Source organism: Dactylosporangium salmoneum (genome assembly GCF_039532525.1).
Taxonomy (GTDB): Bacteria; Actinomycetota; Actinomycetes; order Mycobacteriales; family Micromonosporaceae; genus Dactylosporangium; species Dactylosporangium salmoneum.
Genome location: NZ_BAAARV010000033.1, coordinates 287,386 through 342,191, shown reverse-complemented (window position 1 = coordinate 342,191; position 54,806 = coordinate 287,386). Strand labels below are relative to the sequence as shown.

Annotated in this window: 50 protein-coding genes and 1 pseudogene; 24 read left to right on the top strand and 27 right to left on the bottom strand. The window is 73.2% G+C overall.

The genetic code is table 11. The features are described 5' to 3' along the window. Positions 1 to 52: 52 nt before the first annotated feature. Positions 53 to 709, bottom strand: a complete 657-nt coding sequence (locus ABD352_RS23495; RefSeq protein WP_344614600.1) for a GntR family transcriptional regulator — start codon at positions 707 to 709, stop codon at positions 53 to 55. Positions 710 to 792: 83 nt separating this feature from the next. Here ABD352_RS23495 and ABD352_RS23490 point away from each other — a divergent pair, with 83 nt between their 5' ends. Continuing rightward, positions 793 to 2,082: a methyl-accepting chemotaxis protein gene (locus ABD352_RS23490; RefSeq protein WP_344614599.1), complete on the top strand. Its 1,290-nt coding sequence runs from the start codon at positions 793 to 795 to the stop codon at positions 2,080 to 2,082. Between the two features lie 173 nt (positions 2,083 to 2,255). Here ABD352_RS23490 and ABD352_RS23485 read toward each other — a convergent pair whose 3' ends face one another. Then, positions 2,256 to 2,810, bottom strand: coding sequence for a TetR/AcrR family transcriptional regulator (locus ABD352_RS23485; RefSeq protein WP_344614598.1), 555 nt, complete (start codon positions 2,808 to 2,810; stop codon positions 2,256 to 2,258). Between the two features lie 82 nt (positions 2,811 to 2,892). Between ABD352_RS23485 and ABD352_RS23480 the strand changes: the two genes are divergently transcribed. Next, on the top strand, positions 2,893 to 3,297 hold the full coding sequence (locus ABD352_RS23480; RefSeq protein ID WP_344614597.1) for a nuclear transport factor 2 family protein: 405 nt from the start codon (positions 2,893 to 2,895) through the stop codon (positions 3,295 to 3,297). On the opposite strand, the gene ABD352_RS23475 is transcribed toward ABD352_RS23480, so the two are convergent. Together ABD352_RS23475 and ABD352_RS23470 are read right to left on the bottom strand one after the other, a co-directional pair. Next, positions 3,294 to 4,274 carry a YihY/virulence factor BrkB family protein gene (locus ABD352_RS23475; RefSeq protein WP_344614596.1) on the bottom strand — a complete coding sequence of 327 codons (981 nt, stop codon included), beginning with the start codon at positions 4,272 to 4,274 and terminating at the stop codon, positions 3,294 to 3,296. The genes ABD352_RS23480 and ABD352_RS23475 overlap by 4 nt on opposite strands. A 59-nt stretch (positions 4,275 to 4,333) precedes the next feature. Next, positions 4,334 to 4,729, bottom strand: coding sequence for a response regulator (locus tag ABD352_RS23470; RefSeq protein ID WP_344614595.1), 396 nt, complete (start codon positions 4,727 to 4,729; stop codon positions 4,334 to 4,336). Positions 4,730 to 4,772: 43 nt separating this feature from the next. Here ABD352_RS23470 and ABD352_RS23465 point away from each other — a divergent pair, with 43 nt between their 5' ends. Beyond that, complete coding sequence (locus ABD352_RS23465; protein ID WP_344614594.1) at positions 4,773 to 5,594, top strand: hypothetical protein; 822 nt, start codon at positions 4,773 to 4,775, stop codon at positions 5,592 to 5,594. A gap of 62 nt (positions 5,595 to 5,656) precedes the next feature. On the opposite strand, the gene ABD352_RS23460 is transcribed toward ABD352_RS23465, so the two are convergent. Then, on the bottom strand, positions 5,657 to 5,938 hold the full coding sequence (locus tag ABD352_RS23460; protein ID WP_344614593.1) for a MerR family transcriptional regulator: 282 nt from the start codon (positions 5,936 to 5,938) through the stop codon (positions 5,657 to 5,659). Between the two features lie 51 nt (positions 5,939 to 5,989). Between ABD352_RS23460 and ABD352_RS23455 the strand changes: the two genes are divergently transcribed. The 4 genes from ABD352_RS23455 (at position 5,990) to ABD352_RS23440 (ending at position 10,694) form a co-directional block, all read left to right on the top strand. Further along, complete coding sequence (locus ABD352_RS23455; RefSeq protein ID WP_344614592.1) at positions 5,990 to 6,958, top strand: aldo/keto reductase; 969 nt, start codon at positions 5,990 to 5,992, stop codon at positions 6,956 to 6,958. Between the two features lie 198 nt (positions 6,959 to 7,156). Beyond that, positions 7,157 to 8,992 (top strand): anthranilate synthase family protein, encoded by a 1,836-nt coding sequence (locus ABD352_RS23450; protein ID WP_344614591.1) that lies wholly within the window; start codon positions 7,157 to 7,159, stop codon positions 8,990 to 8,992. Further along, entirely contained in the window at positions 8,989 to 9,483 is a 495-nt protein-coding gene (locus tag ABD352_RS23445; protein ID WP_344614590.1) for a YhjD/YihY/BrkB family envelope integrity protein, read from the top strand. Before ABD352_RS23450 ends, ABD352_RS23445 begins: the two co-directional genes overlap by 4 nt. 11 nt (positions 9,484 to 9,494) lie before the next feature. After that, on the top strand, positions 9,495 to 10,694 hold the full coding sequence (locus tag ABD352_RS23440; RefSeq protein ID WP_344614589.1) for an MFS transporter: 1,200 nt from the start codon (positions 9,495 to 9,497) through the stop codon (positions 10,692 to 10,694). A gap of 10 nt (positions 10,695 to 10,704) precedes the next feature. Here the strand turns inward: ABD352_RS23440 and ABD352_RS23435 are convergent, their stop codons facing one another. The 5 genes from ABD352_RS23435 to ABD352_RS23415 all read right to left on the bottom strand — a co-directional run bounded on the left by ABD352_RS23435 (position 10,705) and on the right by ABD352_RS23415 (position 15,721). Further along, positions 10,705 to 11,187 carry a hypothetical protein gene (locus tag ABD352_RS23435; RefSeq protein WP_344614588.1) on the bottom strand — a complete coding sequence of 161 codons (483 nt, stop codon included), beginning with the start codon at positions 11,185 to 11,187 and terminating at the stop codon, positions 10,705 to 10,707. 59 nt (positions 11,188 to 11,246) lie between these two features. Continuing rightward, positions 11,247 to 12,569 (bottom strand): trypsin-like peptidase domain-containing protein, encoded by a 1,323-nt coding sequence (locus ABD352_RS23430; protein WP_344614587.1) that lies wholly within the window; start codon positions 12,567 to 12,569, stop codon positions 11,247 to 11,249. A gap of 298 nt (positions 12,570 to 12,867) precedes the next feature. Further along, complete coding sequence (locus ABD352_RS23425) at positions 12,868 to 13,338, bottom strand: hypothetical protein (RefSeq protein WP_344614586.1); 471 nt, start codon at positions 13,336 to 13,338, stop codon at positions 12,868 to 12,870. A gap of 101 nt (positions 13,339 to 13,439) precedes the next feature. Next, positions 13,440 to 13,832 (bottom strand): roadblock/LC7 domain-containing protein, encoded by a 393-nt coding sequence (locus ABD352_RS23420; RefSeq protein WP_344614585.1) that lies wholly within the window; start codon positions 13,830 to 13,832, stop codon positions 13,440 to 13,442. Beyond that, positions 13,829 to 15,721 carry a sensor histidine kinase gene (locus ABD352_RS23415; RefSeq protein WP_344614584.1) on the bottom strand — a complete coding sequence of 631 codons (1,893 nt, stop codon included), beginning with the start codon at positions 15,719 to 15,721 and terminating at the stop codon, positions 13,829 to 13,831. Before ABD352_RS23415 ends, ABD352_RS23420 begins: the two co-directional genes overlap by 4 nt. Before the next feature lie 199 nt (positions 15,722 to 15,920). Between ABD352_RS23415 and ABD352_RS23410 the strand changes: the two genes are divergently transcribed. Both ABD352_RS23410 and ABD352_RS23405 read left to right on the top strand, forming a co-directional pair. After that, entirely contained in the window at positions 15,921 to 17,834 is a 1,914-nt protein-coding gene (locus ABD352_RS23410; RefSeq protein WP_344614583.1) for a DUF1800 domain-containing protein, read from the top strand. Positions 17,835 to 18,043: 209 nt separating this feature from the next. Next, positions 18,044 to 19,312: a DUF1501 domain-containing protein gene (locus ABD352_RS23405; protein WP_344614582.1), complete on the top strand. Its 1,269-nt coding sequence runs from the start codon at positions 18,044 to 18,046 to the stop codon at positions 19,310 to 19,312. Between the two features lie 8 nt (positions 19,313 to 19,320). Here the strand turns inward: ABD352_RS23405 and ABD352_RS23400 are convergent, their stop codons facing one another. Next, on the bottom strand, positions 19,321 to 19,791 hold the full coding sequence (locus ABD352_RS23400; RefSeq protein WP_344614581.1) for an SSI family serine proteinase inhibitor: 471 nt from the start codon (positions 19,789 to 19,791) through the stop codon (positions 19,321 to 19,323). Positions 19,792 to 20,014: 223 nt separating this feature from the next. Here ABD352_RS23400 and ABD352_RS23395 point away from each other — a divergent pair, with 223 nt between their 5' ends. Further along, positions 20,015 to 20,620, top strand: a complete 606-nt coding sequence (locus tag ABD352_RS23395) for a hypothetical protein (RefSeq protein ID WP_344614580.1) — start codon at positions 20,015 to 20,017, stop codon at positions 20,618 to 20,620. A 521-nt stretch (positions 20,621 to 21,141) separates the two neighbouring features. Continuing rightward, complete coding sequence (locus ABD352_RS23390) at positions 21,142 to 21,486, top strand: STAS domain-containing protein (RefSeq protein ID WP_344614579.1); 345 nt, start codon at positions 21,142 to 21,144, stop codon at positions 21,484 to 21,486. A gap of 524 nt (positions 21,487 to 22,010) precedes the next feature. Here the strand turns inward: ABD352_RS23390 and ABD352_RS23385 are convergent. The 3 genes from ABD352_RS23385 to ABD352_RS23375 all read right to left on the bottom strand — a co-directional run bounded on the left by ABD352_RS23385 (position 22,011) and on the right by ABD352_RS23375 (position 25,041). Then, on the bottom strand, positions 22,011 to 22,493 hold the full coding sequence (locus tag ABD352_RS23385) for a GtrA family protein (protein ID WP_344614578.1): 483 nt from the start codon (positions 22,491 to 22,493) through the stop codon (positions 22,011 to 22,013). A 145-nt stretch (positions 22,494 to 22,638) separates the two neighbouring features. Next, positions 22,639 to 23,853 (bottom strand): tetratricopeptide repeat protein, encoded by a 1,215-nt coding sequence (locus tag ABD352_RS23380; RefSeq protein WP_344614577.1) that lies wholly within the window; start codon positions 23,851 to 23,853, stop codon positions 22,639 to 22,641. Between the two features lie 186 nt (positions 23,854 to 24,039). Then, positions 24,040 to 25,041, bottom strand: a complete 1,002-nt coding sequence (locus ABD352_RS23375; protein WP_344614576.1) for a glycosyltransferase family 4 protein — start codon at positions 25,039 to 25,041, stop codon at positions 24,040 to 24,042. Between the two features lie 125 nt (positions 25,042 to 25,166). Between ABD352_RS23375 and ABD352_RS23370 the strand changes: the two genes are divergently transcribed. Then, positions 25,167 to 27,503, top strand: a complete 2,337-nt coding sequence (locus ABD352_RS23370; RefSeq protein WP_344614575.1) for a putative bifunctional diguanylate cyclase/phosphodiesterase — start codon at positions 25,167 to 25,169, stop codon at positions 27,501 to 27,503. Here ABD352_RS23370 and ABD352_RS23365 read toward each other — a convergent pair. Continuing rightward, positions 27,472 to 29,103 (bottom strand): RecQ family ATP-dependent DNA helicase, encoded by a 1,632-nt coding sequence (locus tag ABD352_RS23365; protein WP_344614574.1) that lies wholly within the window; start codon positions 29,101 to 29,103, stop codon positions 27,472 to 27,474. The genes ABD352_RS23370 and ABD352_RS23365 overlap by 32 nt on opposite strands. A 29-nt stretch (positions 29,104 to 29,132) precedes the next feature. Between ABD352_RS23365 and ABD352_RS23360 the strand changes: the two genes are divergently transcribed. Further along, entirely contained in the window at positions 29,133 to 30,218 is a 1,086-nt protein-coding gene (locus ABD352_RS23360; RefSeq protein WP_344614573.1) for an S-(hydroxymethyl)mycothiol dehydrogenase, read from the top strand. Between the two features lie 185 nt (positions 30,219 to 30,403). After that, on the top strand, positions 30,404 to 30,979 hold the full coding sequence (locus ABD352_RS23355) for a PadR family transcriptional regulator (protein ID WP_344614572.1): 576 nt from the start codon (positions 30,404 to 30,406) through the stop codon (positions 30,977 to 30,979). 173 nt (positions 30,980 to 31,152) lie between these two features. On the opposite strand, the gene ABD352_RS23350 is transcribed toward ABD352_RS23355, so the two are convergent. Beyond that, positions 31,153 to 31,506 carry a DUF2795 domain-containing protein gene (locus tag ABD352_RS23350; protein ID WP_344614571.1) on the bottom strand — a complete coding sequence of 118 codons (354 nt, stop codon included), beginning with the start codon at positions 31,504 to 31,506 and terminating at the stop codon, positions 31,153 to 31,155. Positions 31,507 to 31,639: 133 nt separating this feature from the next. Here ABD352_RS23350 and ABD352_RS23345 point away from each other — a divergent pair, with 133 nt between their 5' ends. Both ABD352_RS23345 and ABD352_RS23340 read left to right on the top strand, forming a co-directional pair. After that, positions 31,640 to 32,386, top strand: coding sequence for a hypothetical protein (locus tag ABD352_RS23345; protein WP_344614570.1), 747 nt, complete (start codon positions 31,640 to 31,642; stop codon positions 32,384 to 32,386). A gap of 4 nt (positions 32,387 to 32,390) precedes the next feature. Next, positions 32,391 to 32,817 (top strand): annotated as a pseudogene (locus tag ABD352_RS23340) (ChaB family protein). A gap of 144 nt (positions 32,818 to 32,961) precedes the next feature. Here ABD352_RS23340 and ABD352_RS23335 read toward each other — a convergent pair. The 10 genes from ABD352_RS23335 to ABD352_RS23290 all read right to left on the bottom strand — a co-directional run bounded on the left by ABD352_RS23335 (position 32,962) and on the right by ABD352_RS23290 (position 43,091). Beyond that, entirely contained in the window at positions 32,962 to 33,849 is an 888-nt protein-coding gene (locus ABD352_RS23335; RefSeq protein ID WP_344614569.1) for a DMT family transporter, read from the bottom strand. Continuing rightward, complete coding sequence (locus ABD352_RS23330; RefSeq protein ID WP_344614568.1) at positions 33,846 to 34,706, bottom strand: AraC family transcriptional regulator; 861 nt, start codon at positions 34,704 to 34,706, stop codon at positions 33,846 to 33,848. Before ABD352_RS23330 ends, ABD352_RS23335 begins: the two co-directional genes overlap by 4 nt. A gap of 34 nt (positions 34,707 to 34,740) precedes the next feature. After that, complete coding sequence (locus ABD352_RS23325; RefSeq protein WP_344614567.1) at positions 34,741 to 35,442, bottom strand: ABC transporter ATP-binding protein; 702 nt, start codon at positions 35,440 to 35,442, stop codon at positions 34,741 to 34,743. After that, the gene (locus ABD352_RS23320) at positions 35,439 to 36,140 is read right to left on the bottom strand and encodes an ABC transporter ATP-binding protein (protein WP_344614566.1); all 702 of its coding nucleotides are present in this window, start codon (positions 36,138 to 36,140) and stop codon (positions 35,439 to 35,441) included. Before ABD352_RS23320 ends, ABD352_RS23325 begins: the two co-directional genes overlap by 4 nt. Continuing rightward, positions 36,137 to 37,081, bottom strand: a complete 945-nt coding sequence (locus tag ABD352_RS23315; protein WP_344614565.1) for a branched-chain amino acid ABC transporter permease — start codon at positions 37,079 to 37,081, stop codon at positions 36,137 to 36,139. The genes ABD352_RS23320 and ABD352_RS23315 overlap by 4 nt, the downstream gene beginning before the upstream one ends. Then, on the bottom strand, positions 37,078 to 37,944 hold the full coding sequence (locus ABD352_RS23310) for an ABC transporter permease subunit (protein WP_344614564.1): 867 nt from the start codon (positions 37,942 to 37,944) through the stop codon (positions 37,078 to 37,080). Before ABD352_RS23310 ends, ABD352_RS23315 begins: the two co-directional genes overlap by 4 nt. 4 nt (positions 37,945 to 37,948) lie before the next feature. Further along, the gene (locus ABD352_RS23305; protein ID WP_344614563.1) at positions 37,949 to 39,139 is read right to left on the bottom strand and encodes an ABC transporter substrate-binding protein; all 1,191 of its coding nucleotides are present in this window, start codon (positions 39,137 to 39,139) and stop codon (positions 37,949 to 37,951) included. A gap of 23 nt (positions 39,140 to 39,162) precedes the next feature. Beyond that, positions 39,163 to 39,741 (bottom strand): GTP-binding protein, encoded by a 579-nt coding sequence (locus tag ABD352_RS23300; protein ID WP_344614562.1) that lies wholly within the window; start codon positions 39,739 to 39,741, stop codon positions 39,163 to 39,165. Positions 39,742 to 39,916: 175 nt separating this feature from the next. Continuing rightward, positions 39,917 to 40,309, bottom strand: a complete 393-nt coding sequence (locus tag ABD352_RS23295) for a roadblock/LC7 domain-containing protein (protein WP_344614561.1) — start codon at positions 40,307 to 40,309, stop codon at positions 39,917 to 39,919. Positions 40,310 to 40,364: 55 nt separating this feature from the next. Beyond that, positions 40,365 to 43,091 (bottom strand): sensor histidine kinase, encoded by a 2,727-nt coding sequence (locus tag ABD352_RS23290; RefSeq protein ID WP_344614560.1) that lies wholly within the window; start codon positions 43,089 to 43,091, stop codon positions 40,365 to 40,367. A 523-nt stretch (positions 43,092 to 43,614) separates the two neighbouring features. Here ABD352_RS23290 and ABD352_RS23285 point away from each other — a divergent pair. The 3 genes from ABD352_RS23285 (at position 43,615) to ABD352_RS23275 (ending at position 45,589) form a co-directional block, all read left to right on the top strand. Then, on the top strand, positions 43,615 to 44,070 hold the full coding sequence (locus tag ABD352_RS23285) for a hemerythrin domain-containing protein (RefSeq protein ID WP_344614559.1): 456 nt from the start codon (positions 43,615 to 43,617) through the stop codon (positions 44,068 to 44,070). A gap of 129 nt (positions 44,071 to 44,199) precedes the next feature. Beyond that, positions 44,200 to 44,991 carry a helix-turn-helix domain-containing protein gene (locus ABD352_RS23280; RefSeq protein ID WP_344614558.1) on the top strand — a complete coding sequence of 264 codons (792 nt, stop codon included), beginning with the start codon at positions 44,200 to 44,202 and terminating at the stop codon, positions 44,989 to 44,991. Between the two features lie 34 nt (positions 44,992 to 45,025). After that, positions 45,026 to 45,589, top strand: a complete 564-nt coding sequence (locus tag ABD352_RS23275; RefSeq protein ID WP_344614557.1) for a TetR/AcrR family transcriptional regulator — start codon at positions 45,026 to 45,028, stop codon at positions 45,587 to 45,589. Positions 45,590 to 45,909: 320 nt separating this feature from the next. Here the strand turns inward: ABD352_RS23275 and ABD352_RS23270 are convergent, their stop codons facing one another. Next, positions 45,910 to 46,644, bottom strand: coding sequence for a TetR/AcrR family transcriptional regulator (locus tag ABD352_RS23270; RefSeq protein WP_344614556.1), 735 nt, complete (start codon positions 46,642 to 46,644; stop codon positions 45,910 to 45,912). A gap of 111 nt (positions 46,645 to 46,755) precedes the next feature. On the opposite strand from ABD352_RS23270, the gene ABD352_RS23265 reads away from it, so the two are divergent. The 5 genes from ABD352_RS23265 to ABD352_RS23245 form a co-directional block, all read left to right on the top strand. Beyond that, positions 46,756 to 48,177, top strand: coding sequence for a hypothetical protein (locus ABD352_RS23265; RefSeq protein ID WP_344614555.1), 1,422 nt, complete (start codon positions 46,756 to 46,758; stop codon positions 48,175 to 48,177). Between the two features lie 93 nt (positions 48,178 to 48,270). Beyond that, entirely contained in the window at positions 48,271 to 50,853 is a 2,583-nt protein-coding gene (locus tag ABD352_RS23260; protein WP_344614554.1) for a fibronectin type III domain-containing protein, read from the top strand. Positions 50,854 to 50,931: 78 nt separating this feature from the next. Then, positions 50,932 to 51,858 (top strand): AAA family ATPase, encoded by a 927-nt coding sequence (locus ABD352_RS23255; RefSeq protein ID WP_344614618.1) that lies wholly within the window; start codon positions 50,932 to 50,934, stop codon positions 51,856 to 51,858. A 4-nt stretch (positions 51,859 to 51,862) separates the two neighbouring features. Further along, complete coding sequence (locus ABD352_RS23250) at positions 51,863 to 52,963, top strand: DUF58 domain-containing protein (RefSeq protein WP_344614553.1); 1,101 nt, start codon at positions 51,863 to 51,865, stop codon at positions 52,961 to 52,963. Next, a partial coding sequence (locus ABD352_RS23245) for a transglutaminase TgpA family protein (protein WP_344614552.1) occupies positions 52,957 to 54,806 on the top strand: 1,850 nt, incomplete at its 3' end. The genes ABD352_RS23250 and ABD352_RS23245, both read left to right, overlap by 7 nt.

The window sequence follows — 54,806 nt, the reverse complement described above, 5'->3', positions numbered from 1 at the left end:
GCCTACCGGCCCAGGCCTGCCCGCGCACTGACGGGCGCGGCGGGCCCGGCGCCTACCGGCCCAGGTCGGCGAGGGCCGGGTCGAGGTCGGCGGGGAGGTGCCACTCGGCGTGGTCGCGGGCGGCACGCTCGGCGGCCGGGGCGTCGCGGCGACGCAGGGCGTCGAGCAGGGACGCGTGCTCGGCGATGACGGTGGGCCACGGCGGGGTACGGCGGACGGCCACGCGGTAGTGGCGCAGGCGCAGGCGGGTGCGCTCCAGCAGCTCGCACAGCGGGGCGTTGCCGGTGGCGGCGGCGATCGCGGCGTGGAAGCGGTCGCTCAGCCCGGGCAGGCAGTCCGCGGGACCGGACCCGGCGCGCATCTGCTCGTGGAGCTCCTGCAGCGCGGCGAGCTCGGCGTCGGCGACGGTAGCGGCGGCCAGGCGGGCGGACAGGGCCTCCAGGGCCGCGTGGGTGACGAGGAGGCCGCGCAGCTCGGTCAGGGACAGGGTGGCGACCTGGGCGCCGGAGTGCGGGCCGGGCTGGGTGACCAGGCCGTGGGCGGCCAGGCGCTGGACCGCCTCGCGCAGCGGGACCTTGCCGATGCCGAGGTCGCGGGAGAGCGCGTCGACGTTGAGGCGGGCGCCCGGCGGCAGGGAGCCGGAGAGGATGGCCGCGCGCAGGCGCTCGTGGACCTGGTCCGCCTTGGTCTGGGAGCGCTCCGGCGGCATGTGCGGATGGTAACCGACGCTACAGACGACCGGTTCGCTGCCGATGGGATGGGCGGATAACCGTGCACGTAGGGAGCTCGAAGATGCCGGCGTTGCTGTCCTGGCTGATGCCCAAGGTCACGCTCAGCGACGCGGCGTACCGCTCGCGGCACCGGGCGCTGACCGCCGTACTGTGGCTGCATCTCCCGCTGCTCGTGGTGCTCAGCCTCGTCAACGGGCACGACGTGGTCGGCAGGCACGCGCACTCGGCGGCGTGGCTGGTCTGGTCGTTCAACGCCGGGGTGCTGCTCTGCGCGCTCGCGGCCGGGACCGCGCGGACGCGCCGGGGCGGGTCGACCGCGGTGTCGACGGGGCTGCTGCTGGCCGCCGCGGCGCTCGTGCACGCCGGGAACGGGCTCACCGACCTGCATTTCCACTTCTTCGTCGTGGTCGCGCTGGTGAGCCTGTACCAGGACTGGATCCCGCTCGCGCTGGGCGTGCTGCTGGTGGCGGCGCACCACCTGCTGGTCGCCGTCACCATGCCCGAGATGCTGTTCTCCAGCCCGCAGGCGCGCGCCTACCCGATCCTGTTCGTGCTGCTGCACGCCGGATTCGTGCTCGCGATGTGCCTGACGCAGCTGGCGTACTGGAGGTTCGCCGCACACGCCGAGGCGGAGGCCGACGCCGAGAAGGCACGGCTGGCCCAGCAGAACCAGGAGCAGCTGCGCGCCGCCGCCGAGGAGGCCGGCCGGCGCGAGGAGCAGGCCGCGACCAACGCCGCCGAGCAGGTCGCGCGGAGCGAGGAGCTCGGCCGGCGGCTGGAGACGGTGCTCGTCGACGTGGCCGCCGCAGGTGTACGGCTGGGAGCCGAGGCCGGCGCCGCGATGGAGTCGTTCGAGTCGGCCCTGGCGGGGATGAACACCACCGTGCACGGCGCGGTCGGCGACGTCGAGGCGGCCCTGTCGGACTCCAACCACGCGACGGCCGTCATCCGCGAGCTGGAGTCGGCGGTGGCCGACATCGCCACGGTCGCCGGGCTGATCCAGGCGGTCGCGGACCAGACGAAGCTGCTGGCGCTGAACGCCACCATCGAGGCGGCCCGGGCCGGGGAGGCGGGCAAGGGCTTCGGCGTCGTCGCGAGCGAGGTGAAGGAGCTGGCGGCGCAGACCGCGGCGGCCACGGGCCGGATCGAGACCACGGTCGGGCACGTGACCGCGGGGGCGGCCGCGGCGGCGGGCGCGGTCGGCGGGGTGGCGGACCGGCTCGGGGCGGTGGCGACGGCGCAGCGGGAGGTGGCGGCCTCGCTGGCCGAGCAGACGCGGCTGGCCGCCACGACGCGCGGCTCGGTCGCGGCGGCGGCGGAGCACGTCAGCGCGGCGGCGCACACCTCCTGACCGCGCACCCGGTCACGGCAGCGGAGCACCGACGCCCGGTCACGACAGCGGAGCACCGACGCCCGGTCACGACAGCGGAGCACCGACGCCCGGTCACGACAGCGGAGCACCGACGCCCGGTCACGGCAGCGGAGCACCGACGCCCGGTCGCGGCGGCGGCCGCTCCCGATCGCTCAGTCGCCGGCGAGCTGGCGGATGCACGGCCGCAGGAGGTCGACGACCCGCTGCGGGTCGGCCTCCTCCAGGCCGGCGAGGTGCAGGAGGTACCGCTCCACGATCACGCCGTGGACGATCGCGGTGATCAGGCCGGCCCGCAGGTGGGCGTCCGGGCCCTGCAGCGCCGCCGCGATCTGCTCCAGCCGTGGCAGGGCGGCGGCGCGGAAGCCCTCGGCGGCCTCGTCGTGGGTGAGCATCGAGCGCAGTACCACCAGGGACCCCACCGGCTCGTCGGCCAGCCGCCGCTCGAGCGAGGCGAGCAGGGCCTCGGCGACGTCGGCCGGTGACCCTTCGAGCGGCTCCTCGGCGGCGACCCGCACGGCCCGCGCGAACAGCTCCTGCTTCGACCCGAAGTAGTGCATGACGAGCCCGCCGTCGACCCCGGCCTCGGCGGCGACCGAGCGGATGGTGGTGCGCTCGTACCCGACCTCGGCGAACATCGCCCGGGCGGCGGCAAGGATCCGCTCCTCGGTGCGGCGGCGCTGCTCGGCCCGGGACGTCACGGCGCTCATCCTACGACCGTTGACCGCCGCCCCCGGCTCGTTCTACGCTCGTTCAATCAACAGTCGTTGAACGAAGGGCGGGTGGACCCCCATGAGCGCTGGGGCGCGCGAGGTGGTCGAGCGGGTGCTGGACGTCGGGCGGACCCAGGACGTGGAGGGGTTCGTGGCCCTGATGGCGCCGGACGGGTACATCGAGTGGCCCTTCCGCCCGCCGGGCGTGCCGGGCCGACTGGAGGGGCGGGAGGCGATCCGGGCGTTCATGACCGGCGCGGCGCGGGCGACGATCCGGTTCGACGAGTACCGGGACGTGGTCGTCCATGAGACCGCCGACCCGGAGGTGATCATCGTGGAGTACGAGGTGTACGGGCACCTCGCGACGACCGGCGGCCCGTTCCGGCAGACGGTGATCGCGGTCCTGCGGGTGCGCGACGGCCTGGTGGCCTCCTACCGCGACTACATCAACCCGCTGCCGCTGATGGCGGCGCTCGGCCACTAGGAGAGGCCGATGTCGTGGTCGGGCTTCACATGGCTCTCGTCGCGCAGCGGGACGTAGGGCTCCTCGGACGGCGGCATGCCCGCCTCGATGGCGCGGCCCCGCTCCAGCTCCGCGTCGAACTCCGCGCCCAGCAGGATCGCCATGTTCGAGATCCACAGCCAGACCAGGAAGGCGATGATGCCGCCCAGCGTGCCGTAGGTCTTGTTGTAGGAGGAGAAGTTCGAGACGTACACCGCGAAGGCGCCCGAGGCGACCAGCCAGATGAACACGGCGAGGGCGCCGCCGGGAGTGACCCAGCGGAAGCCGTGCTGGCGGGCGTTCGGGGAGGCCCAGTACAGGATGGCCAGGATCAGCATCACCACGAGCAGCAGCACCGGCCACTTGACGATGTCGAAGATCCCGACCGCCTGCTTCGACAGGCCGACCCAGCCGCCGGCCTGCTGGGCGAAGCGGCCGGTGAAGACGATGCTCATGGCGGCCAGGGCGATCAGGATGCCGACCGCGATCGTGATGCCGAGGCGGATCGGCAGGACCTTCCAGATCGGGCGGCCCTCCGGCACGTCGTAGATCGCGTTGGCGGCGCGCATGAAGGCGCCCACGTAGCCCGAGGCCGTCCACACCGCGCCCAGCAGGCCGACGAGGGCCAGGACGCCGGCCGCGTGGGAGCCCTTCTTCAGCTCGTCGACGGCGCTGGTGACCGGGCCCGCGATGGAGCCCGGGAACAGCTGCTGGGCGTTCTTCAGTACCGCATCCTGGGTCGTGCCCGTGAGCAGCATCCCGGACACCGACAGCAGGACGAGGATCCCCGGGAAGATCGAGAGCACGCCGTAGTACGTCAGGGCGGCGGCCCAGTCGCTGAGGTTGTCGTTGTTGAACTCCTTGACCGTCCGCTTCAGCACGTCCAGCCAGGAGCGCTTGGTCAGCTCGGTCGGGCGGTCGGGGCCGCCCGTGGTCGGATCGTCCGCGTCGGAAGTCATCACGCCACCTCGCCGGGGGGGTCGGAAGTACGGTCCATATGCCCCCATAACGTTGTCGCTTAACGTTCGGGCGCGACCCTTCCCGCCCGGACGAGCGCGGCCTCGATCAGCGCGACCAGTTCGGTGGCGCGGAAGGGCTTGGCGATGACGGAGGCTTCGGGGCCGAGCTCGATGACGGCGGCGTCGAAGTACGGCAGGCCGGACATGAACATGATCATGGCGTCGGGGCTGCTGGCGCGGGCCGCCTCGGCGACCTGGACGCCGGAGCCGTCCTGCAACTTGAGGTCGGTGAGGACCAGGTCGACGCCCCCGGGGTACTCGGCGCACAGGCGCTCGGCGCCGGCGAGGCCGGACGCGGTCAGCACCTCGGCGCCGGCCCGGCTGAGCACCCTGCGCACGATCTCGCACAGGTCCGGCTCGTCGTCGACGACCAGGACGCGCAGGTGCTCGAGCATGCCCTCACGATATGCCGCGTATCGGGTGCTAGCGTGCCGTTCCATGAACGGCGGAGGATGGTTCGAACGACCGCCTCCGCCCACCGCGGCCAGCCGGCGCCTGCGCCGCCTGCTGCTGCTCACCGCGCTCGCGACGGTCGTGGTGGACGTGATCAACCTGCGCTACTCGGCCGAGGCCGGGCTGGGGCTGGGGGTGCGCACGGTGTGGGCCGCGCTGCGGGCGGCGGGCTTGCTGTTCCTCATGCGCGAGGTGCGCTACGGCCGGCTCACCGCCCGCCCGCTCGGGCTGATCCTGTCGGTGACGACGGTCTTCGCCTCGGCCCGGCTGGTGCAGCCGAAGGAGGGCGCGCTGCTGCCCCGCGGGCCGGTCATCGCCGGGCTGGTCGTGGTGGCGGCGCTGTGCGCGGCGGTGGTGTGGCAGCTGTTCCGCTCCCCCGGCGTCGAGGAGCACCTGACCCGGCGCCGGCCGCGGCGGGTGGTGCCGCCGTGGGTGCTGACGGCGAGAGTGGCGGCGCTGTCGTACTCCGCGCTGATGTTCGTCCCGTGCCTGGTCGCGCTCGGCTCGCTGTTCGAGACCCCGCGCCTGCGGCCGGAGATCTCGGTGCCGCTGGTCGTGTCCTGGTTCGTGCTCGCGCTGGCGATCGGGCTGGTCGCCGGCATCATCAGCTTCATCACGCTGTGGGGCCACGGATGGGCCCGCCTGCTGCTGGCGATGCTCTCGGCATTCGTCCTGCTGGTCCAGCCGACGCTGTGCTACCTGCTCCTCGGCCTCGACGGCCTCATCCGCGACGGGACCCCCATGGTGCTCGCCGCACTGGTCTGCCTCTACGGGCTGGCCAGGTCGCGGGTGTCCCCCTCGGCGTAGAACTTGATCTTGCTCTCGATCAGCTCCAGGTCGCTCTGCAGCGTCGCGATGCGGTCGAGCACCTACTGGCGGTGCTCCTCCAGCAGGACCCGGCGGGCCTCGAAGGTCGCCGCGCCGCTGCGGCACAACTCGGCGTAGCGCCGCATCTCCTGGATCGTCATGCCGGTCGCCTTCAGCCGCGTGAGGATCCGCAGCATGCCGAGGTCGGACTCGACGTAGCGGCGGTGCCCGTTGCTGCCCCGCCCGGGCGGGCTCAGCAGCCCGGCGCGCTCGTAGTAGCGCAGCGTGTGGGCCGTGAGGCCGGTGATGTCCGAGACCTCGGCGATGGTGTAACCCGTCTCCACTCGTCTCAGTGTATTTGACTTCGAGCGCGCTCTAAGGAGGACCGTTGTGACATGCGAACGAGAAACCTTGGCGCACTGAGCACCTCCGCACTCGGCCTCGGCTGCATGGGGATGAGCGAGTTCTACGGCGCCGGCGACGACGCCGAGTCCATCGCCACCATCCACCGCGCGCTCGATCTCGGAGTGACCCTGCTCGACACCGCCGACATGTACGGCCCGTTCACCAACGAGCAGCTGGTCGGCCGGGCCATCGCCGGGCGCCGCGACCAGGTCGTGCTGGCCACCAAGTTCGGCATCCAGCGCGATGGCGGCACGCGGCGGATCAACGGCAGCCCGGAGTACGTCCGGCGGGCCGTCGACGCGTCCCTGCAGCGGCTCGGCGTCGACCACATCGACCTGTACTACCAGCACCGCGTCGACCCGACCGTGCCGATCGAGGAGACCTGGGGCGCGCTCGCCGAGGCGGTCGCCGCCGGCAAGGTCCGCCACCTGGGCATCTCCGAGGCCGGCCCGCAGAGCGTGCGGCGCGCCCACGCGGTGCACCCGGTGACCGCGGGGCAGTACGAGTACTCCCTGTGGAGCCGCGACCCGGAGGCCGAGATCCTGCCGCTGTTCCGCGAGCTCGGCATCGGCCTGGTCGCCTACAGCCCGCTCGGCCGCGGCTTCCTCAGCGGCGAGATCACCAGCCCGGACCAGTTCGAGCCGGGCGACTTCCGGGCGAGCAACCCGCGCTTCCAGGGCGAGAACTTCCAGCGCAACCTCGACCTGGTGACCGAGGTCAAGCAGCTGGCCGAGGCCAAGGGGTGCACCCCGGCCCAGCTGGCGCTGGCCTGGGTGCTCGCGCAGGGCGAGGACGTCGTGCCGATCCCCGGCACCAAGCGGCGCACGTACCTGGAGCAGAACCTCGGCGCGCTGGACGTCGAGCTGACCGCCGACGACCTGGCCGCCATCGAGAAGCTCTCCATCGGCCGGGACGTCGCCGGCGACCGGTACGCCGAGATGGGGTCGGTGGGCAAGTAACGCTGGCGCGCACGAGGGAGAGCCCGTACGCTCTCCCTCGTGACCGCGCGACCCAGTAACCAGTGGTGGCCCGCCTGACGAGGCGGCCCACTTCCGCGCGACACCAACCGCGGCCGCCCATCGAGGCGGCCGTTCTGCTTTCCCGGGGAGTCGGGGGCCGCTTCGAGACGCGGCAACCGATCCCGAAGGGAAACCCCAATGCTGATCGACCCGAAGGCCCCGTTCGCGCTGTTGCGCCGTGAAGGGCGGGACGCCGTCGAGGTGCTCACCGGCCCGGTGTCCACGGTGGACGCGCTCGCCGACATCCCCGACGAGTGCCTCGCGCTCGTGCCGTTCCGCCAGGTCCACGAGCGCGGCTTCGACTGCGTCGACGACGGCACGCCGCTGTCGGTGCTGCGCATCGAGTCGCGCCGCGAGGTGCCCGTCGCCGACGCGCTGGCCGGCCTGCCCGACGAGTCGTTCACCCTGGACAACGCGGGCTTCGACGTGGCCGACGACGAGTACGCGTCCATCGTGGACACCGTGCTGCGCGAGGAGATCGGCCGCGGCGAGGGCTCGAACTTCGTCATCCACCGCGTCTTCGAGGCCGACCTCTCCGGCGACCCGGTCGCGGCCGCGCTCACCGTCTTCCGCCGGCTGCTGGCCCGGGAGCGGGGCGCCTACTGGACCTTCGTCGTGCACACCGGCGAGCGCACCCTCGTCGGGGCCACCCCGGAGCGCCACGTCAGCGTCGACGACGGGCTGGTCATGATGAACCCGATCAGCGGCACCCTGCGCGGCGCGCCGCAGAAGCAGGCGGTGCTGGACTTCCTCGCCGACCGCAAGGAGATCGACGAGCTGTCCATGGTGCTCGACGAGGAGCTCAAGATGATGGCCACCGTGGCCGACCTCGGCGGGCAGGTGATCGGGCCGTACCTCAAGGAGATGACCCACCTGGTCCACACCGAGTACCTGCTGGCCGGGCGCGGCTCCCGGGACGTGCGCGACGTGCTGCGCGAGACGATGTTCGCCCCGACCGTGGTCGGCAGCCCGATCGAGAACGCCTGCCGGGTGGTGGCCCGGCACGAGCGGCGCGGCCGCGGCTACTACGGCGCGGTGCTGGCGCTGCTCGGCCGGGACGCGCAGGGCCGGCCGACGCTGGACGCGCCGATCCTCATCCGCACCGCGGACATCGACCACAACGGACGGCTCCGGGTGCCGGTCGGTGCGACGCTGGTCCGCCATTCCACGCCCGGCGGCGAGGTGCTGGAGACACACACCAAGGCCGCGGCGGTACTGCGTGCCCTCGGGCTGAACGGCCGGCAGTCCACCGTGGACGCCGCGGGCGGGGCGCTGGCCGCCGACCCCGAAGTACAGGCCGCGCTGGTGGCCCGCAACGCCACCCTCGCGCCGTTCTGGCTGCAGCCCCGGGACGGGCGCCCGGCCGATCCGGCGCTGGCCGGCCGGCGGGCCCTGGTCGTGGACGCCGAGGACACGTTCACCGGCATGCTCGTGCATCAGCTGCGGGTGCTCGGGCTCTCGACGGAGCTGGTGCCGTACACCCGGGACATCGACACGACCGGGTTCGACATCGTCATCCCCGGGCCCGGCCCGGGCGACCCGCGGCGGACGGACGACCCGAAGATGGTCAGCATGCGCGGGCTGGTCCGCGACCAGCTCGAGTCCGGCCGGCCGATGCTCGCGATCTGCCTGAGCCACCAGCTGCTGGCCGGCCTGCTGGGGCTGCCGCTGCGGCGCAAGGCCTCGCCGTACCAGGGCATGCAGCGCGACATCGACCTGTTCGGCCGGACCGAGAAGGTCGGGTTCTACTCCACGTTCACGGCCACCCACCCCGGCCCGTCGCTGGACTCCGCCTTCGGCCCGGTCGAGCTGGCCCGCGACCCGGCCAACGGCGACGTGCACGCGCTGCGCGGGCGGACCTTCGCCGGGCTGCAGTTCCACCCCGAGTCGGTGCTCAGCCAGCACGGCATCGACCTGCTCCGGGACCTGCTCACGGTTCTGCTCGACGCCCCGGTGGGTACCTCGCCTGAGTGATCGTCCGCTTCCTCAGGGCCTTCCGGGGGTTCCTCCGGGGCCGTGACCTCAACCTGCACGCGGCCGCGGTCACGTGCTACGGCGGGATCGCGGTGGTGCCGGTCGCGCTGCTCGTGCTCCGGCTGGCGGGCGCGCTCGCCGGGCCCGGCCGGGTGCGCCACCTGGCCGGGCCGATCGTCGCCGCGATGCCCGAGCGGATGGCGGCCGGCGCGCAGGTGCTGCTCACCGCCGGTCTCGGCATGTCGTGGTGGCTGACGCTCGTGGCGCTGGTCCCCGCCACCCTCTACGGCGAGGGCCTGCGCCGCGCGCTGGCGAGCCTGGCGGGCGCGCCCGGCGGGGCCGCGGCGGGCTGGGCCGGCCGCCTGCTCGTGCTGCCGCTGCTGGCCGCCGGCCCGGTGCTGCTCGTCGCCCTGCTCGCGGCGCTGGGTTACGCCGCCACTCTTGCGTTCAACCGCCCGGTCGACAATGCTTCCGAAATAATTTCGGATTAGGGAGCCGGCCAGTGGACCAGCGCGACCGCCGGGCACGGATCGCCGTCGCCGGTGCCTACTTCGCCCAGGGCTTCTCGTTCGCCGGCCTGCTGACCCAGGTCGCCGCGCTGCAGCAGAAGTTCGGCTTCGACGATACGCAGCTGTCACTGGTCCTGCTGGCCGTCCCGGTCGTCGCCGGCGTCGGCAGCGTGGTGGCGGGCCTGCTCAGCGCCCGCCTCGGCAGTTCGGCGGTGCTGCGCAGCGCAGGCCCCGGGGTCGCGGTCGCGATCGCGCTGACCGGCCTGGCGGACGCGCGCTGGCAGCTGTACTGCACGCTGGCCCTCGTCGGCCTGATGCTGGGCCTGGTCGACGCCACCATGAACATGCAGGGCGTCGGCGTGGAGCGCCGCTACGGCCGCCCGGTGCTCAACTCCTTCCACGCCGTGTGGAGCGCCGGCGCCATCCTGGGCGCCCTGGCCACCTCGGGCACCGCCCACCTGGGCTGGTCGATCGCCGCCTCCCTCGGCACCGTGGCCGCCCTGGGCATCCTGCTGTCCCTGGCCGCGGGCCCCGGCCAGCTGCGCCGCACCGAGGAAGCCATCGCCGAGGCCAACCCGGACGCCTTCGCCGCGTCGATCCCGTGGCGCCCGATCGTCCTGGTCGGCGTCGCGATGATGCTGATGTTCATCGCCGACTCGGCGGTGTCCAACTGGAGCTCGGTCTTCATGGAGAAGGCCCTGCACACCGGCACCAGCGTGGCCGCGCTGGGCCTGGCCGCCTACCAGACGACGATGCTGCTGGGCCGCACCGCCGGCGACCGCCTGGTGAGCCGCTTCAGCCCGACCGCGGTCGTCTCCGTCGGCGGCGTGGTCGGCGGCCTGGGCCTCATCCTGGTGGCGGCCTCCGGGACGGCCCTGCTCAGCATCGTGGGCTTCGCGATCGTCGGGCTGGGCCTGTCGTTCGTCGTGCCGCAGTCCTTCTCCGCCGCAGGGCGCCTCGACCCGGCCGGCACCGGCGTGGCCATCGCCCGCGTGAACCTCTTCAACTACATCGGGTTCGTAGTGGGCGCGGGGCTGATCGGGGCCGTGGCGGAGAGCTGGTCGCTGCGGTGGGCCTTCGTCGTGCCGGCGGTGCTGGTGGCCGGGATCGTGGCGCTGGCGCCGTCGTTTCGCACCCACGCCCCGGACGCCGCCCCGGCGGCACCCTCCGCCCCCGCCCCGACGGCGGGCTAGCGGCCGGCGCTCAGTCCGGGAACGTGACCGACCAGTACGCCGTGATCCTGCGAATGTCCGCCTGGTACCGCACCGCCCCCTCCTGGTCCCAGGCACAGTTACGGCCGGCGACGACGGCCGGCGCCCGCACCGCGTACTCGAACACGATGACGTGCTCGGTCCCGGCGCCCAGATCGCAGAGCGAGTCCGCCCGCCGCGAGGTCGGCAGCCCGTTGAGGTACCCGGTCAGCTCGGCCACCCCGCCGGCCGTGCTCCGGCTGGCCCGCAGCCGGTAGTCCGGATCGGCGTAGCTGCACAGCAGGGCGCTGCGCGCACCGGCGGGCACCAGGTCCCCGGTGCGCGTCGCACTGACCGCCGTGCCGTCCCAGACGGCGGGGCACTCCCCGGCGACCACGGGACCGCTCGCCGCGGGTGCCGCTTCCCCGGCCGGGTTCCCGCAGGCCGCCAGCGCGGCAAGCGCCCCACCGGCGACGAGCACCGCAACGCCTCGCATCGCCGCACACCCCTTCGCCTCGCCGATCAGTTCATGCCGCGGCCCTCGTGACCCGCGGATCAGGCGGTGCTGCCGGACACATTCGGATAGACGCCGAACACCCGGATCGCATCGGCCCAGTCCTGGAACTCGAAGTCGCTGCCGCCGCCGGCGGAGGTGATGCCCTTGGCCCGGACCCCGTCGCCGTCCAGGGAGAACACCGGGCCGCCGCTGTCGCCCTCCTGGCCGGAGAGCTTGCCGTCGACCTGAGTACACAGGATGAGACCGTAGTGAAGATAGTTGCAATCGCCGTCGGAGTCCGGGTGGTCGCAGTCAACCATGTTGTCGGCAGACCGGAGTTCCTTGAGGCCGCACACGACGCCGCTCTTCATGCCCGACTGGCAGACCTGTTCGTTCGCGGCCCAGTAGCCCCAGCTGTGCACCGGCTTCGTGTAGCTGCTCACCGGCCCGCCGTCGAAGATGACATGCCAGCCCGGCGCGTCGATGAGCAGCAGGTCGGAGCGCCAGTCGTCGCTGTTGACGGGGCCCATCGAGTAGTACGCCGACGTGCCGGACGTGCCCTGGTTCACCCAGTCGCCCGTGCTCGCGCAGTGTCCGGCCGTCAGCACCCAGCTGTGCCCACCCGAGTGGACGCCGAACCCGGTCGTGCAGTTCATCCGGTGGGAGGAACCGCGCCAGCTCTCGAACCGGTCCCCGCCGTTCCACGGATACCTGTCGTCGGTGCGGCTGCTCAGCAGCCGGATCGGCTCCGCGGCCGTTTCGATCGTCACCGGCACGCCGACGTGGGCGTCGGCGAGCACCTGCTTGGCCGCGGCCAGCGGCGCCCTGCCCTCCCGGGCCCGCATGCTCCCTTCGAGTCGCGCCGCCTGCTGCGACGGGATCGTCTTCAGGTGCAGGCCCGAGCCGTCGGGCTCGTAGCCGATGGACTGGATGTCCGAGGACCGCTTCCCGATGACGTCCTTGATCTTCTGACCTTCGGCCTGCAGCTCGGCGCTGGAGTACGCCGCGGCCTTGACCGCCACGGCACCGGTCTTGCGCGCCCGGGCGACCGACGCCTGCATGCGCATCGTCAAGCCGCCCTTCCAGTACAGGGTGAGCCCCTCGCCCTCGAACGCGACGCCGGCGAACCCGCTGCCGGCCGGCTCGGCGTAGTAGGCGTCCCAGAGTTCCTGCAGCGCCGGATGCAGCTTCTCCTGCTGCCGCATCACCATGAGCGTGGCCGGGTCGAGGTTGTCGATCGACTGCGGGTCGCTGTTGCGCCCGACGGTCGGGGTGGCGTCGCCGGCGAACGCCGGCGAGACCGGCAACGCCGCGGTCGGGACAGCCATCAGGGCGACGGCAGCCAGGCCGGCAAGACGCAGGCGCGGGTCACGGTTGGGCATGCGTTCCTCCGGGCACGATGGGACACGGCACCGCAGCGGAGGACAGGTCGATGCGAGCGGCGCAGGCTAACGCCCGCCACGCCGCCTGGATCGTCAAAGTAGCCAGCCTCCCCCGTGCTGCTGGAACGCCACGAGGGCCGATCCGCGGACCGGACCCACGAGGCACTGACGGAAGCTAGCATCGGAAGATATTGACGTACATGCCTGGGTGTCTGCATTTTCGGATGGCGCACCCATGGCACCCGGAGGCAACCCCGGGAGGGTTGAGCTGCGTTTTTTGCCGCCCGGCGGCGCGCGCTCAGGTGGCGTCGTCGGCGAGCGGCAGCGGATCTGGTCGGCGGGTGCGGAAGTACCGGTTGGCCGACGGCAGGAACATCAGCAGACAGGCACTGAGCACGGCCGCCACGTGGACGGCGCGGCTGGCGCCGAACAGCAGGTCGACGGGGCCGGACTCGCGGATCAGCGCGGTGAGGGAGTTGCCGTGCGCCAGCCAGAGCACCGGATCCACGACCAGCGACAGGAGGCCGAGGACGCCCAGTCCCACGGCGAGGGCCAGCCGGGCCCACCGCCGGCCGGCGGACATCCGCAGCACGACGAACGCGGCGGCGGCGAAGACGGCGACCCGGACCGTCACGCCGGCGACGGCGTCACCACCCGCCCGTCCGCTGGCCACGACCAGCACCGTTTCGAAGACCCCCGCGCCGATCGCGACGAACCACATCGTGCGTGCGGCTCGCACCGCGACCGGGACCCGCTCGACACTTCGCATGCCGTCGATGTTCCCGGCCCGGCCGGCGCCTGGGCCATCCCGCCGGCCACCGGCCGCGTACTGCGGCTAGCCCGACCACCGCGGCGGGTTGTCGGGCGTGGTCAGCGGGTGGTCGGGGTGAGTGCCGCGCCGACCTGCTCCACCAGGCCGGACATCTCGAAGGCGACCTGGCCCACGTCGCAGCCGGGCTGGACCATCGTCGCCAGGCTGGCCAGGGTGTCGCCCTCGCCCAGGGCCATCACGAACAGCAGGCTGCGGCCCATCTCGACGATGGTGCGGCGCACGGGGCCGGCCTCGGTGCAGGCCGACAGGCCCTGGGCCAGTGACACCACCCCGGCCACCATCGCGGCGAGCTGGTCGGCGCGCTCCGGGGCCAGCTCGTTCGACGCGGCGATGAGCAGGCCGTCGCCCGAGACGGCGACCGTGTGCCGCACGCCGCTGACGCGTTGCGTGAAGCCGCTCAGCAGCCAGTCCAGCCCCGTGGTGGGTGTCATGCCGAAGGCCGTCCTTCCAAGTTGGTCACCGCGGCCACCTGGTCGGCGGGCGCTTGCTGGTAGCTGTCCAGGAGATCTCGTACGGCCTCGGGCTCGATGTCCACCGTAGGACCGTCCGGGGTGGGCACGGGAGCCACCACCACCGGGGCGAGGGTCGAACGCGGGTGCGGCACGTCCACCGGCTCCGCGCCGGGGAGGGCCTGGCTGCGTTCCAGCAGTTGCGGCACCGGGCGGCGGACCGGCGCGCCGGGCGGTGGCGGGGGCAGGCGCAGTACCAGGGCGGGGGGCAGCCGCACCAGGACGCGCACGCCGCTGCCGGTGGGCGGGGGCTGCAGCGTGACGCCGAGGCCGTGACGGGCGGCCAGGCGGGCCACCACCGCGAGGCCGGTGCGGCGAGCGCCGATGCGGCCGCCGCCGGCGTGCAGGGAGGCGTTGAGCTCGGCCAGGCGCGACGGGGAGAGGCCCGGGCCGCGGTCGGCGATCTCGATCACGGCGCCCTGCGCCTCGGGGCGGCCCTCGACGAGCACCGGGCGGTCGGGCGGGCCGTTGCGGGTGGCGTTGTCGAAGAGCTCGGCCACCAGGTGGATCACGTCGTCCACGGCCTCGGGGACGACGAGCAGGTCGGGGGCGATGATGGAGTACTCGATGCGGGGGTATTCCTCGATCCTCGACTGCGCGGCGCGCAGCAGGTCGACCAGGCTCACCGGCTCGCGGCGGCCGGGGGTGCCGCCGGCGCCGGCCAGCACGAGCAGGCTCTGGTTGTCGTGGCGGATGAGCGTGGCGAGGTGGTCGAAGGCGAAGAGCTGGGCCAGCCGCTCCGGGTCGGCCTCGTCGCGCTCGGCCGCGTCGAGGTGCTGCACGAGCGTCTCGGCGAGGCGCTCGCTGCGCCGGGCGACGCTGATGAGGGCGGGCTCGCCCACCGGCGGGGCCGCCGTGACCGTGATGACCGGGCCCTCGTCCACGCCGGGCGGGGCGGCCCGGCGGCGGCGGGCCCGCGGCGCGCGGGCGACCAGGGCGGCCAGCACCACCGAGACGATGGCCAGCGCGAGCACGATGCCGAGCCCGCCGAGCAGGATGCCATCCATCCGCACGCGGGCCGCGTCGGCGCGGGCCAGCTCGTCGGCGCCGGCGTCCGCGGCGAGGTCGGCCAGGGCGTCGAGCGCGGGCTGGGCGTCGCCGCCGACGCCGGAGGGCACCTGGGCCAGGCGCTCGCGCAGCGCGGGCGTGGTGGCGTCGGCGAAGCGGCGCATCGCGTCGAGGTGGGCGGCGCGATGGGCGGCGAGGTCCTCCCGCCGGGCCGGGGTGTCGGCGCCGCGCAGGTCGAGCAGCTGGATCTGGGCCAGCTCCTCGCGGGCCACGGCCAGCCAGCCCGACGCGCGGACGGCGGTCAGCACGGACTCGGGTCCGGGACGGCCGGCGACGGCCTGGCGCAGCCGGACGAGGTCGCTCACGATCTGGGTGTACTGCATGAGGTACTCCCCCGCCGCCTCCTCCTGCATGCCGGCGGCGGCCCGGGCACGCAACGGCCGCAGGTCGTCCAGGCCGGCGGAGAGCTCGGGGGCGAGCAGGCCGGCGGGCCCGGCCGCGGCGCGCAGGGCCAGCACCGCGGTGTCGGTCGCGGCGGCCTGCTCGTCCAGCGCGGCCCGGTCGGCGTCGGTGCCGGTCAGCAGCAGCTCGGCCGCGGCCCGGCGCTCCTCGGACAGCTCCCCGGCGGCCCGGTCGGCGGCGATCCCGGCCGCGATCGCGACCCGCAGGTCGCGCACGGTCCGGCCCTCGCCGGCGTACGCGTGTGCGCCCACGCCGGCCAGCCCGAGCAGGCCGAGCAGCGGCACGAGCAGGGCGAGGCCGATCTTGACGGCGACGGGCCGGTCGGGCGCAGGATCGATCACCGCTAACCCCCTGCCCTCGTCCGGTCACTCATGCGTACACCTCGGACATTGCGTGCGGAAGAGATGACTTTGCGTGATCGCCTGGTTTTCCCGGATTCGCGAAGAATTCCCGGCACTTAAGCAAGAAGAAAGACAAAGTTGAACGGTCCTCGCGCCACCCGGCTTGAGGGCGGGTGACCCGCTCACTAGATTCCCTAGCGTGCCAGAACGGCTCTTCTCGGATGACCCGGGCGACGCGCCCAAGAAGGTGAAGGGCGCGTTCTTCTCGGACTACACCGGCGAGTTCCCGATGCCGCGTGTCCTGCAGTCGCCGCAGCCGGATCCGGACGACCCGGGCGAGGCTGCGCCCGCCAAGCGCCGGGCGGCCGGCCCCGCGCCCGCGTGGCTGCGCACCGGCCGGCCCGCCCTGCACGAGCTGATGCGCAACCGACGCCAGGCGCTGCTGGCCCTCGGCGGCGGCGCGGTCGCTCTCGGCGCGCTCGGCTCCGGCGCCGCGGCCGCGTTCGGCCCGGTCGCGGACGACCCCGACGAGTTCGTCAAGACCGGCAGCGGCGGCGGCAACGTCTCGCCCCGCGACGCGGGCTCCTTCTCCAACCGCGACTCCAGCTACACCAGCGGCCAGGGCGACCTCAACGACCTCGGCGCCTCCGGTGTGGCCGACACGCCGTCGGCGGCCGCCGTCGCCGCCATGAAGGCGACCCCGCGCTTCCCGACGCCGCTCAACCGCGACCCGGTGCTGCACCTGCTGCGCCGGGCCACGTTCGGGCCCACGCCCGGCGACGTCGCGCTGGTCAAGCAGGTCGGCATCGACGCCTGGATCGACCAGCAGCTCGACCCGGCCAAGGTCGACGACCCGGTCGCCGACGCGGCGCTCAAGGCCGTGCCGACCGCCACGATGTCGACCGCGGACATCCGCTCGTCGGTCAAGGACGGGGACAACAAGCCGCAGTACGAGCTGACCCGCGCCGTCCTGGCCCGCCAGATGTGGAGCAGCCGCCAGCTGCTCGAGGTGATGGTCGACTTCTGGAACAACCACCTCAACGTGACGAGCCCGTTCGACGGCGGGTGGGACGTGCGCGGCCCCTACGACGTGGGCGTCATCCGGCAGCACGCGCTGGGCAAGTTCTCCGACATGCTCATCGCCTCCGCGCGGGACCCGGCGATGATGCGGTACCTCGACAACACGTCGTCGGACAAGCGCAACGTCAACGAGAACTACGGCCGCGAGCTGCTCGAGCTGCACACCGTCGGCATCGACGGCGGGTACAACGAGAAGGACGTGCGCAACTCGGCGTACCTCATGACCGGGCGCACCGCGACGCGCGAGGGCACGTTCAAGTACGACCAGAACAAGCACTGGACGGGTGCGGTGAAGGTGCTGGGCTTCCAGCACGCCAACAAGTCCGCCAAGGACGGCCTCGCCGTCGGCGACGCCTACCTGCTGTACCTGGCCACCCACCCCTCCACCGCGCGCTACATCGCGCGGAAGCTCTGCGTGCGGTTCGTGTGCGACACCCCGCCGCAGGGGCTGGTGGACCGGCTGGCCAAGACGTACCAGGAGAGCGGCTCGGCGATCGCGCCGGTGCTCAAGGTGCTGTTCCGCTCGCTGGAGTTCTGGATCGCCACCGGGCTCAAGACCCGCCGGCCGCTGGAGAACTTCGTGGCCACGGCGCGGGTGGTCGGCACCCAGCCCGGGGCGGACACCGCCAAGGCGCTCGAGGACCTCTACAACTTCACCAACAAGCTGGGCCAGCCGCCGCTGGGCTGGGGGCCGCCGGACGGGTACCCCGACGTGGCCACGGCGTGGAGCTCCGCGGCCGGCATGCTGGAGACCTGGAACGCGCACCGGGCGTTCGTGGGCGGGCAGTGGAAGGGCCTGACCAACCCCAAGGCCGACAGCCTCGTCACGCAGCCCGCGGCGACGCTGGGCACCTACCTCGACGTGCTCGCCAACCGCCTGATCTTCCAGCCGATGCAGCCGAACGAGAAGGACGCGCTCATCAAGTTCCTGGGCGCCAAGGCCGACACCCGCGTCACCGACAACAACCTCGGCGGCAAGCTGCCCCTGGTGGCCCCGCTGATCCTCGACTCCGTCTACCACGCGCTGCGGTGAGGCACATGACCGACTCTTCCCTTCCTGACGGTGAGCGGCGGCCCGCCAGTCCCTCGCTTCCTCACGGTGAGCGGCGGCCCGGCAATCCCTCGCTTCCTGACGGTGAGCGGCGGCCCGCCAATCCCTCGCTTCCTGACGGTGAGCGGCGGCCCGGCAACGTTGAGGAGCTGCGCCGGCACGGGCCCAACCTGTGTGAGGCGGCCCTTCGCGTGCAGGCCGACAAGGTCGGCGACGAGCTGGCCGCCGAGCGCGACAAGTGGAGCAAGGGCTTCACCCGCCGCCGGCTGGTGCAGGGCGCCGGGTTCGTCGGCGTCGCCGCGCTCGGCACCCAGCTGGTGACCAGCCGCGTCTCCTTCGCCGCCCCGGGGGACGGCCAGAACACGCTCATCGTGATCTTCCTGCGCGGCGGCATGGACGGCCTGTCGGTCGTCGCCCCCGGCGACGACCCCAACTACAAGCAGATGCGCCCCAGCATCGCCGTGCCGATGGCCGCGATGATGCCCGCCGGCCGCGGGTTCGGCCTCAACCCGGCGATGACGGCGCTGTACCCGCTGTGGCAGTCCGGCAAGATGGCGGCCGCCGTCGCCGTCGCCTCCCCGGACGCCAGCCGCAGCCACTTCCAGGCCCAGGACGCGCTCGAGCGGGGGGCCGCCTCCGTCGCGGTGCGCACCGGCTGGCTCGACCGGGTGCTGTCCAAGCTCGGCCCGGGCACCACCTTCCGGGCCATCGCGCAGGGCTCGGCGCTGCCCCGCTCGCTCGTCGGCGGCGAGCAGGCCATCGTGCTCAACGGGATGCGGGACTTCCGCATCGACAACGACAACATGCGCACCCAGACGATGGACGCCCTCAAGACGCTGTACACCGGGCTGGACCATCCCCTGGCGACCACGGCCGGCTCCACGCTGCAGGCCATCAGCACGGCGCAGAAGCTGGCCACGACGCAGTACAAGCCGGCGGAGGGGGTGCAGTACCCCGGCGGGGGCCTGGCCGACCGCCTGCGCGACATCGCCCAGCTGCTCAAGGCCGGCGTGGGCCTGCGCGTCGCCGCGCTCGACGTCGGCGGCTGGGACATGCACACCAACCTGGGCCGGGTCGACGGCGGCGACATGAAGAACTCGCTGACCAACCTGTCCGAGGCGATCGGCGCCTTCTGTACCGACATCGGCCCCCTGCTGGAGAACACGACCATCATCACGATGAGCGAGTTCGGCCGCCGCGTGCAGGAGAACGGCAACGCCGGCGTCGACCACGGCCACGGCAACGCCATGCTGCTCTTCGGCGGCGGCCTCAACGGCGGCAAGGTGCACGGCAACTGGCCGGGCCTGGCCCCGTCGGCCCTCGACCAGGGCGACGTCGCGGGCGCCAACGACTACCGCGACATCCTCGCCGAGATGCTCAAGAAGCGCTTCAACGTGGCCGACTCGGCCGCCATCTTCCCCAACCACGACTTCAAGACGCTGGGCGTCTTCAAGGGCTAGCGCGCTGTTCAGAGGCTGAACACGGCGCCGGTCGTCGTCGCCAGCGTGCAGGCGTTGCCGAACGTGTGGCGGTACGCGACCTTGCGCCCCTTCCACGAGCCGTTCGCGGTGACGGTCACCGGGTCGTACTGCATCGTGCACGCCCCGCCGTCCAGCTGCAGCCGCTCGAACCGGCCGCCGACCTTGGCCAGCTGCGCGCACGCGTCGCGGGCCTGCCGGTGGCTGCCGCCGGCGGGCTGGCAGGTGAGCACCGCGCGGCGCTGCACCGGCCGGGTCGACTCCCCCTTGGCCACGGTGAGCACCAGGCTGGTACCCGGCCGCGCCCCGGCCTGGGCCGCCCCGCCGCCGTAGAGGGCGCCCGCGTCGCCCGCGGCTTCCCGCGCGACGGCCGGCCCGGTCGTCGCCGCCTGCGCGGTCCCGGCCGCCCCGACCGCCGCCAGCAGCGCCACCGCCGTGGCCATCAACCGTGTCGCACCCATCGTTCCCCCGTCACGCCTGGCTCTCGGTTCTGGCTCTCGATCCCGGCTCTTGGTCCTGGCTCTCGGTCCGCAGAGCCTACGCCATTGCATTGGACTTTTCGGACATTTACGATTTTTCGCGTACGACGGTTGTCGTTTTCGGCCGCGTCTTGTCCCCCGTTGATCGATGAGCCGGACTAGTGTGCTGTTACGCACACTCCTCGCCCTGTCGGGAGGTCGCCCCATGACCCTGGAAGCGCAGACCCAGAAGCTGGTGGCCGGCCTGGTGCGGGTGGCCGTGATGGCCCCCGCCGACGGCCCGGAGCCCGACCACGGCCTCCCACCGGCCCACCGCCAGGTCATGCTCCTGCTGGGCCGCCGCGACCGCGAGTACCGCCTCTCGGATCTGGCCGGCGACCTCGGCGCCACGGTCGCCGCCACGATGGCCCTGCTCTCCCCGCTGATCGCCGAGGGCCTGGTCGAGATGCGCCCCGCCCCTTCGTACGCCGCCCGCGACATGCGCGTCGCCGCCACCGACAAGGGACTGGCCACCACCCCGGCCCCCGCCAACTGGGCCGACCAGCTCCTGTCCGAGGTCGGCACGCTGTCGGACAACCAGCAGGCCCGGCTCCTGCGCATGGTCACCGCCAAGATCGGGCTGATGCAGCAGCAGGGCACGATCCCGGTCACCCGTATGTGCCTGTCGTGCCGCTTCTTCGACGGGTACCGGCACCCGGGCACCCCGGCCCCGCACCACTGCTGGTTCGTCGACGCCCCGTTCGGCTACCGGGAGTTGCGGCTGCACTGCCCCGACCACATCCCGGGCGATCCACCTCCGCGCGCCTACTGACGGCGCTTGCCGGCGCGGCTCCTGCGCGGTTTTGGCGCGGCTTCTGCGTGGCTTGGTGCGGCTTTGGCCCGGCTTCTGCATGGCTTGGTGCGGCTTTGGCCCGGCTTCTGCATGGCTTGGTGCGGCTTTGGCCCGGCTTCTGCGTAGCTTCTGCGTGGCTTGGTGCGGCTTTGGCGTGGCTTCTGCGTAGCTCGGTGCGGCTTTTGCCCGGATAAATCCGGCGCTGGCGCGCCAGATTTATCCGATTTTTCATGATTTTTTGTGCTGTGCGCGGCTGGTGAGGTTTCGCGGGTGACGCCAAAGGGTAGGGCTCGTGCCATGGCCTGTGACGGACGAGGACGGTGCGTCCCCGCGCCGCGACCGCGCCGCCGAGCGACAAGCACGCTGCGTGCCGGCAATGCATACGCCGCGACCCGCCCGGGCGCGGGTTTCGTGCACGCACCGGTGAACATGGCCCGCCCGCCCGCTGCGCTGCGCTCCCGGCGCATTTATGCTGTTCGCGTGACGAGGGTGGGTGCGCCATGGCGATGTCGGTGACGACCAACGTCACGATGGACGGATCGACTGTGCTCACCGTGCGCGGCGAGATCGACCACAGCAACGCGACCACACTGCGTCAGGAAATCGTGTCCGCGGCGACCGAGCGCCGGCCGGGCACGCTGCGGGTTGACCTGGGCCTGGTGACCTTCCTGGACTCGGCCGCGGTGGGGGCCCTGGTGGCGGCCCAGCGCGAGGCCGGGACCGAGGGCGTACGCGTCGTCGTGTCGCGGGCCAGCCCGTTCGTCCAGCGCCAGCTGCGCATCGCGGGCGTCCACGAGATCCTCGGCTCCCCGGGCGAGCAGGACTCGAGCCGCATCGTCTTCTGACCGTCGGCCCCGCCGCCGACCCGAGCGCTCGCCGATTCGGACATGCCCGAAATTCCGCCTGCCAGGCGAAAAATCCGGTGCGGAGCGCCGGATCGACCCACCGCGGACCCGGAGACCGCGCGGCCCCGGAGACCCGCACGGACCCCGAGACCCGCGGCCCCGGAGAGGGCACGGACCCGGAGACCCGCGCGGCCCCGGAGAGGGCACGGACCCGGGAAAGGCAGCGCGGCCCCGGAGAGGGCACGGACCCGGAGACCCGCGCGGCCCCGGAGAGGGCACGGGCCCGGGAAAGGCAGCGCGGACCCGGAGAGGGCACGGACCCGGGAAAGGCAGCGCGGCCCCGGAGAGGCCGCAGACCCAGAGAAATCGGCGCAGACCTGGGGAGAAGCGCGGACCCAAGAGAGGGTGCGGGCCCCAATCATTCGGGCATGTCGGAAATGACGCCCGTCAGGCGAAAAATCCGGCGCGGAGCGCCGGATTGGCCACACGACCGAGCAGTGGGAGTCGTGAAAGGTTCAGGCGCCCTAGGAGTCCGTGGCCGGGGTAGCGACCGCCGCGGACTGGGCGGGCACCTCGTGCCGCTTCGGCGCCGGCCGTACGTCGTCGTGCGGGAAGACCCACACCCGGTAGGCCCACAGGCGGAAGACCATCGCGATGGCCACGCCGATGACCATGCCGAAGGTGAAGTCGGAGATCTCCTCGACGAGGCGGCTGACGTTGGGGTAGTGAATGCCGAAGACGTAGCGGGCGACCCACAGCGGCGCGGAGTTCAGGGCCACGCCGACGCCGTTCACGACGCTGTACAGGAGCATCTCGTGGTGGCGGCGGCGGCCGCCGCGGGTGCGAAAGGACCACTCGCGGTTCAGGAAGTACGAGACGACCGTGGCGATGATGTTGGCCACGGTGAGGGCGATGACCGGCTTGGTGCCGAGCACCGACAGGCGCAGGGCGTAGTTGAAGACCAGAGCGACCACGTAGCACAGGCCGCCGACAATGATGAACTTCACCGTCTCACGGTTCTTACGCAGCATTTCTGCTACGGGCTTCGGCAGCCGATTGAGGGTCCGGTCAGTAAGCCGCATCGGCCGGACTATACCCGGCGAAGCTTGCGATATACCCATCCAGGTCACGCAATCCGGGCTCCCGGCACCCTCAGCGAACACCCGTGCACACCGAGGCCGCGGGGGTCACCGACGCCCTGTCGTCGAGCGGGCCGACGACCACGCAATAGGGCACTCCGGGCGCGATGTCGCGGATTTCGTACTCCCCCGTGCCCGCCGGTGCGTTCCCCACCACAACCGCGGGCGCGCTCGCCTTCGACAGGGCGATCACCACGGTCACCGGCAGCGCGGCCCAGGTGACCGTGAGCTTCGTCCGCCCGTCGACGAGCCGTAGGTCGCGCACCCCCGGCGGGACGGAGAAGACGGACACCGGCGGGGCGGAGAAGACGGACACCGACGGGACGGCGAAGAGGGACACCGGCGCCGAGGCCGCGGCCGGCAGGGCGGGCGCGCCGGAGGGGCGGTGCCACAGCAGGAGCACGGCCAGTACCGACGCGGCGACGAGCACGACCACCACGGACACCAGCGGCCACGCGGACCACGCCTGGCGCGGAGACGGCGGCGGCTTTTCGGCGACCACCCGGACGGGGTCGATCACGGGCGGGGCGGTCACCGGGGCCGAGGGCATCGGCGGCTCCACCGCGGCCAGCTCCCACTCCACCGCCTTGGTGAACGGGTGCCGGGTGCCCAGCCGCGCCCGCGCCGCCGCGTGGGCGAGCGTGAACAGCCGCCGCGCGGCCGCCACGTCGCCCTGCGCGTGCTGCAGCCCGGCCAGTTCGGCGGCGATGCGGATGGTGTCGAGGTCGTCGGCGCCGTACTCGCGCCGGTGGATCACGTAGGCGGCATTGAGCATGCTCAGCGCGAGCCCGGTCTCGCCCCGGTCGCGCTGCAGCAGCGCCAGGTTGACCCGGGCCAGGCGCACGGCCCGGCAGACCGGCGCGTCGCCCTCCTCGTCGATGCCACTGTCCAGGACCCGGTGGTAGAGCCGCTCGGCCTCGTCCCACTCGTCGTAGTCGTGCCGGACGGCGGCCAGCACGGCGACGGCGTGGACGGTGGCCGGGTGGACCTGGCCGTAGCGGCGCTCGGCCTGCGCGGCCACGGCCTCGGCCAGGTCGTAGGCCCGGTCGAGCTCGCCCAGTTCGCGCAGCACCTCGGCGAGCAGGCGCCGGGTGGTCAGCCGGTCGTCGTCGCTCAGGTCCTGCTCGTCCAGCACCTCCTGGACGACCTCCCGGGCGCCCGGGAAGTCCCAGGCGGCGATCAGCCGCTCGACCGCGTCCAGCCGGTCCGTGACATCGACAGCACTCACAGTATCCCTCCGCCCTGGGAGCTTAGGGACACCGTTGACGCAGCGCCAGCATTCGATCACGGAAGGCGTCGGCCCCGGCAGCCTGCCACGTCGCTGCCGGAGCCGAGCCGTCCGCGTTACCGCGTCAGAAGCCGCGGGCGCCGCACACTGTGAAGGTTCGGCCACCCGCCAGGGGGCTTGAGGGAATCAAGCCAGGATTCGCTGGTAGAGGCGCAGATAGTCGTCGACCATGCGGTCGGCCGAGAAGCGCTCCAGGGCGCGGGCGCGCACCCGGGCCCGGTCGAGCTTGAGCGCGTCGTCGAGCACGCTGGCCGCCTCGGCGGCGTTGTTCGCGAGGTAGCCGGTGACGCCCTCGTCGACGACCTCGGGCATCGAGCCGAGCGGATAGGCCACGACCGGGGTACCGCAGGCCATCGCCTCCACCACGGAGAGCCCGAACGGCTCGGCGAAGCCGATCGGGTGCAGCAGCGCGGCGGCGCCGCCCAGGATCTCCGCGCGCTCGGCCGGGCCGACGTTGCCGCCGTAGACGATCTGGTCGCCGTCGACGAGCGGCATGACCTCTTCCTCGTGGTACCGCCCGTCGTGCACCGGCCCGCAGATGAGCAGCCGCCGGCCGGCCGCGCGGGCGATCCGGACGGCCTCCGCGGTGCCCTTGTCCGGGTGGATGCGGCCGAAGGCGACCAGCGCCTCCCCCGGCTCGGCGCGGAACGGGAACTGCCGCGGGTCGATGCCGTGATAGATGGTCGCCGCGTAGTCCAGGCCGGGGCCACGGTCGGCGTCGGAGATGGACACGTAGGCCGAGCGGGCCCGCTGGTAGGCCGGCAGGATCGACGGCGAGCAGAACCCGTGCACGGTGGTGAGGAGCCGGCTGCGGCAGAACTCGCTCATCGCCAGGGGCAGCCAGTCGAGGTTGTTGTGCACCAGGTCGAACTCGCCGCTGCGGGCGTAGCAGTGCGCGACGTGTATCGCCTCCCAGACGCGCCCGTCGTAGCTGGCGTCCTCGTTGTACGGGTGCTCGACGACCCCGTCGAGGCGGGCCGCGGTGATCGAGTCGAGGCTTGCGAAGAGGGTGACGTCGACGCCGCGGGCCACGAGGCCGTCGGCGAGCAGCGACACGACCTGTTCCCACGGCCCGTACGCCCGCGGCGGCGTGCGCCAGGCGATCGGGCCGAGCAGTGCGACCTTCATCGGAGCCCCCTACCCCCGCGCCGCGGCGCGAATCCCGCCACCCATCATCCGGCCGCCCTCAGTTCCGCGTCCCGGCTGCCGATAGGACGTCAGCCGTTTCAGCGAAAAATGTCCCAGGGAGTCCGATGGTCGCATGGCGCTGGTACGCGGCCGTAGGCCTCGGCGCCGTCGCCGCCGGCGGGTTCCTGCCGGTGCTCGCCCGGCAGGGGCTGTACACCCTGGCCGGGGTGAGCGCCGCGGCGGCCGTGCTGGCCGGGGTGCGCCGCTACCGGCCGCCGGACCGGCGCTGCTGGATGGTCTTCGCCGGCGCGATCGGCTGCTCCGTGCTGGCCGCGGTCACCTGGGCGGTGCAGTACCAGATCACCGGGCACGTGGGCGTGCCCGCGTTCAAGGACGTGCCGTTCCTGGCCTCCTACCTGCTCATGGCCGTCGGCACGCTGGCCTGGGTGCGGCCGGACCCGGGACGGCCCCGGGCCGAGCGGTTCATCGACTCCGGGATCGTGGCCTCCGGGGTGGCCGCGCTGTGCTGGACGTTCATCGTGCACCCGCTGCTGTTCGAGCAGCACGTGGACCGGGCGCACGGGTCGAACTACCTGACGTACGTCACCATCGACCTCGTCCTCGTGGTGCTCACCGCGCGCATGATCTTCACCAGCAGCGTGCGCAACCCGGCGCACCTGCTCGTGTCGTCGGCGCTGTGCGCGGTCATCGCCGGCGACGTGGTCTACTACGTGGCCCTGGCCTGGACCGGCAACGCCGGCGGCGACAGCTACTCGACGGCGTTGTACCTGTGCGCGTACATCCTCATCGGCACCGCCGCCCTGCACCCCTCGATGCCGCTGGCGGCCGGCCGGCCCGAGCGCGTGCAGCAGGTCATCCCCGCGCACCGGGTGTACCTGTACTCCGTGCTCGCCCTCGTCGGCCCGGCCGTGGCGATCACCATGCTGCTGGTCGCCGACCCGCTGCCGTCGCGCTGGTGGGTGCTCGTCCCGCTGGCCACCTCCGTCGTCACCTCGGTGCTGCTCATCGCCCGGCTCAGCCAGCTGGTCCGGCTGGCCAACCGCCGGGTCCGCGACCTGGACGCCCAGGCCGGCACGCTGGCCGCGGCGCTGCGCGAGCAGGAGGCCCTGCGCCAGCAGCTCAGCCACCGGGCGCTGCACGACGCGCTGACCGGCCTGGGCAACCGGGCGCTGCTGCAGGAGCGGCTCGAGCACGCGCTGGCCCGCACCGGCGGCCCGCACGGCCTGCTGCTGCTCGACCTGGACGGCTTCAAGGACGTCAACGACACCTACGGCCACCCGACCGGCGACGCCCTGCTCATCGAGGTGGCGGTCCGGCTGCTCGGGGTGGTCGGCACCTCTGACACCCTCGCGCGCCTCGGCGGCGACGAGTTCGCGATCCTCATGGAGGACGCCACCGCGGCCCGCGTGGCCCGGGCCGGGCAGCTGATCATCGACGAGCTCGAGCGGCCGATCGTGGTGCACGAGCGGGACCTCTCGGTGACGGCCTCCGTCGGCTCGCTGCTCTTCGCCGCGCCCAGCACGCCGGCCGAGGCGCTGCGCAACGCGGACCTGGCGCTGTACGCGGCCAAGGCGGCCGGCAAGAACCGGCTGGCCGCCTACGACCCGAGCCTCGCCCGCGAGCGCACGGAGCACATGCGCGTCGCCGCCGACCTGCGCCGGGCGGTGGCCAACGAAGAGTTCACGGTCAACTACCAGCCGGTGGTCGACCTGAGCACGGGCCGGGTGACCGCGGTCGAGGCGCTGCTGCGCTGGACCCGCGACGGGCGGCCGGTGCCCCCGCTGGACTTCATCCCGGTGGCCGAGCAGTACGGCATCATCGTCCCGATCGGCGCCTGGGTGCTGCGCCGCGCGTGCCGGGACGTGCGCACGTGGCACGAGCGCTTCGGCATCTCCGTCACCGTGAACGTCTCCGGCCGCCAGCTGCGCGAGCCCGACTTCGCCGCCACCGTGATCTCGGCGCTGCGCGAGGCCGGGCTGCCCGGCTCCGCGCTGATCCTGGAGATCACCGAGACCGTGCTGGTCTCGGCCGGGCCGTCCTCCGGCGACGTCACGGCGCTGCTCACGACGCTTCGGGCCGAAGGTGTACGGGTGGCCGTCGACGACTTCGGGACGGGGTACTCGTCCCTGGCCTACCTGCGCCACCTCCCGGTCGACATCCTCAAGATCGACCGGGCCTTCACGCCGGAGGGCGGGCTGGCCGAGGAGATGGCGTTCACCCGGGCCATCGTCGAGCTCGGCAACAGCCTGCGGCTGAGCTCCATCGCCGAGGCGGTGGAGACCCCGGAGCAGGCGGAGCGGCTGCGCCAGCTGGACTGCCCGCAGGCGCAGGGGTACCACTTCTCCCGCCCGCTGCCGGCCGCCGACCTCGACGAGGTGCTCACCTCCTCCGGCGGCGTGCTGCGCGGCGCTACGCCTTCCGCAGCAGCCGGTGCTGCTTGACCACCGGCACGGAGAGCGTCTTGTACCCCACCTGCTCGAACAGCACCGTCATCTGCTCGCCGGCGTAGGACATCACCATCCCCTTGCCCCACTCGCCGTGCCGGACCTCGCTGTGCACCGGGAAGGGCGCGTCCTCGGCGGCGGCCAGCCCGGCCGCGGCGCTGCCGTCCGTGCAGTTGTCGCAGTGGCCGCACGTGGTGTCGAGGTGTTCGCCGAAGTACGCCAGCAGCGTCCTGCCCCGGCACTGCCCGGTCTCCGCGAAGCCGCGCATCATGTCCAGCCGCGAGCGGGAGACCGTCTGCTGCCGCTCCGCCTGCGCCTCGGCCAGCTCGGCCGCCTTCGCCGGGGTGGGCGCCCAGCGCGGGGCCTTCACCTTGCCCCCGTGCAGCATGCGCGCCCCGCCGACCTCCTCCAGCAGGGCCAGCAGCTGCCCGAGCTTGCGCTCGCCGAGGCCGGTGCGCTCCTCGAGCTCGTCGCGGGTGAGCGGCTCGCCGGCCGCGCGCAGCAGGGCGGCGAGCGAGGCGACCTCGTCGCGGTCCACGCTCACGTTGGTGAAGAACTTCCGCAGGCCGCTGTCCTCGGTACGGTGCAGCAGCAGGACGTGCGCCGGCTGCCCGTCGCGCCCGGCGCGCCCGATCTCCTGCAGGTACGAGTCCGGGGAGTCCGGCAGCGAGACGTGGTTGACCCACCGGATGTTCGGCTTGTCGATGCCCATGCCGAAGGCGGTGGTGGCCACCATGACCGGTACCTCGTCAGCGAGGAAGGCCTCGTGGGCCCGCTCGCGCTCGCCGGCGCTCATCCCGCCGTGGTAGGCGACGGCCTCGATGCCCTCCTTGGTGAGCCGCTCGGCCAGCTCCTCGGTGGCCCGGCGGGTCGGGGCGTAGACGATGCCGGGCGGGGCCGACTCCCGGATGCGCGCGACCAGGCGCCGGTAGCGGGTCTCCTCGTCGGGGCAGTGGACCGACTCGAGGTACAGGTTGGATCGGTCCAGCCCGGTGACCACGACCTCCGGGTCGCGCATGCCGAGGCGCTCGACGATGTCCTCGCGCACCGGCGGCGAGGCGGTCGCGGTCAGCGCCACCACCGGCGGGCGGCCCAGCTCCCGGATGAACTGCCCGAGCTGCAGGTAGTCCGGCCGGAAGTCGTGGCCCCAGGCCGAGACGCAGTGCGCCTCGTCGACCGCGATCAGGCTCGGCTTGAGCGCCTTGATCTGCTTGACCCGGGCCGGGTCGGCGAACTGCTCCGGGGTGAGGAACACGAACTCGGCGTCGCCGGCCCGCAGCGCCTCGAGGGCCTCCTCCCGCTCGCTCTTGCCCTCGGCGGAGGACAGCCGCACGGCGACGAGGGACTCGTGGTGACGCGCGGTCAGCGAGGCGATCTGGTCCTGCTGCAGTGCCAGCAGCGGCGACACGACGATGGTCGGCCCGGGCAGCAGCGGGGCCGGCACCTGGTAGATGGCGGACTTCCCGGCCCCGGTGGGCAGCACGGCCAGGGCGTCGCGCCCGGCCATGAGCGCCTCCATCGCCCGCAGCTGCTCGTCCCGCAGCCGGTCCCAGCCGAAGCGCTCTTTCGCAACTTGCTGCAGTTGATCCGCCGTCATGGCCGACATTCTCTGATAGGACCGTCGGTATGCCTATTCAGACGCAAGGCGTCGTCGCGCTGGGCAAGGGCCGCCCGGTGAGCCTGGAGACCATCGTCGTACCCGAGCCCGGCCCGGGTGAGGCGCGAGTCGAGGTCCAGGCCTGCGGCGTCTGCCACACCGACCTGCACTACCGCGAGGGCGGTATCAGCGACGACTTCCCGTTCCTGCTCGGCCACGAGGCGGCCGGCGTGGTCGAGTCGGTCGGCCCCGACGTCACCGACGTGGCCCCCGGCGACTTTGTGATCCTCAACTGGCGCGCCGTGTGCGGGCAGTGCCGCGCCTGCCTGCGGGGGCGCCCGTGGTACTGCTTCAACACCCACAACGCCAAGCAGAAGATGACCCTGACCGACGGCACGCCGCTGTCCCCCGCCCTGGGCATCGGCGCGTTCCTCAAGCACACGCTGGTCGCCGCCGGCCAGTGCACCAAGGTCGACCCGCAGGCCCCCGCCACGGTCGCCGGCCTGCTCGGCTGCGGCGTCATGGCCGGCATCGGCGCCGCCGTCAACACCGGCAACGTCGGGCGCGGCGACTCGGTGGCCGTCTTCGGCTGCGGCGGGGTCGGCAACGCCGCCGTCGCCGGCGCCCGCCTGGCCGGCGCGTCGACGATCATCGGCGTCGACGTGGACCCCCGCAAGCTGCAGTGGGCCACCGACTTCGGCGCCACCCACGTCGTCAACTCCCGCGAGACCGACCCGGTCGAGGCGATCCGGTCCCTGACCGGCGGCTTCGGCGCCGACGTGGTGGTCGAGGCGGTGGGGCTGCCGCAGGTGTACGAGCAGGCCTTCTACGCCCGGGACCTGGCCGGCACGGTGGTGCTCGTGGGGGTGCCGCGCCCCGACATGCAGCTGACCCTGCCGTTCCTGGAGGTGTTCGGGCGGGGCGGGGCGCTCAAGTCCAGCTGGTACGGCGACTGCCTGCCCTCGCGGGACTTCCCGATGCTCGTCGACCTGTACCGGCAGGGCCGCCTCCCCTTGGAGAAGTTCGTGACCGAGACCGGTTCGCTGGGCGACGTGGAGGCCGCCTTCCACAAGATGGAGCGGGGCGAGGTGCTGCGAACGGTCATCGAGCTGTAGGTCTCGTGCTTTTTGTCCGATAAGTCGGGCGCTGCCGCGCCACGACTTATCGGACATTTCACGTTTTAACGGTCCGTGCCCGTTCCTGCTCGCGGACTCCGACTATCGGGAAGGGTTGTCGCCGATAGGTTTCCGATATATCGTCGAACTATCAAACGATGGTTCGACGAATGGGGGATGCGATCATGAGGTCGCGACACGGATTCTTCGACGCCGGCTCGTGGCAACGCGGGTTCGGCAGCTTCATCCCGCCGTTCCCGCCCGGTGGCGGGCGCGGCTGGGGGCAACACCACGGGCACGGGCCCGGCCACGGCCGCGGGCGCTCCCGCGGCGGGCGGCCCAACGTCCGGCAGGCCGTCCTCGCGCTGCTGCACGAGCGGCCGATGCACGGCTACGAGATGATCCAGGAGCTCGAGCAGCGCACGGGGGGCATCTGGCGGCCGAGCCCCGGCTCGGTGTACCCGACGCTGCAGATGCTCGAGGACGAGGGCCTCATCCAGGCCGAGGAGAGCGGCGGGCGCAAGCGCTTCGTGCTCACCGACACCGGCCGCCCGGAGGCCGAGAGCGCGGCGCAGAACGCGCCGTGGCAGGAGTACGGCGACGAGAACGTCTCGCAGGCGCAGGAGTTCCGCGACGCCGCCTTCGGCATCATGGACGCGCTGCGGCAGGTGGGGTTCAACGGGACCAGCGAGCAGCGGGCCGCGGCGCTCGAGGTGCTCACCGAGACGCGCCGGAAGCTGTACGCCATCCTCGCCGACTGACGGCCCGCAGTGCCCATCCACGGACCCGGTCCCGGCGGCGTGCGGCTTCCCGGGACCGGCCCGCGTGCAGGAGGAACTCACGATGCGTTGGTGGACCATCGGGCCGGCCGCCGCCGCGCGGCCGGCTCCGGCCGCGCCTGAGTCAGTCACCGCCGGCGCTGCGGCCGCCGGCGCTAGGGACGCCGGGCCGGATCCTCGTTCCGGCCGCCCAGCGCCGCCCAGACCTCGTTGACGGTCTCGAAGCCGACGTGCTCCGGCAGCCGCTCGAGCACGTCGAGCACCTCGTCCGGCGCGTTCATCTCTGAGGCGCCGGCGATCAGGTCGTCGCGGTCGCCGGGCAGGCTCGACATCGGGATGAACCGGCCCAGGTTGCTGCGCGCCTCCACGTCGTCGGCGGTCATGCCCACCGGGGCGCCGCCGCCGCGCGCGCCCTCCCCTTCGGGATCGACCTGGCGCACCTCCCACTGGGCCTCACGGCGTAGGTTGTCGTCCACGACAGCGCCGTGTTTCGTGTTTCCTCGCTGCATGGCATCCATAAAAGCGGAGGTACCCGGCCAAACTCCCCCCAAACGGTGCACCCGGAGATTGAGAACCTTCGTGCCTGGGTAGCCGAATGGCATTCGCCCGGCACCCGGGCGCATCCCAGGAGGTGAGCTCACAGTGGCACGCATCGGGCAGCTGTTCGGCGGTCGCGCGGCGACCGACCGCGACGGTGACGGCCTCGACGACCGCACCGGGCGCCCGGTCACCGACCGGGACGGGGACGGCGTGGACGACCGCGCCGAGGCGGCGACGGAGACCCGTACCTGGCGTCTCGGCCGCAAGCACGACAAGGACGGCGACGGCGTCGACGACCGCCGCGAGGCGGCCGCCGAGACCAGCACGTGGCGCCTCGGCACCAAGCACGACAAGGACGGCAACGGGGTGGACGACCGCGCCGAGGTCGCCACGGTCCCGGCGGCCCGCACGACGGACCGCCAGCGCGACGCGACCACCGTGCGCCGCAGCATCGACCGCGAGCCGGTGGCCGCCCCGGTCACCGACGAGGTCACCGAGCCGTTGCCGGTGCGCCAGGCCCCCGCCCGGGTCAGCCTGCTCGCCGTGGCCGGCTTCTTCTTCGGCGTCGTCGGCGTGGGCGCGGCCCTCACCGGCATCCTCGCCCCGTGGGCGATCGCGGCGGGCGCGCTCGGCCTGCTGTTCTCGTTCGGCGGCATCATCGCGGGCGTGCGGCCCAACGTGGCCGGCCGGGGGCTGGGGACGCTGGGGGTGCTGTTCAGCGGTACCGCCGTCGTCTTCGGCATCATCGCCATGACCGGCCAGGTCAGCTGGCTCGACAACCACACCGACCAGGTGGCCCGGCTCAAGGACTGGCTGGACGCGCGGCTGCCCTGGATGAAGAACTGGTGACCTGATGGCTCCCGAGCGCCGCGGCGAGACCGGCCTGCCGTCCACGGTGCGACGCTCCGACCGGCACGCCCGGGCGACGTGGCGGGAGACCCACGACGCCGCCGCCGAACGCTACGGCGAGGGCGAGCGGGCGCATCGGACGGCCTTCACGGCGCTCAAGCACACGTACGAGAAGGTCGGCGACCACTGGGAGCCCAAGAAGGAGAGCGGCCCGAGCGACGCCCAGGCCGCCCAGCGCGGCGCCGCGGCCCGGAACCGGCCGCGGCGCACCGCGGAGGGCGTGGACGCCAACGCCTCGAGGCAGCACCTGCTCGAGCTGGCCCGCCCGGCTGGACATCCCGGGACGGTCGCGGATGACGAAGGCGGAGCTCGTGGAGGCCCCGATGCGGGCCAACCAGCGGGAGACCGCCCGGGCCCGCAAGCACGGCTGATCCCCGCGCTGGGCACCGCGGAGAAGCGATGAAATCCGATAAGTCGGGCACTACGTGCCACGACTTATCGGATTTTTCGCCTGTCGGGTTATAAGTCCGGCATGTCGTGGCGCGCCAGCGCCCGACATGCCGCAAATGCCCGGCTCACGAGGCCGTCGCCAGCTCCTTCGCGGGCGCCGGGTGCCGCGTGGCCAGGACCGAGCCGGCCAGGATCAGGGCGAAGGCCGCGCCGGTCAGCACGGTCACCTCCTCGCCCAGGACCAGCGCGCCGAGCACCACCGCGACGGCCGGGTTGACGAAGGTGATGACGGTGGCGCGTACGCCGCCCACCTCGGCCACCAGCGCGAAGAAGAGCACGAAGGCGAGCGCCGTGCAGATGACCGCCAGGGCCAGGGCGGCCAGCAGCGGGCGCAGGGTGGCGTGGCGGGCCAGGGACGGCAGGCTCGGGACGGCGACCGGCGCGAACAGCAGCGCCCCGACCACCAGGGACGCGGCCGCCACGCCGTAGCGCGGCACGTCCGAGAGCCAGCGCTCGATGATGAGCGGGCCGGCGGCATAGCAGATCACCACGCCGACGAGCTCGATCAGGGGGCGCGGGCCGGTGCCGGTGGCGTGGAAGCCGAGCAGCAGCGCGACGCCGGCCAGGCCGATCAGCAGGCCGGCCACGCGCAGGGCGGTGAGGCGCTCCGCGCCCGGGCCGAAGCGGGCGATGACGGCGGCGACCAGCGGTACGCCGGCGATGACCAGGCCGGTGAAGGAGCTGTCGGCGTGCCGCTCGGCGTCGGAGAGCAGCAGCCACGGCAGACCGATCTCCACGATCGTGTAGGCGAGCAGCGGCAGCCACGGGCGCAGGGAGGCGCGCAGCTCGCGGCGGGCCAGCGCGACGGGGAGCAGCAGCAGGGCGCCCACGGCGGTGCGGAGGAAGACCAGCTCGGCCGGGCCGATCTCGCGGACCGCGACCTTGATCAGCAGGTACGGGATGCCCCACACGACGCACATGGCGCCGAAGAGGATCCAGCCACGACGACTCATGCCCCCGATTCCACGGCCGGGGGGCGGGTCGCGTCTTGAACGCTGTTGCGGAATGCGGCCGGGGTGACGCCGGTCACCCGCTTGAACCAGCGGGTCAGGTGGGCCTGGTCGGCGAAGCCGGTGGCGGCGGACACCTCGGCCGGGGTGCGGCCGGCGGCGAGCAGGGCGCGGGCGTGGCAGACGCGCTCCAGGACCAGCCAGGCGTGCGGCGGGAAGCCGGTGGCGGCCCGGAAGACGCGCAGCATGTGGAACGGGGACAGCTCCACGCCGGCGGCCAGCTCGCGCAGGCTGGGCGGGCAGCGCAGGTCGGCCAGCAGGCGGTCGCGGATCTCGGCGACCTTGCGGGCCGCGGCCGGGTCCGACGCGCGCATCCCCGGGTCCGCCGGGCGCAGGGAGCCGTGGCGCTGGATGACCGCCTCGAAGGCCCACACCAGGCGGGAGTGGGCGGCGAGGGGGTCGCGAGCGGCGGTCAGCTCCTCGTGGGCCGCGCGGACGAGGTGCACGCTGCGCGGGTCGGTGATGATCGGGTCGCGGAAGCCGACGGCGTGGCGCCGGGCGTCGCCGAGGCCGTCGAAGAGCATCTCCGCGGTCGGGTACAGCACCCGGTAGGCCCAGCCCTCCGGGTGCGCGGCCATGCCGTCGTGGGGCTCGTCCGGCTCGAGGACGGCCAGGCTGCCGACGCCGGAGCGGCGCAGCTCGCCGCGGTAGTGGAACTGCTCCTCGCCGCGGGTGACCACGCCGATGGCGTACGTGACGTGGCTGTGCCGGGTGAACTGGTGCCGGCGGTAGCTGGCGGTGAGCAGGTCGAGCGCATGGCGGCCGTCGTCGAACCTGGACCACTGCGCCGACTCACCCATGTCATGACGCTAGCGCCTGTCGCAAGCCGGGGCGCTAGTGCTGGGCCACCTGCAGGGCGTGGTCGGTCAGCGACGGGTCGGCGCGCAGCTCGTCGGCCGTGTGCGTGGAGGCCACCACGCCGTCGGCGAGCAGGGCGACCCGGTCGGCGACGGCCAGGGCGTGCTCCGGCTGCTGCTCGACCAGCAGCACGGTCAGGCCGCCGCGGGCCAGCTCGGCCACGACCGCCCGGACCCGCTCGGCGAGGTCCACGGCCAGGCCCTCGCACGGCTCGTCGAGCAGCAGCAGGCGGGGCTGGGTCAGCAGGGCGCGGGCGATCGCGAGCATCTGGGCCTCGCCGCCGGAGAGCTGGTCGCCGCGGTGGCGGCGGCGCTCGTCCAGCCGGGGCAGGAGCTCGAGGACCCGCGGTACCGTCCAGTCGCCCTTCCGGCGCGACAACCGCAGGTGCTCGGCGACCGTGAGGCTCGCGAACACCCGGCGGCCCTGGGGCACCAGGGCGACGCCGGCGCGGGCGACGCGGTGCGCGGGGCGGCCGGCGAGGTCCTCGCCGTCCAGTCGCACGTGGCCGGCCCGGGGCTTGATGAGGCCGCAGATGGTGTGCACCAGCGTGGTCTTGCCGGCGCCGTTGCGGCCGAGCACGGCGAGCGCCGTGCCGGAGGGGACGCTCAGGTCCACCCCGTGCAGCACCGTGCCGCCGCCGTAGCCCGCCCGCAGGCCTTCCACCGACAGGGTCGTCACGGCTTCACTCCCGCGTAGGCGGCGGCGACCTCGGGCGAGCGGCGCGTCTCGGCCACCGTGCCGGTGTGCACGTGCCGGCCCGAGTGCAGGACGGTGACCCGGTCGGCGAAGCCGTACACGAGGTCGAGGTGGTGCTCCACCAGCAGTACCGCCACGTCGGAGGGCAGCGCGGCGAGGAGCCCGGCGAGCAGCTCCACCTCCGGCGGGGCCAGGCCGGCCGCCGGCTCGTCGAGCAGCAGCAGGCGGGGCGCGCCCGCGAGGGCCATGGCCAGCTCCAGCTGGCGGCGCTGGCCGTGGGAGAGCGCGCCGGCCGTCACGCCCGCCTGGTCGGCCAGGCCGACGGCGGCGAGGTGCTCGCGGGCCCCCGCGCGCAGCCGGCCCCACGGGCGCCGCGCGGCGACGAGCACGTTGTCGGCGGCGCTCAGCGTGGGCCAGACGGCCGGGTGCTGGTGGGTGCGGCCGATGCCGAGCCGCGCCCGGCGGGCCGGGGGCATCCGGGTCACGTCGCGGCCGGCGAAGTCGATCCGCCCGGCGGTCGGGCGCAGCGCGCCGGCGACGAGGTTGAGCAGCGTGGTCTTGCCGGCGCCGTTGGGGCCGATGAGGGCCCGCCGCTCCCCCGGCTGCAGCTCCAGGGCGACCCCGTCGAGCGCGGCGAGGTCGCCGTAGCGCCGTCCGAGCCCTTCGACGCGAAGAATCATTTCGATGTCCGTCGTGTGAAGCGCAGGCCGGCCAGGCCGTTGGGCAGGACGTACACGCAGGCGATGAACAGGATGCCGAGCAGCAGCGGGGCGTGGCCGGCGTCGGCCAGCCAGTCGCGGGTCAGCACCACCAGGGCGGCGCCGACGATCGCACCGACCATCGACGTAGCCCCGCCGATGACCACGGCCAGCAGGATCAGCGCGTTCACGTCGAAGCCGCCGTCGCCCGGGGACACGTACGAGTTCATGGTCACCAGCAGCGCCCCCGCCACCCCGGCGAGGAACCCGGCGGCGACGTAGGCCGCGGTGAGGTACCCGGCGACCGGGTGCCCGCTGGCCCGCATCCGCTTGGCGTCGTCGCGGGCGGCCCGCAGCATGGCCCCCGCCGGCGAGCGCAGCACCAGCAGCAGCCCGGCGACGAGGAGCGTGACGACCGTGAGCACGTAGAGGTACACCCGCTGATCCGAATCGAGCTCGACCAGCCCCGGCAGCGGCGTCACCTTGGCCAGGGCCAGCATGCCGTCGGTGCCGTGCGTCACCGCCTTCCACTGGCCGGCCACGGTGGACGTGAGCTCGCCCAGCGCGAGGGTGATCATGAGGACCACGACGCCGCGGGCGTACACCACCAGCGGGGCGGTGACCAGCGCGAAGAGGGCCCCGGCGGCGCCGGCCGCGAGCAGGTGCAGGATGCCCAGGTCGACGTCGTTGTGGATCAGGGTGGCGGTGGTGTAGGCGCCCACGAGGTACGGCGCCGTCTGCCCCAGCGTCGGCAGCCCGGCGGCCCCGGTGAGCAGGGCGACGCTGACGGCCAGCAGACCGACCGTGAGGATGTTGGCCGCCGTCTTGTTCGCGTAGTCGTCCAGCGTCCACGCGAAGGAGACCAGCAGCGCGAGCAGGGCCGCCGTGCCGAGCCCGGCGACGAGCTTCCAGGTGCGGGTCATGCCGAGCGCCCCGAGGGCAGCAGGCCGCGGGCCCGGGCGGCCAGGGCGAGGGCCATGGCGCCGAAGAGCGCGAACGGGGCGACGGCCGGCCAGTTCGGGCCGACGACGTTCTGGATCTCGCCGACCGCGACGGCCGCGACGAAGGCGCCGACGATCGAGCCCATGCCGCCGAGCACCACGACGACGAGGGAGAGCATGAGGACCAGGTCGGCGACGCGCGGGCCGGGGCCGATGATCGGGGCGCCGAGCGCGCCGGCCAGGCCCGCCAGGGCGCCCGAGCCGGCCAGGACGCTGGTGCGCACCGCGAACGGGGAGACGCCGAGCATCGCGACCATCTCGCGGTCGTCCACGGTGGCGCGGATCAGCCCGCCCGCCCGGGACCGGGTCACCAGCAGGCCGAGCCCGGCGGCGAGGAGCACCGCGACGGCGATGAAGGCCAGGCGGTACGCCGGATAGTCGTGCCCGGCCAGGTGCACCGACCGGTCGAGCGCCTGCGGCACGGCCACGCCCAGCTCGTCCTTGCCGAAGATGGCGACGAACCGGTCGCCGGCCACCAGCGCGACCCCGAACGTCAGCAGCGCCTGGGTCAGGTGGCCGCGGTTTGCCAGCGGGACGAGCAGGGCCGACAGCACCACGCCGCCGGCGCCCGCGGTCGCGGCGCCGACGAGCACCGCGAGCGCGAGCGAGCCCCAGCTGCCGTCGCTGATCTTCGCGGCGGCATAGGCGCCGAACGCGTAGAGCGTCCCGTGCGCCAGGTTGAGCACATCACCGACGCCGAAGGCGAGGGTGAGCCCGGCGGCGACGACGAACAGCAACAGGCCGTAGGCCACGCCGTCGACCGCCGGGATCAGGTAGTCGCCCAAGGGACTAGGCGCCGACCGTGGCGAGGTCCTGGACCAGCACGTTCGCGACGGCGCGGCCGTCGTTGCGGACCTGGCGCAGGTACCACTTCTGGATCGGGGCGTGGTTCTTGCCGAACTGCCACTGCCCGCGCGGGCTGGAGATCTGGCCCAGCTTGCCGACCTGCTCGTTGATCGACTCCGGCGTCGGGTTGGCCCCGGCCGCGCCGATCGCCCGGTCCAGCACCGCGGCCGCGTCGTAGGACGCCATCGCGTAGGTGGTGGGGGTGGCGTTCGGGTAGGCCTGGCGCCACGCGGCGACGAACTTGCGGTTCTCCTCGTTGTCGAGGTCGGGCGAGTAGTTGCACACGGTGTAGACGTCGCGGGCAGCGTCGCCCTCGGCCTGCAGCACCGAGCCCTCGGTGATGAAGGCGCCGTACAGCGGGATGTCCTTCGCGTCGGACTGCTTGTACTGCTTGACGAAGTCGATCGCGGCCTTACCGGCGTAGAAGGTGTAGACCGCCTTGGCCCCGCTGGACTTGATCTGGCTGAAGTACGGCAGGAAGTTCGTCGTCTGCGGGAAGGGCGTCCACTGCGTCTTGCCGCCCGGGTTGGCCAGCTGGCCGCCGATCTTGGCGAACTCGTTGGTGAAGCCGCCGACCTCGTCGTAGCCACCCTGGTAGTCCGGGCCGATCGCGTAGACCGGGCCGGCGACCTTGTCCTTGATGTACTGCGCGATCGAGGAGCCCGGGTCGGAGGACATGAAGCTCGTCGTCCACACCCCGGTGAGGTCCTTGAGCTCGGGGCGGCCGTTGGAGCCGATCAGCGGGATCTTCGCCTCGCTCAGCAGCGGCGCGACGGCGGCGACCGAGCCACCGCCGACGATGCCGGTCACGGCGACGACCTTCTCGTCCTTGATCAGCTTCGTCGCGGCCGGCACGGCGGTCGCCGCGCCGTCGCCCTCGTCGCCCACCTTGAGGTCGATCGGGTGGCCGCCGAGCTTGTTGTCGTGCATCTTGAGGTACAGGTCCAGACCGTTCTTCAGGTCAGTTCCGACCGCCTGGTAGGTGCCGCTGAGCGAGCCGAGGAAGCCGATCTTGAGGGTGGACGCCGCAGCGGCGCTGTCGGACTTCGGGTCGTCGTCCTTGGCACACCCGGCGCCCGCGAGCACCAGGCCGGTGGCCAGCGTGATGCTGACCAAGCGTCGTTGCAGAGACATTCTTCTCCTTGAGGGGGGTTTTTCTAGCGGCGAACGCCGGCGCGCTGCGCGAGGGCGTGCTCGGTCACGGCGACGAGGATCTCCTTGGCCGACGCCCGGGAACGCACGTCGGCGTCGAGCATCGGCACGCTCCGGTGGACGGCCAGGGCTTCTCGGATGTCCTCGAGGTGGTAGCGCGACGCGCCTTCGAAGTTGTTGACGGCGACGACGTACGGCAGCCGGCGGTTCTCGAAGTAGTCGATGGCCCCGAAACAGTCGGCCAGGCGCCGGGTGTCGGCGATGACGACCGCCCCGATCGCGCCCCGGCACAGCTCGTCCCACATGAACCAGAAGCGTTTCTGGCCCGGCGTACCGAAGAGGTAGAGGACGAGGTCGGAGTAGAGCGTGATGCGGCCGAAGTCCATCGCCACCGTGGTGCTGCCCTTGTCGGGCACCAGGGAGGCGTCGTCATGCTCGATGCTGGCGGCGGTCATGACGGCCTCGGTCGTGACCGGCGGGATCTCGGAGATCGCGCCGACCAGGGTGGTCTTGCCCGCGCCGAAACCACCCGCGATGATGATCTTGACCGCGGTCGGACGGCCGCGGCGGTGCGGATCGGTCACGCGTACTCCTCGCTGCACTCACCGGTCGCGTGACCGTATGGCTGTGCCGGCTGGCGACCGGCCCCTCCGCTTCGCTCCGGACCGGTCACGCGCCCTCCCCGCTGCGCTCGTCGGTTGCGTGACCGTAAGGGCTGTGCTGGCCGGTGACCGGCCCCTCCGCTTCGCTCCGGACCGGTCACGACGGGCCCCGGACAGCGGGGGTCAGCGCGTCGCCGATCCGGTTGGCCAGTTCCGTCATCTCGTACGACACCTTGCCCACGTCGGCGTTGGGCGAGGCGAGCACGAGCATCGACGCGCCGTCGCTGAACGCCATGCAGAACATGAACCCGCCGTCGAGCTGGGTCACGTTGGAGATGACCTGACCGGCCTCGAAGAAGCGGGCGGCGCCGGCAAGAAGGGCGACGAGACCACTGCCGGTGGCGGCGAGCTGGTCGGCCCGGTCCCGGGGCAGCGCCCGGGTATGGGCCAGCACGAGTCCGTCGGTGGAGATCGCCAGCGCATGGCTGACGTCGGGGGTGCGGCTCGCGAAGCTATCCAGCAGCCAACCGAGATTACTCGGGTCGGTCACAGACGTGGTCCTCTCCAGATGTTGCAGGTGCATCCAACGTGTCCCCTCGCCCGGATCAGCTCGGCGTGCGCCGGTTCGCGACGCCGCGCGCGTAGGCCGACATGGCCGCGGCCACCCGCGAGGGGTCGCGCTTGGGCGTGGCCGCCTGGATCGGCGTGCCGGGCCGCGGCGAGGGCTCGGCCGCTCCGGGCACCAGGTGCCGCCCGGCCGCGCGGACCGGCAGGCCCGCCGAGGTCGTCGTGCTGACCTCCGGCGTGGCCGCCTGGGCCGCCGCCTGCCAGCCCGCGTCGGCGCCGGACTCCCAGTTCGACGGCTCGGGGGCCTCGGTCTCCAGGCCGGCCGGCGTCTCGGTCCGGAACCAGCCGTTGACCGACTGGAAGATCGGCAGCTCGATCGCGTCGTCGTCGGCAGAGGCCGCGGCGAGCAGCGCCGGCACCTCGGGCTCGGGCAGCGGCGGCCACATGCCCGGGCCGGGCGGCGCGGGCTGCTGCGCGGGCGGCGGCGGCGAGTAGGCCTGGGCGGGCACGGGCGGGTAGCTCGGCTGGGCGGGGACCGAGGGCAGCTCCTGGGTCGCGGCCCACTGCTGGGCCGGCACCTCGAAGAGGCTCGGCTCGGCCTGGCGCTGCGGCGTGAACAGGTCGTTGACCGGCCGGGCGCCGTTGCCGGCGTGCGCGCCACGCTCGGCCGGGGCGCCGACGGCCGCGAGCTGCGGCCCCCGCTCCGAGGCCATGATCGGGCGGAACACGTCCTTGGGGATGACCACCTCGGCCAGCGTCCCGCCGTGCTGGCCGGGGCGCAGCTGGACGGCGATCTGGTAGCGCGCCGCGATGTGCCCGACCACGGTGAGACCCATGGCGCGCACGGCGGCGATGTCGATCGCCGGCGGGTGGAGCAGCAGCTGGTTGAGCTGGTCGCGGCGGGACGGGGACAGGCCGACGCCGGTGTCCACGACCTGCACGATGACCCGGTCGCCCAGGGCCCGGCCGGTGACCCACACCTCGGACTCCGGCGGCGAGTAGCCGGTCGCGTTGTCCAACAGCTCGGCCAGCAGGTGCACGATCTCGTCGACCGCCTCGGCGACGACGGCCACGTCGTCGTCGACGCTGCCGAAGCGGACCCGCACGTAGTGCTCGATCTGGGAGATGGCGGCCTGCAGCACCTTGCCCAGCGGGGCGTCCTCGCGCCGCACGCGGGCGGCGCCGGAGCCGCCCAGCACCAGCAGGCTCAGGTTGATCCGGGCCATCCGGGTGGCCAGGTGGTCGAGCTGGTAGAGGTCCTGCAGCCGGTCCGGGTCGGTCTCGTCCCGCTCCACCTTGTCGACCTGGGCCAGCACCGCGTCGACCAGTCGCTGCTCGCGGCGGGACAGGTGGACGAAGATCTCGGCCACGTTGGAGCGCATGACGGCCTGCTCACCGGCGATCCGGACCGCCTCGCGGTGGACCGCCCGGAAGGCCTGGGCCACGTCGGCGACCTCGTCGGAGCCGGCCACCGCCAGGGTCGAGGAGGCCCGCTCGGCGACCTCGTCGGGGTCGACCGTGCCGGGCGCGGCGGCCCGCAGCTCGGCCACGACCGAGGGCAGCTGGTCGTAGGCGACGGTCCGCGCGGCGTCCTGCAGGTAGCGCAGCCGCCGGGTCAGGCGCCGGGCCACGACACCGGTGAGGATGATGGCGACGAGCAGGACCACCGCCACGCCGGCGCTCTGCAGCGCGGCGCGGGTCATCTGGTCGTCGTGCACGACCTTCACGGACTGCTCGATGCTCTCGTCGACCTGCTGCTCCACCTGGTACAGCAGGCCCTCCCACCCCGACATGGCGTTGATCCAGGCGGCCGCGTCGACGGCGATGACCTGCCCGTTCGCGGTGCGCCCGACCTGGTCCTGCAGCCGCTGGGCGGTGACCACCTGCTCGCCGATGCCGGCCTGCTCGTACCAGGTCCGCCACTCGGCCGGGGCGAGCTGGTTGAAGGAGACCGTGGCCTCGGTGAAGCTCGTGCGGGTCGCGATGATCTCCTGCTGCAGCGCCGGGGTGAGCTGGCCGGCGGCGAGCGCGCGCAGCACGGCGGCCTGCTGCTGGCCGACCGCCTCGGCGGCGCGGGAGAGGGCGGCCGCGGCGCGGATCTCGTCGGCCAGGTCGGTCGGGGCGCCGGAGCGGGCCACCGACTCGCGGTAGGCCAGCAGGTCGGCGATGAGGATCCGGTAGCTGAAGGCGACGGCCGACACCGAGGCCAGCTTGTCGGCGCGCACCTGCTGGCGCAGCCCGTCCAGGGCGGCCAGGCCGGAGTCGACGCGGCGCAGGGTGTCGGAGTCGCCGCCGCCGGAGAGGCTCTTGCGGCGCTGCTGGTAGGCGTGCACCGCGTCGTCGGTCAGCAGGACCTGCTGCTGGAACGCGTCGACCCGGGTCGGCTCGTCCTTGAGCACGTAGTTGACCGCCGCGGCCCGCTCGCGCTGCAGCGCGTGTGCCAGGCCGCCGCCGCTGGTGGCCAGGGCCGCCAGGTCCTGCAGGGTGCGGGCGCGGCCCACCTCCTGCACGGTGGAGACGAAGGCGACGCCGGCGAAGACGATGACGGCGACGAGCGGGAGCGCCACGATGAGCCGCAGCTGGTCGACGATGCGCCGGCCGGTCCGCTGGCCGCTGCGTCCCTCGGCGGCGCCGCGCGGGGACGGCGGCAGTTCGCGACGAGTGGGGACCGCGGTGTGGCGGGTAGGCCGACGCTCGGGGCTCTGCCGCGGGTCGCGACCCTGCCGTTGGGCGGGCACGGGCAGCGAGCTCTGGCTTTGGGTCACGAAAAGTCCCCGCAGGCATCCGAGATTGACAATGCGCGTCGAACGCGGGCCCAGCCGGTCCAGGGGCGCAAGGCGCCCGAAATCCCGACTGTCGCATCGACGTTGTGCACAATCACAGCTCGGCCGATCCGTGTCAATACCGACGGCCCCTTCGCAGCGACGAACGCCTGTTTCCCACTCATCCGTTCGCCTGGAGTTAGCCAACCCGTACGGACCCAAACGGCTGGACTCGCGGGATTTTCGACTGACAGCTTCCGATGTAGTCAGCCAACTGGCGGCGGGAACTTTACGTTGCTGTAACAACACGTACGGCAATGTCGACAACACGTCCTGTCACTCATTGTCGTACAGAAATATCTTTTGGCGACAATGATTCATGCGGCGGCAATTTCCCGTCCGGCCCCGCCGGCGGGCACGGCCCGGCCGCCTCCCGGCCCCGGCTCCCACCCGCCGGTTTCCCTCATTCCCCCGCGCCACCACCCCGTGACGCGCGACCGTGGAGGAGACGAACTTAGGAGGGGACATGGCTTCCGACGCCGTCACGCTGATCACCAACGACCACCGGATCATGGAGCAGCTCTTCGAGCGCCTGCGGGCTGGCGAGGGCGACCGCCAGCTGCTGCTGGACGAGTGCGCCGCCCGGCTCACCGCGCACAGCCACGCCGAGGAGCAGAAGGTGTACCCCGTGCTGGCCGACCTCGACGCGGACGCGCGCGAGGAGGCCCACCGCGGCGCCGACGAGCACCACGAGGCGGAGCGCATGCTGCACGACCTGCAGCGCATCTCCCCGCAGGGGCCGGGCTTCGACGACCGCCTCGAAACCTTCATCGCCGCCGTGCGCCACCACCACGAACACGAGGAGGCCGAGCTGCTGCCGGCCCTGCGGGAGGCGCTGAGCCCGGAGCGGCTGGCCGAGGTGGGCGCGGACTTCGAGGAGGTCCGCATCGTGGAGCTGGCCGTCGCCGGCATCCGCGTGTAGTACCTGCCCGCGCTTGCCGTATGGCCCGCCTTCGGTACAGTCGGGCTGGTCATGGTCTATATCGGCGGACTGTCCGGAGACCCTGTCGGCGCGGCTCGGCTCAGCGACCTGCCGGTGGGCCGATCCCCCATGCGGACCGCGGACCACGTCGTGATCCTGGTCAGCGCGGGGCAGGGCACGCACGCGCTGGACTTCGTGACGTACGCCTGCCGCCCCGGAACCCTGCTGTGGGGCCGCCCCGGCCAGGTGCACCAGTTCGGCGAACAGGCCGGCTTCGACGCCACGGTGCTCGCGTTCGCCCCGGCCATCCTCCCCGAGCTGCCGCTGCCCGAGCTCGTCGGCGACCCGTTCGCCCCCGCCTGCTGGCAGCCGGCCGGCGAGGACGAGGAGGCGATCGTCGCCGAGATCGCGCAGATCGGCGTCGACCAGGTGCGCTACGGCGGCACCGCCTTCGGGGCCACGCTGCTGGCCCACTCGGTGGCGGTGCTGCTCATGCGCATCGCCGCGCTGGCACCGCCGCCCCGCCGGGCCCCGGCCGACCTGCTCATCGGGCAGCTGCGGGCCGAGCTCGAGCGGGAGGTGCGCCATCGCCGGGTGGAGGACTACGCCGAGCAGCTGCGCTGCTCCGTGCGCACGCTGACCCGGGCCAGCCTGGCGGTCACCGGGCGCAGCGCCAAGCAGCTCATCGACGAGCGGGTGGCCCTGGAGGCCAAGCGCCTGCTGGCCACCAGCCCGCTGCCGGTCTCGGAGGTGGGCCGCCGGCTGGGCTTCGAGGAGCCGACCAACTTCGGCCGCTTCTTCGCCCGCGAGACCGGCCAGTCCCCCGGCACCTTCCGCGCCGCCCTGCAGCGGCTCCCCGCGCCGCGGGTGCCCCACCAGCGCTCGGCGCTGCCGGGCCGGCTCACCCCGCGCATGGCCTGAGCTCGGCGTACCTACCCGTAGGTACGCTCGAGTCGTGAACGCGCGCGAACGCCTCGTGACCAGCGCCCAGGAGCTGTTGTGGGAGCGCGGGTACGGCGGGACCAGCCCGAAGGCCGTCCAGGAGCGCGCCGGCGCCGGGCAGGGCAGCATGTACCACCACTTCGCCGGCAAGGCCGACCTGACCGCGGCCGCCCTGGAGCGCACCGCGGCCGCCGAGCGGGAGCGGGCCGAGTCGGTGCTGGGCGGGGACGGCCCGGCGCTCGAGCGGATCGCGGCGTACCTGCGGCGGGAACGCCCGGCGCTGCGCGGCTGCCCCATCGGCCGGCACGCCGCCGACCCGGACCTCGTCGCCGACCCGGCGCTGCGGGCCCCGGTCGAGCAGACGTTCGCCTGGCTGCGCGACCGGCTCGCCGGGATCGTGGCGGAGGGCCAGCGCGACGGCGAGCTGCGGGCGGACGTCGAGCCCGCCGCGATCGCGGCCGCGGTGGTCGCGGCGGTGCAGGGCGGGTACGTCCTGGCCCGGGCCGCCGGGGCGCAGGAGGCCTTCGACCTGGCGGTGGACGGCGCGGTGCTGCTCGTCGAGGGCCTGCGCGCCTGAGCATTTCGCCGCAGTGCTCCGCTGTTTTGCGATAAGTCGGGCGCTGGCGCGCCACGACTTATCGGACTTATACCCTGACCGGGCAAATGTCCGAAACAGCCGCAATCGCCGCGCGGTGGTCCGGCTTTTCGGGCAAATCGCCGCCGAGTCGCCGGGTAAATACCGCCTGTCGTGCTTTCCGCCTGTCGGGGTATAAATCCGACATGTCGTGGCGCGCCAGCGCCCGACATGTCGTACAAGCCCGAGCCGTCCTAATACGGGGATGCGACGTCGACACAAGGACAAATTGCGGCCAGGCGAACAAGCGGGCAAATGCCCCGCTAAGGGGAAATTCGGCACTCCGCCGGCTTGCCCGGGGCCGGCCCCGACGGGGACGTCTCCAGCTCCAGCGCCGCCGCCTCGCGCCCCACGAAGGGCACCAGCGTGAAGTACGACAACGTCGGCAGCAGCGAGGGAAGGCGGTCGACGCGGCCGGCGGCGACGTAGCGGTAGACCGTCGCGTAGATGCCGCCGACGATGGTCTCCACCAGCTCCTCCGGCATCGGCAGGTCGGCGGCGCGGGGGGCGTCGGCGAAGAAGCGGTCGAAGCGGCGCAGCAGGCGGGCCCGCTCCTCCCGGCCGTGCGGGCCGGCGGCGTCGATCTCGACGACCGCCATCGTGGCGAAGGCGGGCAGCTCGGCGAGGACCTGGAGCATGACCCGCAGCGCGGCGCGGGCGCCCTCGCGCCAGCCGGACTCGGCGCGGTAGGCGTCGTCCATCAGCTTCAGCAGCAGGTCGGTGCCGTGGCGGTAGGTGGCGATCAGGGCGTCGTCCTTGCCGGCGAAGAGGGCGTAGAACGCCGGGCGGGTCACGCCCGCGGCCCGGCAGATGTCGCTCACCGTGGCGTTGGCGTAGCCCTTCTCGGCGACCGTGTGGACGAGCGCGTCGAACAGGCGCTCGCGCTGGTTGGCCGCGACGACCTCCGGCGGGACGCGGCTCGGGCCTCGCTTGATGGCCCTCGCCGGGTCGCGGCCCTCGCGGGCGCCCGGGAGCGGGCTCAGCGTTTCTCTCGCCATCGGACAAGTATCGATCGCGGAGGCGAACAGCGGCCAGCGCGCGGGCAACGCCGATGGGATCCGTGCCCCACCGGGTGGCGGGCGGGCGGCGGGACAGGGCAGAGTATCCGCGTGTCTTCGTCCGCCCAGTTGGCCAACGCCGTGCAGGGCGCCCGGGCGATCGCCGCGCACGGCGATCAGCGGGGCGCGCTGGCACTGCTCGACCAGGCGCTCGACGCGGCGGCGGCGACGCTCGGGTCCGACGACCCGGACGTGCTGGCCGCGACCGGGCAGCTCGCGCGGTACCACGTCGAGCTGGGCGAGCTGGCCGACGCGCGCCGGGTGCTGGAGGAGGGGCTGGCCGCCGGGTACCACCGGCTGGGCGACGGGCACGCGGTCATGCTCGGGCTGTCCTACGAGCTGGCCCGCATCGCCGACGAGCTGGGCAACGTCTTCGAGGCCAAGCGGCGCTACGGGCAGCTGGCCAAGCTCGGTCCGGCCGCGCTCGGCGAGGGGCACCCCAGCGTGCGGGCCGCCCGGCAGTACCTCGGGCTGCCCGAGCCGGAGGGCGCGGTCCACGTCCCGGCGCCCCCGCCGCCGACCTTCGACCCGGTGAGCCCGCCGCGCACCTTCGACCCGGTGAGCCACCCGCCGCAAGCACCGGCACCCCACGCACCTCCGCCGCCGCCGGCACCGACGTTCCACGCACCACCGCCCTCGCCGGCACCGACGTTCCACGCACCACCGCCGTCCCACGAGCCGACGCGCCAGGCGCCGCCGCCCTCGCAAGAGCCGGCGCTGCAGGCCCAGCCACCGACGCTCCAGCCGCCGGCGCTCCAGGCGCCGCCCGCCGAGCAGCTGCCGATCTACCGGCCGGAGCCGCGGGACGAGGAAGACCAGCCGACGATGTCCCTGCAGGACATCCAGGCGGCCCAAGCGCCGCCGGAGGACGACTACCAGCCCGCGCCGTGGCAGCGGGCCGCGCCCGGCGTGCTGCAGCGGGCCGACTACGAGCCGCTCTCCGGCCCGAACTGGCAGGTCGCGCCCCCGCCCAGCTCGGCGACCGCGCCCCCGCTGCCGATCGACGAGGCCCCGAAGCGACGCTCGCCGATGATCGCGATCCTCGTCATCGTGATCGTGGCGGTGCTCGGCGGCGGGATCGCGGCCGGCGTCGCGTTCTTCGCGGCCAGCAACGGCAACGACGTCGCCGACCCGTCGCCCACGCAGGCGGCGCCCGCCGACTCGGCCACCCCGACCCCGGCGGCGTCGGCCGGGTCGCCCGGCAACCCGCGCGCGCCGGGGAGCCTCAAGCTGAAGGACAACTCGACGAGCGTCACGCTCACCTGGAAGGACCCGTCGGCGGGGAACGCCCCGTTCGTCGTGGCCGGCGGCAGTCAGGGCGCGATGCGGCAGTTGCAGGGGCTGCCGGCGGGCACCACGAAGTACACCATCAGCGGCCTGAACTCGAAGCTCGAGTACTGCTTCACCGTGGCCGCCGTCTACGGCACACAGGACGTGCAGCTCTCAGATCTTGTATGCACCAAGCGTAAGTAGCAGGTAGCCGAGAGCACGCCCGGGTATCCGGCACCCATCGACGGGAATATGATGGGCGCCGGTTTCGCCGGAGGGGGCCGGGATGGTGAAGAAATGCGTCTGAACCTGCGCTCACGCAAGAGCGGCGGGGTGGTCACGCTCGCCACCGTCGTGGCACTGCTCGCGGTGCTCGGCCTGACGTTGTTCGGCACCGGCGCGGCCAACCACGCGGTGGCGAGCTTCGACGTCAGCGCCTGGATGTGGAGCGCCGACAAGGGCGAGATGGCCCGCGTCAACGGCGTCACCAGCAAGGTCGACACGCGCACGAAGATCACCGATGCGCAGGGGCACACGATGCAGGTGACCCAGAGCGATCGGTTCGTCATCCTGCGGGACCTCAACACCGGCAAGATCAGCGTGCTCGACCTGTCCAGCCTGAGCCTCGGCGCCACCACGCAGACCACGCCCGGGCTGGGCGTGACCGTGGCCGTGCACGACGACACAGCGTTCGTGGTCGACACCGTGCAGGGGCAGGTCCGCCAGCTCGACCCGGCCACCCTGCTGCCGGTCGGCGAGACGCTGAGCTTCCCGCCGGGCATCTCCGGCGGCACGTTCGACGACAGCGGCAAGCTCTGGCTGCTGGTGCCCTCCGAGGGCACCGTCGTGGCCATCGAGCCCGCGCCGCAGAAGAAGCCCTCCCCCGGTGGCGGCCAGGGCGGCGGGTTCACCGGCGACCCCGTCAAGGTCAGGACGGTGGGCGTCGCCGACCCCAGCCACGACCTGGCGCTGTCCATCCTGGACGCCGGGGTGGCCGTGCTGGACAAGACCGCCACCACGCTGACCACCCTGCGCGGCGACACCGTGAAGAAGGTGTCGCTGAAGCTCGAGGGCGAGGGCGCGATGCCCGGCCGCACGGTCGGCGCCGACGTGCCGGTCACCGTGGTCGACGGCGGGCACGTCTACGTGGTCAACAACGACAAGGTGACCGACTTCGCGGTGCCCGGCGACAGCCCGCGGCTGCAGCCGTGCGTGGCCTGGTCCGGCCGCTTCTACTGCGCCGACGACGCCACCGGCACCATCTACGTGCTCGACGGGCAGGGCAAGGCGCTCGAGCCGATCCGCATCCAGGCCGGCGGCAAGCCGCTGGAGCTCGAGGTCCGCGAGGACCGCATGTTCATCAACGCGCCCGGCGGCTCCACGGCCCGGGTCGTGGACAGCAAGAACCACGTGACGACCGTGGACAAGTACGCCAACGACGTCCTCGGCGGCGACGCGCCGCCCGTCCCGCCGCCCCCGCCGCCGGCCAAGCCGCCGGTCGGGCCGCCCGGCGCGCCGGGCCGGGTCACCGCGGTGGCCGGCGACGGGGTGGCCCGGGTGACCTGGACGGCCGCCCCGCCCAACGGCGCCACGGTGACGAAGTACGTGGTCGAGGGCGACGGGCAGCCGCCGCACGAGGTCGGCGGGAGCCTGCGCGCCCTGGACATCACGGGGCTGACCAACGGGCAGACGTACAAGTTCACGGTCTACGCGGTGAACGCCAAGGGCAACGGGCCGAAGAAGGCGGCCAACCCCGTAGTGCCGACCCGCGAGGTGCCCGACCCGCCGGCCAGCGTGGCCGCGACCGCCAACCCGGACGGCACCGTCGCGGTGTCCTGGCCGGCCGCCAACGGGCAGGGCCACAAGATCGCCAAGTACGTGGTGACGACCGTGTCGTCGGCTGAGGCGAAGACGTACGAGACGGCCGGCCCGGCGATCAGCATCCCGGCCGGGGAGCTGCCGTACGGCACCCAGGTCGCCTTCAAGGTGGCCGCCATCAACGACATCGGGGCCAGCTCCACCCAGTCGCCGCTGAGCCCGTCCGTGGTGCCGTTCAACAAGCCCACGGCGCCCGGCTCGTTCACCGTCAAGGCGGTGGCCGACAAGCGCGGCACGGTGGTGGCGGCCTGGAAGGCGCCGCAGGACAACGGGGCGCCGATCACCGGCTACGAGGCCACGGTCAACGGCACCAAGACGAACATCGACACCGCGCTGAGCCACGAGTTCGGCGGGTTCAACGACGCCGAGCACGTCACCGTGCAGGTCCGGGCGATCAATAAGGCCGGGATGGGCCCGGCCGCGTCCGGGGCCGCCGACACGCTCGCGGCGCCGAAGATGACCGTCGACGACGGGGCCGACACCGCCACCCTCAACTCGATCACCGCCCACTTCACCGCCACCGACGGCGGCGGCGCGCCGGCCACCTGCCGGCTCGACGTGGCCGGGGTCGGCGGGACGCAGGGCACCTGCTCCGGGTCGCTGACGATGAACGGGCTGTGGCCCAACACGGCGTACACCTACACGGTCTCGATCACCAACGCGGCGGGGATGACGGCGAGCGGCAACGGGTCGATCAGCACGCCGGTGTACAAGGGCACCGTGGTCTGCACCGTCAACAGCTACTGCGGCAAGGGCGCCTCCGGCGGCGGCATCTGGGTGTACAAGACCCCGTCGCAGAACGGCACCTCGGTCGGCGACACGTACAACGGGGACAGCTGGGTCGCCATCTGCCAGACCAACACCGGCACGTCGATCAACGCCGAGCCGTACGGCGGCAAGCAGAGCAGCCAGTGGATCAAGATCGAGTACAAGGGCGAGAACTACATCCCCTACGCCTGGTTCAACCTCCCCAGCGGCACGGGGCCGCTGAAGCCATGCTGATGGAGCACCGTGATCGCGCCTGAACTGTCCGTCGTCTCCGGTCCACCGAGCAACGAGGAGGTCGGCGCGGCCGCCGAGCTGATCGGCCGGCTCGCGCACAACGTCGAGACGATCGTGCTCGGCAAGCCGCACGTGGTCCGGCTGACCATGACCGCCCTGCTGGCCGAGGGGCACGTCCTGCTCGAGGACGTGCCCGGGGTCGGCAAGACCACCCTCGCGCGGGCCATGGCGGCCAGCGTGCAGGGGCAGTGGCGGCGCATCCAGTTCACGCCGGACCTGCTGCCCTCCGACGTCACCGGGGTGACGATCTTCAACCAGGCGACCCGCGGCTTCGAGTTCCACCCGGGGCCGGTGTTCGCCAACATCGTCATCGCCGACGAGATCAACCGGGCCTCGCCGAAGACGCAGTCGGCGCTGCTGGAGGTCATGGAGGAGCGCACGGTCACCGTGGACGGCGTCCGGCACGGGGTGCCGCGGCCGTTCCTGGTGGTGGCGACGCAGAACCCGATCGAGATGGACGGGACGTACCGGCTGCCGGAGGCGCAGCTGGACCGGTTCCTCATGAAGCTCGCCGTCGGGTACCCGGCCGAGGCGGTCGAGATCGAGGTGCTGCGCGGCGCCGTCACGCGGTCCCCGGAGTCGCTCGACCCGGTCGCCGACACGCAGGTGGTGGCCCAGCTGGTCCGGCTGGCCCGCCGGGCGCACATCGCCGATCCGCTGCTGGGGTACGCCGTGAAGCTGGCCAACGCCACCCGCTCGCACCCGCAGGTACGCATCGGCGTGAGCCCCCGCGGCGTCATCGCGCTCACCCGGGCGGCCAGCGCCTTCGCGCTCACCGACGGCCGCGGCTACGTCGTGCCCGAGGACATCAAGACCCTCGCCGAGCCGGTCTTCGCGCACCGGCTCGTGCTCTCGCCCGACGCGCAGGTCCGCGGGGTGGCGCCGGCCGACGTCGTGCGCCAGGTGCTCGAGACGGTCCCCGTGCCGTCCCCGGCCGCGGCCTGAGCGGATGCGTCCCACCTCGCGCGGCGTGGGCCTCGGGGCCGCCGCCGCGGCGCTGCTCGGCGTCGGGCTCGTCTTCGGCTACCCGCATCTCGTCGTGCTCGGCACCGCCGCGGTGGCCGCCCTGATCTTCGCGGCCGGCTACGTCTGGTGGCGCCCCCGCCTGACCGTCGACCGCGGCGTGGAGCCGGACCGGGTCATGCGCGGCGAGTCGAGCACGGTCACGCTGCGGGTCGGCAACGCCAGCCGGCTGCGCGGGGCCACGCTGGTCGCGCACGACCGGTGCGGGACGGTGTCGATCCCGGTGCCGCTGCTGCGGCTCAAGGCGGGCGGGGAGACGACGGCGCAGTACCAGGTGCCGACCGCCCGCCGCGGCGTGGTCGCGATCGGGCCGCTGCGCGTGGTGCGCCGGGACCCGCTCGGCCTGCTCTTCCTGGCCCGCGGCTACGGCGGGACGGCGCAGGTGTGGGTGTACCCGCGCGTGCACCGCCTCGACGCGGTGCCGACCGGCATCCAGCGCTCCCTGGACGGCCGCGACGACAAGGTGCCGCACGGCACGATCACGTTCGACACGCTGCGGGAGTACGTCGTCGGCGACGAGCTGCGCCGGGTGCACTGGCGCACGTCGGCCAAGGTGGGCGAGCTCATGGTGCGCGAGCAGCTGGACACCAGCCTTCCCCGCCTGGTGGTACTGCTGGACGACCGCCGGGCCTCGTACCCGGACCCCGAACTGTTCGAGGCGGCCTGCGAGGCGGCGGCGTCCCTGGTCATGGCGGCGTTCCGCGAGGAGCTGCCGATCGTGCTGCGCCTGCTCTCGGGCGCGCACGCGGCGGGCCGCTCGACGCGCGACTACCTGGACATTCTGGCCGAATCGGAACTGTCCGCGGCGGTGCAGCCGATGCAGCTGCTGCGCGGCCTCGGCGACACGCTGATCTACCTCACCGGCGACCCCGACCTGAGCCACGTCAGCACGCTGAAGACCGCCTACCCCACGCTGGTGGCGGGCGTGTTCGGGGAGACCAGGCCGGCGCTCGAACGGGTCGTCGTGCTCGCCGCCCGCGACGGCGAGGAGTTCGCCGCCGCCTGGGACGGGGTCCAGGCATGGTGAGGCGCCTGCTCGTCCCGGTCAGCCTGGTCGCCATGCTCGTCCTGGCCGGCCTGGCCCTGGCCCCCATCTACAACGGCACCCTGCTGCCGCTGCTCACCGCCTGCGCCGCGGCCGGATCCGTGCTCGTCAGCGTCGCCGTGCGCCGCCTGCCCGGCTACACCGCCGCCCCGGCGTCGGTGCTCGGCCTGGTCGTCATGGTCTTCGCCGCCGTCGCCGTGTCCGCGCGGGCCGGCCAGGTCGCCGGGTCCATCCCCGACGTGGCTCGCGAGGCGCTGCGCAACAGCATCCCGCGCCTGCTGACCGCGCTCATCCCGATCGAGCCGCAGCCGGACACGGTACTGCTGCCCGTCATCGCCACCTGGCTCGCCGGGCTGGCGGCGGCGGAGGTCGGGGTGCGGTACCACCGCGTCCTGCTCTCCTACGCCCCGCCCACGGCGCTGCTGGGCGGCGCGCTCTACCTCGTCGGCCCGGACACCACCGCGGCCCGGTCCACCACCTGGATCCCGCTGGCCTACGCGGCGTTCGCGGTCATCGGCCTCATCGCCGGCTCCCGCCCCGACTTCGCCGGCGACGAGCTGAGCGCACCGCAGCGGCGCACCCTGGGCCTGCGGGTCGGGGCCGGCGCGGCGGCGGGCCTGGCCGTCATCGTGCTGCTCTCCCAGCTGCTCGGCCCGGCCGTGGCCGGCCAGGGCCGGGACACCCCGGTCGACCCGCGCGCCTACGTCACCCCGCCGCAGCTGGACGCCCTGGACGAGAACCCCCTCGTCCGGCTCTCCGGCTGGAACCTCAACAAGGACCAGCACCTCTTCGACGCCGTCGTCCAGCCCGGCCCGGGGGCCCAGGCCGAGCCGCTGATCCGGCTGGCGGTGCTCAGCGACTACGACGGCATCACCTGGCGGATCGGCTCGGTGTACCGCAACGCGGGCCGCGTCCTGGGCCGCCCCGACGGCGACGGCCCCGAGGTCACCCAGACCATCACCATCGACGAGCTCGACGGCCGCCTGCTGCCCGGCGTCGCCACCCCGCAGCGGGTCGAGGGCGTGCGGGTCGCCTACGACGCCGGCACCGGGACCATCGCGCTCAACGACAAGCTGCGCAAGGGCCTGACGTACACCGTCACCTCCCGCCAGCAGCCCCGCCCCGACGACCAGGCGCTCTTCGCCGCCGACGTCCCCGAGCCGGAGGAGGCCGCGCGCTTCCTCGCGCTGCCCGGCAAGGTCCCCGACTCGATCGCCCAGCTCTCGGCCCATCTCAACGAGGGCGTCTCCAACCCCTACCAGCGCGCCTTCGCCGTCCAGCAGTGGCTGGAGGAGCACTACAAGCTGGTCGCCGACGCCCCGAGCGGCCACGCCTACCCCAACGTCGAGCACTTCCTCTTCGGCGCGAAGCAGCTGGGCGGCCAGAAGGGCACGTCGGAGCAGTTCACCGCCGCGTTCGCGGTGCTGGCCCGGCTGGCCGGCCTGCCGACCCGGGTGGTCGTGGGCTTCCAGGCCCACAAGGGCGACAAGGCGATCCGCGGCGCCGACGCCCTGGCCTGGCCGGAGGTGCTGTTCAAGGGCTTCGGCTGGGTCGCCTTCGACCCGCTGCCCAAGTCCGACACGGTCCAGCGCCCGGTCGAGGACGACTTCCGCCCGAAGCCGCCGGCCTCCCAGCCCCCGCCGCCGTCGGTCCCGCCCCCGTCGGACGTGGCCAGCGCCGCCGCCTCCCGCTCCCCCGCGCCGCCGGCCGCGGCCGCCCCCGGTTCCGGCGGCAACCCGGCGCTGGTCGCCGCCTCGGCCGCCGCGGTCGCGTTCCTGCTCGTGGCCGGTTTCTTCGCGGCGGTACCGCTCGTGCTCGGCCGCGG

What these genes read in the sequence shown, in the direction of transcription:
- ABD352_RS23495 (WP_344614600.1), bottom strand. Translation starts at nt 709, where the DNA reads ATGCCGCCGGAGCGCTCCCAGACCAAGGCGGACCAGGTCCACGAGCGC.
- ABD352_RS23490 (WP_344614599.1), top strand. Translation starts at nt 793, where the DNA reads ATGCCGGCGTTGCTGTCCTGGCTGATGCCCAAGGTCACGCTCAGCGAC.
- ABD352_RS23485 (WP_344614598.1), bottom strand. Translation starts at nt 2,810, where the DNA reads ATGAGCGCCGTGACGTCCCGGGCCGAGCAGCGCCGCCGCACCGAGGAG.
- ABD352_RS23480 (WP_344614597.1), top strand. Translation starts at nt 2,893, where the DNA reads ATGAGCGCTGGGGCGCGCGAGGTGGTCGAGCGGGTGCTGGACGTCGGG.
- ABD352_RS23475 (WP_344614596.1), bottom strand. Translation starts at nt 4,274, where the DNA reads ATGACTTCCGACGCGGACGATCCGACCACGGGCGGCCCCGACCGCCCG.
- ABD352_RS23470 (WP_344614595.1), bottom strand. Translation starts at nt 4,729, where the DNA reads ATGCTCGAGCACCTGCGCGTCCTGGTCGTCGACGACGAGCCGGACCTG.
- ABD352_RS23465 (WP_344614594.1), top strand. Translation starts at nt 4,773, where the DNA reads ATGAACGGCGGAGGATGGTTCGAACGACCGCCTCCGCCCACCGCGGCC.
- ABD352_RS23455 (WP_344614592.1), top strand. Translation starts at nt 5,990, where the DNA reads ATGCGAACGAGAAACCTTGGCGCACTGAGCACCTCCGCACTCGGCCTC.
- ABD352_RS23450 (WP_344614591.1), top strand. Translation starts at nt 7,157, where the DNA reads ATGCTGATCGACCCGAAGGCCCCGTTCGCGCTGTTGCGCCGTGAAGGG.
- ABD352_RS23435 (WP_344614588.1), bottom strand. Translation starts at nt 11,187, where the DNA reads ATGCGAGGCGTTGCGGTGCTCGTCGCCGGTGGGGCGCTTGCCGCGCTG.
- ABD352_RS23430 (WP_344614587.1), bottom strand. Translation starts at nt 12,569, where the DNA reads ATGCCCAACCGTGACCCGCGCCTGCGTCTTGCCGGCCTGGCTGCCGTC.
- ABD352_RS23425 (WP_344614586.1), bottom strand. Translation starts at nt 13,338, where the DNA reads ATGCGAAGTGTCGAGCGGGTCCCGGTCGCGGTGCGAGCCGCACGCACG.
- ABD352_RS23420 (WP_344614585.1), bottom strand. Translation starts at nt 13,832, where the DNA reads ATGACACCCACCACGGGGCTGGACTGGCTGCTGAGCGGCTTCACGCAA.
- ABD352_RS23400 (WP_344614581.1), bottom strand. Translation starts at nt 19,791, where the DNA reads ATGGGTGCGACACGGTTGATGGCCACGGCGGTGGCGCTGCTGGCGGCG.
- ABD352_RS23395 (WP_344614580.1), top strand. Translation starts at nt 20,015, where the DNA reads ATGACCCTGGAAGCGCAGACCCAGAAGCTGGTGGCCGGCCTGGTGCGG.
- ABD352_RS23390 (WP_344614579.1), top strand. Translation starts at nt 21,142, where the DNA reads ATGGCGATGTCGGTGACGACCAACGTCACGATGGACGGATCGACTGTG.
- ABD352_RS23375 (WP_344614576.1), bottom strand. Translation starts at nt 25,041, where the DNA reads ATGAAGGTCGCACTGCTCGGCCCGATCGCCTGGCGCACGCCGCCGCGG.
- ABD352_RS23370 (WP_344614575.1), top strand. Translation starts at nt 25,167, where the DNA reads ATGGTCGCATGGCGCTGGTACGCGGCCGTAGGCCTCGGCGCCGTCGCC.
- ABD352_RS23365 (WP_344614574.1), bottom strand. Translation starts at nt 29,103, where the DNA reads ATGACGGCGGATCAACTGCAGCAAGTTGCGAAAGAGCGCTTCGGCTGG.
- ABD352_RS23360 (WP_344614573.1), top strand. Translation starts at nt 29,133, where the DNA reads ATGCCTATTCAGACGCAAGGCGTCGTCGCGCTGGGCAAGGGCCGCCCG.
- ABD352_RS23355 (WP_344614572.1), top strand. Translation starts at nt 30,404, where the DNA reads ATGAGGTCGCGACACGGATTCTTCGACGCCGGCTCGTGGCAACGCGGG.
- ABD352_RS23350 (WP_344614571.1), bottom strand. Translation starts at nt 31,506, where the DNA reads ATGCAGCGAGGAAACACGAAACACGGCGCTGTCGTGGACGACAACCTA.
- ABD352_RS23335 (WP_344614569.1), bottom strand. Translation starts at nt 33,849, where the DNA reads ATGAGTCGTCGTGGCTGGATCCTCTTCGGCGCCATGTGCGTCGTGTGG.
- ABD352_RS23330 (WP_344614568.1), bottom strand. Translation starts at nt 34,706, where the DNA reads ATGGGTGAGTCGGCGCAGTGGTCCAGGTTCGACGACGGCCGCCATGCG.
- ABD352_RS23320 (WP_344614566.1), bottom strand. Translation starts at nt 36,140, where the DNA reads ATGATTCTTCGCGTCGAAGGGCTCGGACGGCGCTACGGCGACCTCGCC.
- ABD352_RS23315 (WP_344614565.1), bottom strand. Translation starts at nt 37,081, where the DNA reads ATGACCCGCACCTGGAAGCTCGTCGCCGGGCTCGGCACGGCGGCCCTG.
- ABD352_RS23305 (WP_344614563.1), bottom strand. Translation starts at nt 39,139, where the DNA reads ATGTCTCTGCAACGACGCTTGGTCAGCATCACGCTGGCCACCGGCCTG.
- ABD352_RS23285 (WP_344614559.1), top strand. Translation starts at nt 43,615, where the DNA reads ATGGCTTCCGACGCCGTCACGCTGATCACCAACGACCACCGGATCATG.
- ABD352_RS23280 (WP_344614558.1), top strand. Translation starts at nt 44,200, where the DNA reads ATGCGGACCGCGGACCACGTCGTGATCCTGGTCAGCGCGGGGCAGGGC.
- ABD352_RS23270 (WP_344614556.1), bottom strand. Translation starts at nt 46,644, where the DNA reads ATGGCGAGAGAAACGCTGAGCCCGCTCCCGGGCGCCCGCGAGGGCCGC.
- ABD352_RS23260 (WP_344614554.1), top strand. Translation starts at nt 48,271, where the DNA reads ATGCGTCTGAACCTGCGCTCACGCAAGAGCGGCGGGGTGGTCACGCTC.
- ABD352_RS23250 (WP_344614553.1), top strand. Translation starts at nt 51,863, where the DNA reads ATGCGTCCCACCTCGCGCGGCGTGGGCCTCGGGGCCGCCGCCGCGGCG.